Here is a 57,671-nt window from a genome sequence, read left to right on the forward strand (position 1 = left end):
AGTGTTTAAATTATTAGCTTTGGGCAAAGTGTAGCTCTTTGCAGTTGTGAATGAGGCACGAGGCAACAAGCTGCAATGTGCTACATGTGTATTGGCAATTTAAACACTACGATCGCTAGGAAAGCGAAACAACACAAAACACAGAGGCTTGTTGTTTTTACAATAAACTGGGTTTTGTGTTGTGGGGAAAACACTAAACTTTAGACCATTTCATATTTAACGCCCATTTTGTATGAGCACCAATGTCGTATAACTTTATTTTTTCCAAATTATCATGACCTAGGCATTGTATTAATTCCTTACTTGCCCACTTGATATGGTTTGAGTCTCCCTTTTCTTTTAGTTGCAATAACTCTTGTCTTTGCTCTGGCGATGGTTTTAAATCAAGAATATCGTATTGCAAGATCTCATAACAATCCCAACCTGGTGTTTTTTTGATTGGTGTAAGAACCTTACCTAAAAAATTATAATTTACATACGGAAATTTTTGTTTAGATAGAAAACTACCTTTTCCTTCGATTAATTCTTCATAAAATTCCCTCCAATGACTTGCTTCTCTGTCCTTACCTTTATTAAACCAATCTATAAACTTCAATGCATGTTTAGCAGGAATAAATAACGCAAAATCATCCTTCATTATTCCTTTATTCGGCAGTTTTGGATCATCTATAGCATCAAATTCTTTTTTTAATAGTGCACGGGTATCTTCCAAGATTTTATATTTACCGCCAACTAATTGAAATTGGCCATAATTATTATTTTTAACAAGTAGGTACTTATCATCAACTTTGATACGATATAAATATGACATTGAAAACCTAATTCTCTCACCTTTTATCTCCAAATATTTACTAAAGATTGACAACCATAACCTTTTGCGGTTTACAATTACAAATTCAATTAACAATTCGGATAATGCAATAAAAATTCCTCCGAACTATTGCCAAACTCATCTACTAAAAAAAGGCTTGAGACTGTAAATGCACTTAGAGAATAAAAATTTCTATTAGGATACGTCGTATCATACGCTTGATTAAGAATGTAGATATTATCTAAATCATCTACATGCATATCTCTAAAAAAACGATTGATTTATGAATTTGAGGACCACACTTGATTACCATCATTATCAAATTTTACTATAGCAATACGATTACTACCATCAAAAGGAGATAGCCATTGCAATGGACTATCACCAGAAAGTTTTATTAAAACCAAGTCTATATTTTCATTAAACCAGTCACCTTCTCCTAAATGACCTGTGACATATATATTACCATTTGTATCTACTTTACCCGAATTTAACGCATATATGTTATCACTTATCTCTGATGATTCATGAAATGTTGTCCATTACTCATTACCAGATGCAGAAAATTTAGAAATTGTAAATATTAAATTTGAATCTGTCTGCTCCTGTAATGAGGTTCCTGCTAAATATATATTATCAGAATCATCAAAAAACATCTCACTATTATTAAAATAGTTGTTTAATGTTTGTTCAAGTTTTATAAGAATTTGATGATAGCTAATTTTTCTTGTAATAAATTGCCTCTCGTACTATCGTTCAGCATAATTAAGCAATAACTCAATTTGTGAAATGATAATATTCTGACTGAATTTGTCAATATTTGATTGATATTCTCTTTGTATATTATTTTAATAATTCTACAATAATATTTTCTTCTTTTTCAGAAAGGAAAAGCGCTTCATTCACATCATAACCAAAGAAATCATAATTTTTAATAGATTTAGCTAAAGGTGTATTCCATAAAAAGTCTGGATGGATAAGAAGTAGCCATCCAGACGGATTTACTTTTATGTTTTGATTTATTGTAATTGTTAATATTTGTTTTGGTGCAACAAATGAAAATACACCTTCGTCAAAATCATATTTTTGTTGTCCATAATTAAATTTCTCACTTACATTTCTTTTTAAACCAATAGAATAAAAGTCCTGCAACCATTTAATTTTATCTGTATCAGTTACATAAGTTACTTTACTATAGTCTACTAAACTAATCAGTGGATGTTCAGGCTTAGGTAAATTACTATAGTTATGAAATTCACTTATAGATTTAAATCGATGGATTTCATTCATTCTTTAAAATTAAGAATTAATTTTCTTTAAATAATACCATTCCTGCGTGATAAAGGATTCCATTTCTGAATTCTCCATCAGCGGTAAATCCGGTATCATCTTTATAGTCAATATGATTTCCTGTTACAAGATAGTCTCCTTGATAAGCACTTTCTTTATTTCCTCTAGCTTCGTCATATCGATTGTTTGGCAATAATTTGTGACGTGTATTTCCATCTTCCGTTATCCACATTCCAATGTAATGTTTTGATTCTTCTATTGTCATTTGCTTAAAATTTAATTTTCAAATTCTGTAGATATTCCTAGTGTTAAATTTTCTTTCATCGTTTTTTGAATGGTATCTATTTTAAGGTTTGCATAGTGGTATGCATCTTTACCCATAAAAAAATGTACTGGTGGATTTTCTTGTATACTTAAAGCGATTAATACTTCTGCTCCTTTTTCTGGGTCATTGGGTTGATTACCATTTATATCCTTTAAATGTGCTTGTTCCATAATCTATAAAAATTGGACTTAACATTCAGGAAATTAAAATCATTGAAAGTTTAAATGATCTATCGCCTAGTCAAAAACATGCAAGAAATATTTGGCTTTACAGTTTCAACTTTGCTGGTATGAGAATTGCAGATGTTCTTAGAACGAGATGGTCTGATATCAATGATAATAGACTTCAATATAGAATGGGCAAAAATTCAAAATTGATTTCTATCAAGATTTCGCAAAAAGCCTTACTTATATTAGATAAATATAAAGCAGATAAAAGAAGTGAAATTGATTTTATATTTCCAGAACTAAAAAAAGCTGATCTTAACGAAGCAAAGGATGTTTTTAATAAAATTAAAATACTACCAAAAAACATTACAATTAGGTAATTCGTCTTGTATTCTTTCATTTTCTTCACTCTGAAAATAATTCCCTTTTAATATTAAGGCCTCCAAATTTTTTAATTTTGATAAATCAATAGGTAACGCTATCAGTCCATTATTTGACAATACTAATAATTCTAATTTAGAAATCGAGACAATACTAAAAGGTCGTTCTTTTAGTTTATTATCGTTGATTATACGTATTTCTAAATTCGATAATTTTGAGACATGTTAATTTGATTTGTCTTAACAAATTATTATACTTGTAACTATAGTGTAATAAGAATATTGGTATCGTGTTATCCTTATCTTAATGCATTAACACTTCTTTACCAACAGCTAGTAAATACAAAAGCCACTTTTTTTTTAGAGCTTCCTTAAGATGAGATATAAAAATTAATAAAAGTATTTAATTTAAGTCTACCTATAACAGTAAATACAAGATCATATTGATATGGCCTGAATAAAGGATATAATTTTTTTGCAAAAAATTATAGAATTCACATATATCTAATAACTATTCTCCATACAAAAAAGGCCACCATCATAATTACAGTCATAACCGCAATCATCTTTAGTGAATTCTCTTCGCTATTTTTTTTATATTCTTTCAAATAAAAATTTTAATTTAGTTAATCTTTTCTTCAAAATTCAAATCATAAAAGCCCTCTCCTCCGCTGCTATTTAATCAAATCTTAGGGGAAATTTGTGAAGGGAGGGCAGTTTAAAATATTCATTCTATTTTATTTACGTTAAATAACAATTTATAAACCTCTACCTTTACTTTTTTCCCTAATCTTATTCAAGATTAGGGAAAAAAGTAAAGGTTTAAACCATTATTCTACGACAATAAATTCACTTCGTCTATTGGCTTGATGTTCTGCTTTACTACAAGGTACACCATTACTACAATGATTCACTAATTGGTATTCTCCATAGCCTTTGCTTGTCAATCGATCTTTAGAGATACCTTCTGATATTAAATAACGCATTGTAGATGCTGCTCGTCTTGATGATAGGGCTTCATTGTAACGATCACTTCCTCTACTATCTGTATGTGATCGTATATCGATCTTTAATTCAGGATACATATTCAATGCTTCTACTAACTTCTGAAGCTCTACTTCTGCATCTGGACGGATATTTGACTTATCAAAATCAAAGTAAATAATGGGAATATTTAATACCTTAGCTAAGTCGGTACCTGGCTCTATAACATTCTCTACTGGTGATAATTCAAAATTGTGCTCTCTATCCTCTTGTTCCTTTTCCGAATAGCCATCAGCACTGCTATAATTCTCTTTCGTTACCTTTAATACATATGATGGCTCATAGGCTACTTCTTCTGAATATCTTCCTTGTTCATCCGTGATTAAAGTTGCTATAACATGATTTTCTACGTCCAACACCTCTACTTTCGCTCCTGGCAATGGCAATTGTGTAGATTTGTCTGTTACGACTCCATGTAAAAGACTCTTCAAGTAAATATCTTTTATTGGAGTTTTTTCTAAGAAAGTATAAATGTTATCATATACTTCTTCTCCTTCTATTGTACGATTTGAACTTATAAATCCGCGTTTGTTTTTTACAATGTAACATACATCATCAAAACTTGAGTTTATTGGTTCTCCTACATTCAACAGATTCCCTACAAATTCTCCCTCTGAGTTCATCTTATGGTAGAACACATCATAACCTCCCAAACCAAAATGCCCATCTGATGAAAAATAAAACTCATTCTCTGAGGATACAAAAGGAAAAGACTCACGTCCACTGGTATTGATTGCAGATCCAAGATTTACAATAGCCCCTAATTCGCCTTCGTCTAATTCTACATAATACAAATCTACAGCCCCATAGCCACCTGGACGGTCTGATGCAAAATACAATCTTGTTTCATCTAGGGACAACACTGGATGAGCCGTGTTAAAACCTTCTCCATTTATTGATAATGATTCTACGGACTTCCATTTCCCATCGTCATATGTGGCTGTATAAACCTCTAAATGGTATAAATCTACCCCCTCTTCTTCGGATGGTTGAGGATTGGTTCGGGTAAAGTACATCGTCTTTCCGTCTTTAGTAAAACAAGCCGTCGACTCATGGTACTTTGCATTGACATCGCCTTTTAAGGCCTTTGGTGTACCAAATACCGTATCGTTTGCTACTTCTACACTGTATAGATCCAAAAATGGTAAGCCGTCCCATGAACTAAGGCGATTTCTCAATACTCCTTTATTTCTTGTTGAAGCAAATACTAATTGTCCTTCTTCCTTAAAACTTACTCCATAATCTATTCCTTCTGTATTGAATGGTACATACCATAAATCATAACGCCCTGAGTTGGCCTCGATCATTTTCTTATAACGTGTTACTGATACTTGAGCTCCATGTGTTTCATTATCTAAACCTGATTCAAGTATGTAACGATCAAAATACGTCTCTCCCTTTGAATCTTCTCCAGTCGCTTTTAATGACTGGGCATATCTTAATAGATATTCTGATGGTTGAGAGCTATTCATTGTAAATAATTCTCCATACCACTGCGAAGCCTCTTCATATTTTCCATTAAAATAATAGCTGTCTCCTAATTTCTGTAATAACTCCTCAGACTTATACCCTTTCTCTGCGACACGCTCATAAATCTTGGCAGCTTCCATGTAAGACTTACTAACAAAGGCTTCGTCTGCTTTCTTTAGCTTTGATTGACCTTGTGCAAAAATACTTATTGATAGCATCAATAACGCTAATAAGTGTTTTATAGAGGACTTTCCTATTTTTATTATTGTCATCATATCTTGTTTTGTTGTTAGTTAGAATTAAAAGAATCTTGGGTTGATAATTCCGGAACCTTGCTTTCCTAACTCGAAGCGAAGGAAAATTTCATGAGAACCACCACTATAATTACGTATATCAGTTAAATCATAATCATAGGCATATCCTAACATTATACGCTCTGTTACTTGAAATCCTAATAATCCACTCAAGGCGCTATCCCATCTATAGGCAGCTCCTAAAGTTAGCTTATTGGCATATAGAAAGTTGGCCGATAGATCTGCTGCTAATGGAGCACCATCTACTGCTTTTAATAAAAACGCTGGCTTAAACCTCCAATCTGGTGACAAATCAAAAACATACCCCCCTATCAAATACAAGTGCATCAACTCGCTTGCTGTACTTATTGTAACATCATCATAATGCTCAGTCTCTAAAAATGACGGTACTGAGAATCCTAAATACCATTTGTCTCTATGGCGTAAATATAAACCTGCTCCTATTATCGTTGATAACTGGCCATCGATATTATTAGAAGGATGGAATGCCGGATCTGTAATATCATTCGGATTTAGCTTACCATAATCTACATCTAAAATATTAAGACCACCCTTTAAGCCAAATGATAAATATAATTCATCATCATTTAAAGGTAATGTGTATGAAAAATCTATTACTACATTATTCTCTGTAGAAATTCCTATCTCATCGTTAAAGAAGGATAAGCCTAATCCTACGCGCTCGCTTACTGGAGAATTTACCGAAAAATTCATAGTCTCTGGGGCACCATTTATCCCTACCCACTGAGTTCTATATAGACCTGCAAAACTCAATACTCCACGGTTACCTGCATACGCAGGATTAACCGTTTGAGTATTATACATATATTGAGTGTACTGGGAATCTTGTTGACTAAGTACTATTTGAGATACCGCTAACATGGCTATGAATATAGTAGCTCTCATAAGTTTTATATATTTCGTCATCACTTGTTTATTTGTTATTATTATTTACATATAAGAATCCTGATTGATCTAATATTTCATAGGTCTCTCCTCCATCATAACTGTACTTATATTCTATGATATAGAAGTAATTTCCTGTTGGAAGACCGTTAGAATCTTCAATAGTTGCTCTCCCATCAGAGTACCCTCTAAAAGCCTTATCTTCATTATTATAGCTTTTTTGAGAATATACCTCTACTCCCCATCTATTAAATACCCGAACCCTATTGTCTGGAAAACAATCAATACCTTCTATTACAAAATAGTTGTCGTAAACAGAATTATCTAAATTCACCGCATTGTGGATATCTTCCCCTTTTATTTTACAGGTTAAATGAACTACCTGCACATAGGCTGAACTGTTTCCACATGCATCTGTTGCAGTCCATTCTCTAATCAAATCATATTTATTATTACATTCTCCAGCTTCCTCATACTCGTTCAATACGATACTTACCTCTGATGAACAACTGTCTATTGCTGATAATTCTGCTGCCTCTGGAATGGCGTCACAAGAAGCATAAGTATCTTCTGGCAAGACCCCTGTAAATATCGGTGCTGTGGTATCTACTACAAAAATATACTGTGAATAAACTGATTGGTTATCACATGCATCCGTTGCTGTCCAGGTTCTAGTTATTGTATAATTACCCAAACATGATCCGTCTGTAATCGTCTCATTAAATACTACAGTTGCCATACCACAGTTGTCGAATGCCGTTAAGGTTGGTGCACTTGGCACATCTTCATCACATTCTACAGTAACATCTGCTGGTAAAGCTTCATTGAAGGTTGGTGCTGTAGTGTCTTCTACCGTGATCGTTTGCGTATGAACCGTAGTTAAGCCACAAGCATCTGTTGCTGTCCATTCTCTGATTAAGATATAGTTTCCTGAACATGATCCTGCAGTAGTTGTTTCATCATAACTTACCGTTGCTGTACCACAGTTATCAGAAGCTGTTAATACCTCTGCCGTTGGTACACCATCACATTCTACTGTGATATCTGCTGGTAAGGTCTCATTGAATGTTGGGGTTGTAGTATCCTCTACTGTGATTACTTGCGTATGCACAGTAGTTAAGCCACAAGCATCCGTTGCTGTCCACGCTCTTGTTAATACATAGTTTCCTGAACAACTTCCTGCTACACTTGTTTCATTGAAACTTACCGTTGCTGTTCCACAGTTATCCGAAGCGGTTAATGTTTCCGCTGCTGGTACACCATCACATTCTACTGTGATATCTGCTGGTAAGGTTTCATTGAATGTTGGGGCTGTCGTATCTTCTACAGTGATCGTTTGCGTATGAACCGTAGTTAAGCCACAAGTATCGGTTGCTGTCCATTCTCTTGTTAATACATAGTTTCCAGAACAACTTCCTGCTACACTTGTTTCATTGAAACTTACCGTTGCTGTTCCACAGTTATCCGAAGCAGTTAATACTTCTGCCATTGGTACCGCATCACATTCTACTGTGATATCTGTTGGTAAGGTTTCATTAAACGTTGGTGCTGTCGTATCTTCTACCGTGATCGTTTGCGTATGAACCGTAGTTAAGCCACAAGTATCGGTTGCTGTCCATTCTCTTGTTAATACATAGTTTCCAGAACAACTTCCTGCTACACTTGTTTCATTGAAACTTACCGTTGCTGTTCCACAGTTATCCGAAGCAGTTAATACTTCTGCCATTGGTACCGCATCACATTCTACTGTGATATCTGTTGGTAAGGTTTCATTAAACGTTGGTGCTGTAGTGTCTTCTACCGTGATCGTTTGCGTATGCACCGTAGTAAGGCCACAAGCATCCGTTGCTGTCCACGCTCTTGTTAATACATAGTTTCCTGAACAACTTCCTGCTACACTTGTTTCATTGAAACTTACCGTTGCTGTTCCACAGTTATCCGAAGCGGTTAATGTTTCCGCTGCTGGTACACCATCACATTCTACTGTAATATCTGTTGGTAAGGTTTCATTGAAGGTTGGTGCTGTCGTGTCTGCTACCGTGATGGTTTGCATATACACAGTCGTTAAGCCACAAGCGTCGGTTGCTGTCCACGCTCTTGTTATCGTATAGTTTCCAGAACAAGACCCTGCTACTGTAGTCTCATTAAAACTTACCGTTGCAGTACCACAGTTATCGGAAGCAGTTAACACTTCTGCTATTGGCACCGCATCACATTCTACTGTGATATCTGTTGGTAAGGTTTCATTAAACGTTGGTGCTGTCGTATCTTCTACCGTGATCGTTTGCGTATGCACAGTCGTTAAGCCACAAGCGTCGGTTGCTGTCCACGCTCTTGTTAATACATAGTTTCCAGAACAACTTCCTGCTACACTTGTTTCATTATAACTTACCGTTGCAGTACCACAGTTATCTGTTGCGGTTAATACTTCTGCCGTTGGTACCGCATCACATTCTACAGTAACATCTGCTGGTAAGGTCTCATTGAATGTTGGGGTTGTAGTATCCTCTACTGTGATTACTTGCGTATGCACCGTAGTTAAGCCACAAGCATCCGTTGCTGTCCACGCTCTTGTTAATACATAGTTTCCTGAACAACTTCCTGCTACACTTGTTTCATTGAAACTTACCGTTGCTGTTCCACAGTTATCCGAAGCGGTTAATGTTTCCGCTGCTGGTACACCATCACATTCTACTGTGATATCTGCTGGTAAGGTTTCATTGAATGTTGGGGCTGTCGTATCTTCTACAGTGATCGTTTGCGTATGAACCGTAGTTAAGCCACAAGTATCGGTTGCTGTCCATTCTCTTGTTAATACATAGTTTCCAGAACAACTTCCTGCTACACTTGTTTCATTGAAACTTACCGTTGCTGTTCCACAGTTATCCGAAGCAGTTAATACTTCTGCCATTGGTACCGCATCACATTCTACTGTGATATCTGTTGGTAAGGTTTCATTAAACGTTGGTGCTGTAGTGTCTTCTACCGTGATCGTTTGCGTATGCACCGTAGTAAGGCCACAAGCATCCGTTGCTGTCCACGCTCTTGTTAATACATAGTTTCCTGAACAACTTCCTGCTACACTTGTTTCATTGAAACTTACCGTTGCTGTTCCACAGTTATCCGAAGCGGTTAATGTTTCCGCTGCTGGTACACCATCACATTCTACTGTAATATCTGTTGGTAAGGTTTCATTGAAGGTTGGTGCTGTCGTGTCTGCTACCGTGATGGTTTGCATATACACAGTCGTTAAGCCACAAGCGTCGGTTGCTGTCCACGCTCTTGTTATCGTATAGTTTCCAGAACAAGACCCTGCTACTGTAGTCTCATTAAAACTTACCGTTGCAGTACCACAGTTATCTGTTGCGGTTAATACTTCTGCCGTTGGTACCGCATCACATTCTACTGTGATATCTGTTGGTAAGGTTTCATTAAACGTTGGTGCTGTCGTGTCTTCTACCGTGATCGTTTGCGTATGCACAGTCGTTAAGCCACAAGCGTCGGTTGCTGTCCACGCTCTTGTTAATACATAGTTTCCAGAACAAGACCCTGCTACTGTAGTCTCATTAAAACTTACCGTTGCAGTACCACAGTTATCGGAAGCAGTTAACACTTCTGCTATTGGCACCGCATCACATTCTACTGTGATATCTGTTGGTAAGGTTTCATTAAACGTTGGTGCTGTCGTATCTTCTACCGTGATCGTTTGCGTATGCACAGTCGTTAAGCCACAAGCGTCGGTTGCTGTCCACGCTCTTGTTAATACATAGTTTCCAGAACAACTTCCTGCTACACTTGTTTCATTATAACTTACCGTTGCAGTACCACAGTTATCTGTTGCGGTTAATACTTCTGCCGTTGGTACCGCATCACATTCTACAGTAACATCTGCTGGTAAGGTCTCATTGAATGTTGGGGTTGTAGTATCCTCTACTGTGATTACTTGCGTATGCACCGTAGTTAAGCCACAGGCATCCGTTGCTGTCCATGCTCTTGTTATCGTATAGTTTCCAGAACAAGACCCTGCTACTGTAGTCTCATTAAAACTTACCGTTGCAGTACCACAGTTATCGGAAGCAGTTAACACTTCTGCTGTTGGTACCGCATCACATTCTACTGTGATATCTGTTGGTAAGGTTTCATTAAACGTTGGTGCTGTCGTATCTTCTACCGTGATCGTTTGCGTATGCACAGTCGTTAAGCCACAAGCGTCGGTTGCTGTCCATTCTCTTGTTATCGTATAGTTTCCAGAACAAGACCCTGCTACTGTAGTCTCATTAAAACTTACCGTTGCAGTACCACAGTTATCGGAAGCAGTTAACACTTCTGCTGTTGGTACCGCATCACATTCTACTGTGATATCTGTTGGTAAGGTTTCATTAAACGTTGGTGCTGTCGTATCTTCTACCGTGATCGTTTGCGTATGCACAGTCGTTAAGCCACAAGCGTCGGTTGCTGTCCATTCTCTTGTTAATACATAGTTTCCAGAACAACTTCCTGCTACACTTGTTTCATTATAACTTACCGTTGCAGTACCACAGTTATCTGTTGCGGTTAATACTTCTGCCGATGGTACCGCATCACATTCTACTGTGATATCTGCTGGTAAAGCTTCATTGAAGGTTGGTGCTGTCGTATCTTCTACCGTAATAGTTTGCCTATGAACCGTAGTTAAGCCACAAGCATCGGTTGCTGTCCATTCTCTTGTTAATACATAGTTTCCTGAACAACTTCCTGCTACACTTGCTTCATTGAAACTTACCGTTGCAGTACCACAGTTATCTGTTGCGGTTAATACTTCTGCCGTTGGTACCGCATCACATTCTACTGTGATATCTGTTGGTAAGGTTTCATTGAATGTTGGGGTTGTAGTATCCTCTACTGTGATTACTTGCGTATGCACCGTAGTTAAGCCACAGGCATCCGTTGCTGTCCATGCTCTTGTTATCGTATAGTTTCCAGAACAAGACCCTGCTACTGTAGTCTCATTAAAACTAACCGTTGCTGTACCACAGTTATCGGAAGCAGTTAATACTTCTGCTGTTGGTACACCATCACATTCTAAAGTTATATCTGCTGGTAAAGCTTCATTGAAGGTTGGTGCTGTAGTGTCTTCTACCGTGATCGTTTGCCTATGAACCGTAGTTAAGCCACAAGCATCGGTTGCTGTCCATTCTCTTGTTAATACATAGTTTCCTGAACAACTTCCTGCTACACTTGTTTCATTGAAACTTACCGTTGCAGTACCACAGTTATCTGTTGCGGTTAATACTTCTGCCGTTGGTACCGCATCACATTCTACTGTGATATCTGTTGGTAAGGTTTCATTGAATGTTGGGGTTGTAGTATCCTCTACTGTGATGGTTTGCGTACAATCTGTTGTATTAAGAACAACATCCTCTCCTAAATCTCTAGATCCATTATTATTAGTATCCTCATATTCTGTAATAGTATATGTTCTTGTAACTGTTTGCGTACAAGTTCCCGTGTCTGCACTATTACTTGCTGTAATTTCAATGATACCACAAGGTATATCACCTATAAGACCATCTCCATTACCTAAAGATTCAAATTCTACCTCACTATAAATTGTTTGTGACGGCAAATCCCCATAACATTGAACCGTACTTGTTGGAAATGTTGGACAAGTCACTTCATATATGCAACAAATTGGTGCATCATCAATTATATTTACTTCACATGAATTACTATCAGTAAATAAAACATTATAGTTTGTTCCTCCAGCAATATCACCTGAAGTCCAAATGTTCCCTACAATTGTCCCAGGAGCTCCTGTACCTGTTACGGTGTAAGGTGCCACTCCATTTAATTCAATTTCTATATTATAAGAATACACACCTACATTACAAGTTGTAGTTTCGCTTTCAGCTGTAAAAGCATTCACTGTAAGTTCAGCTGATGCTTCTTCAAAACAAATATTAGCCTCATTTGTAAACAATACCTTATATAGATTACCATCCATACTTGCATCTGCTGTAAAAGATAAACTAGCGGTTGCACCACTTGCTATAGTGCCTGTTTCACCTGATATATCAGAAAAAGTTGTTCCGCCATCTGTACTTAACTGCCATTGATAAGTTACATCTGTACTAGCTGTAGTAAGAGGGTCTGTTACAAGCACGGTAGTTTCAGCTATAGCGCTAAAAATTGCTTCTGTCCCTTCACAAGCTTCAATATCAATGGGTACTGTACTAATATCAATAGTTATTCCTTGCTGAAATGCGTTTTGACCATTTGATGTAGTTTGCGGTAAGGTATTATAAGTATCACCTAGGCCATTTATACCTGCGGCAATTACAATACCATTGCTATTTACGCGACCATTTGCTAAGGTTGCTCCTTCAACACCATATTGCCCGCCATCATTGCCATCTGCATCAACAGAGCCATAAGCTTCATCGGCATCGCTACAGCCATCTCCATCACTGTCTAAATCATCTTTATCTTCTATACCGTCACCATCAGTATCTGGGCAAGGGTTGTTGATGGTAACAGTAATACCATCTAAAAAATTACCTACTGAATTATCACCACCTGCGGCTGACACAGATTCAAACGCAATTACCAGATCTGTAACACCAGGAGGGATTACATAAGTTCCAGAATAAAAGCCCCATGCGGTGCTTCCATCAGACATTATTTGTTGGGTAGTGGCTGTGGCTAGCGTTTCGCCTATTAGAACTTCTGCCACGTCAGTTCCTAACCTTCCCCTGTGATAAACCTCCCAGTTTACTGTTCCTCCTTCGCCATTTATACAAAACGTCTGAAAAAGAGTAGAAACTTCATAGGCGTTAAGTTCTACAAATTGGCGCCCTACGGCGGGAATTCCACGCGAATCAGACCATATCTCTATTTGCCCATCTAAGGCTGTGGTTTCCCAGCCTGGTACTTGACTTTGGTCTACAATTATAAGGTCATCAGTATAAGGATCTTCAAATGAGCCATTCAAAAATGGATTTGCTTGGCAACCACATTCAGCCGTGTCGAGTATCCCATCATTATCATCATCTAAATCATCATCATCATTTACACCATCTCCATCGGTATCATCAATTGCTGCACTTATATTGTTTAAATAATCACACTCCACGATTCCTGTTGATGGAAAATTAACCAAATCAAAAGGTGTAGCCATAGAAGCATCATCATTAATTATTGGATGAAGTGTATTTACAGGTGTAGAAGGAATAGAAATTGTAATAATTTGTGAGCTACCTGCCGCAATAACAGAAGTTGTAGCAGTTGACGCTATTATAGTAGCCGCCGTAGTAGTTGGATCTCCATCGTATACACTTATGGGAGTTCCAGCAATTAAATCTGTTTCTCCTAAAACACTTACCTCTAATATTAATTGATTGGTAACTAAATTATATGTTGCACTATCTATTTGCGCATCTGTAGCGGCAACCGTACCAGGTTCTAATACTAAATTATTTGGATTAAATTGTGAGTTATATTGATTTAAAGCTCTAGACGTAGTAGATGTTATTGGCATAAAGCTAGACACATCTGTTTCTTCAGCTGGAATGGTTAAATCGTCTTTTATATTTACCACACGATACCCACGTTGATTCCACATATTTCTTGCAGGTTGCCAAACTGTTCCTGCCCCTGCTTTAAAAATATTGATACGACCTTCTCCGTTCCCTGCTTGAGCGTCTCCTGTAAAAGCAATCATTTCTGCCTGTCCATCATTATCTACATCTGCTACTACCGGATGTTCGCTCCATGTTAACGTTCCCGAATTAAAGGCTGCTAAGTCTGTAGGGCTTGTAGTACTTCCATCTATAATACGAATATTAGTTTCATCATTATAAACAATTTCCTGTACCCCATCGCCATTAAAATCGAAAGACGTAACCCCCGTCCCCCCTGATGTATCTGATGTTGCTAAACTCCATACTTGATATCCTGATTTTTGTACATTAAAAGCAGTTAATTTAAATCTTTCGCATAACAAAACTTCCGGATAATCTTCTGTTTTTCCATCGTTTGTAATATCATTATAAACGTTAGAAATAGCAGGCATACCAGTTAACTGGGTTCCTGAGGTTGAACCTTTAATAATTAATGTTTGATCCCCATTAGGATCCCAAGCCACTATATAACTTCCAGTATTAAAAACTACATCTAAATCTCCATCTAAATCTAAATCACCAACCGCTGTAGGTCCATCTGCCCACTGTCCAAAACGAGTATCAATATTGTATAAATTTTTTAAAACAGTAAAAGTACCTGCTGTTAAATCTACCCCATAAACAACAGAACCTGCTACAATTTCTTTTCCTGGGTTAGACGGCAATATATCAACTATCACAGGATCTGTTGTGACATTATTATAAGTACTCCCACGAGGATAACCTGTCCCCATATAAATAACCCTATTTAAGGTATTGTTTATCAAATCAAATTTAAAAACACTAGAACCAACAACAATTTCAGGCACCCCATCTTCATCGATGTCCGCGACTCTTGGAGAACCGTACCTGATAAATGTAGTAAGGTCTGATCTGTATTTATAAGTTGTAGAACTTCCCCCTGTGTTAGCAAATACATATACATAACCATTATTACCTACTGTAACAACCTCTGGATACCCATCTTTATCGATATCTGCAATAGCTGGCTGCACAATTGTTCCAGCTGCAGATCCAACATATAAAGGAAGGTCAAAATTAACACCAGCATCTACGAGTGCCCCATTATCTACATGATAAGTCATGTATCCTTTTGCAGTATTTCCTAAAGGAGCAATAATCTCAGGTGTACCATCTCCATCCAAATCCCCAATAGTAGGAGCCAAAGAAGGGTCTAATGTATTTGCTGGCCCTTGTAAAGCCAATTCAATGGAAAAATCTGGTGCTGGTGCTGGTGATACACATGATGGAAATGTAGCAACATAACAGTCTGGATCGTGTTCATCTACATACCCATCGGCATCGTCGTCTAGACCGTTGTTGCAAATTTCTTGGGAAAAACCTAATTGTAAGAAGAAAACTCCTAACAATAGTATTAAAACGTATTTTTTTTTCATGAACTTTAATTATATAGGTTGTTATTCTTTTTAACTCTTTAAAAATTTGTTAACAATTTAAGCAGTTAGTTGCAACCTAAAACTTAAGAAGCAGCTGTTTTCCGCTAAAAAAATAGCTGTTTTCCGCTAAATACATAGATAAAATTCACTAAAAACGGCTCCACCAAAACCCAACAACTAACACACAAACAGATAGTTAAAAGAAACACTTCATGATATTCAAATCAAAAAACGTAAGTACATTAAAAACAATACTAACTTTATATTCATAATACTCATATCATCTCAATGAATTAAAATATAATACAGAAAGCCTTAATAAATATTAAAGCAAATGAGGAGTTATTAAAAATTAAAGTAGTGAAAAAAGAAAATTATAGAATTGATAAATAAAGGGTTTAATTATCATGACAGAATAAAACAATAGCTATTAAGGTCCTATATCAAAATAAGGTACTTAAGCGAAAGATTTCAAAAAATCTAAATAGCAACGCCCTACCAACAAAAGTATATATATTAAGATTCTTTAAAGCTGCAGAAAAAGAAAACCATTTTATCTTACTAAAAAATTAAGCTGCTGGATTATTTTTAAGATTATTGATATAATTTGAAGGAGAAACACCAGTAATCGTTTTAAAACTAGCTGAAAATTTACTGTGAGAAGAAAAACCACATTCATCAGCTAAAAAACTAATTTTATAACTCAAATACTTTTTATCGGTATTCAACTTATTCAAAATATATTGGATACGTAATTCATTTATATAACTATTAAAATCTGTCTCTCTATACTTTTTAAGTATCTGCCTAAAATATTTAGTATTAGTATTTAACTGTCCAATAACCGTAGGTAATGAAATATTTTTATCTAAAAACTTTTTAGAATTTTCAAACTGCTTTAACTTTTCTAATAATTCATTCTCTGTTTTTTCAGAAAGAGCACAATCCGATAATCCATCCTTATGTATTACTTGCATTTTATTTTTACCCTTAAAAAACAAGCCCTTTTTATTACGATTTTTATTGCTATAAAAATAAAAAACAACAATCACAAAAAACATAACAGCTACAATTACATAAACATAATCATCTAACATTTTATTATTTGACTGTTTACCCAGAGCTCTATAGGCTCTATTAATCATTAACTTTTTATTGCTATTATTTCTATTTAAAACAGTAATATATTTATTATTAAACATACTAAAACTATCCAAGACATTTTTCTTTTGATAATATTCTGACAAACTCTTGTATACTTTTGCTTTTAATTCATCGTGATTACTTTTTTCAGAAATAACTAAAGCTTTATTTAAATAGAATTTAGCACTATCCAGTTTTTTTCTTTGTAAGAAAGCATCTCCTAAACCTTGATAAATCAAAGCAGCCCATAATGAATTTTCTGAGCCAGATTGACCAACATGTAAATTGGCTTTGGAAAAATGAAAGAATGCTTTTTTATTTTTATTTAAATATCTATAAGAACGTCCTAACACTTGTTCTGCATTAGCAAGAAAAAAAAATTTGAGCTGTGGATTTTCTTCCTTTTCATATGAAAGCATAGCTAACTCTAAATATTCAATAGCCTTATGATAATCTTCCTCAGCAAATGCATATTCTGCCATTTCATGATTACTCATGGCATTATACTTTAACACTTGTTTTTTATCACTAAAATGATTACTAGCTTCTACTCCTTTTTTTAATTTTTTTTTTCCTTCATCAATAAACCCTATAGTTCTGTACTGCGTCGATAAAAAACCATAAATTCTAGCTTGCCATATATAATCTTCATCTTTTATCGCTATATCAAGAGCTTTCAATGCTTTAATAATTGCGCTTCCTCTCTTTTCTTGTTTCTCCAAAATATCAGCTATAAGCATTAAAGTTTTTACTTTTTGTTTATTATTAATTGAATAAATATATAACGAGTCAGCTACATATAATGCTTTAGTTGGATTAGCAGAAGAAATATTTACTGCTACATCATAATAAATAGAATCAAATTTTTTAGGTTGATGGATTTGAGAAAAAAGAATACAAGGAAAGAAAAGTGAAATATAAAATAAAGCCTTCATATTGGGGAGTTGTAAAACAAAGCTAATAAATTCTTACAATAAAACACAAATCACAATATATATAACCATTTATCTAAATTTGATATCATTTATCGTTTTATTTAGCATTACAAAGTTTATTTTTTCGTTATTTTTTCCTCTAATTACCTATAACCATTGATGATAGTTAGAAACATGATTAAACTACTACTGATAAATTTAACAAACAAATACGAACCCGAGATAATTCTGAAAAATTTTTCTAAATTAACACTTACCAAAGCATTTAATTATAGACGGCTTAAGTTTGCAAATTATTAAATTAGATTAATAAATCAGAAAGTACAAAAGAGAGAATTAAGGTTAGTATACACGGTGAAGCCAAGACTTCGACAACATTGATAATCCTCTCTCTTTTTCTACCTAAATTTCGTTCAGTTCTGTGAGACCAAGATCTCGTTTTTAAGTTGTTGAAAGTAAAGTAGAATGTCCTTTCTAAAACTCATTTTTTATGAATAAAGATAAAGAAATTTATGGTATTGACATTAGTAAAAATGTTTTTGATGTGTATTGCGAGTCTATAGGTCATATTCAATTAAATAATGATGAAAAAGGCTTTAAAACACTATTAAAAAAGCTACCTAAAGCAGCTTTGGTAGTTATGGAAGCTACAGGCTATTATCATTACAGGTTAGCTCAGTTTTTAGATAAAAACGAAGTAGCAGTATCAGTAGTAAACCCATTGTCAGTTAAACGCTTTATACAGATGAAATTGGCTAAAGTAAAAACAGATAAGAGTGATGCAAAAGCGATTTGTGAGTATGGAACGATGAACAATTTGCCAATGTACAGTGCCTTGACAGCTATTCAAGCAGAATGTCTACAACTCTTTAGATTGTTGGATAATTATTTAAAGAAACGCACCCAGACCAAGAATAAGAAACATGGCGAGGAAGTCTTAGGTATTCCATCGAAATATGTTTATCAGTCTTTAAAACGAGATTTAAAGCATTTAGACAACGAGATTAAAGGCATAGAATTAAGGTTGTTGGAACTAGTAAAACAAGATCAGCAACACCAATTAACCTTATTAAATAGCATTCCAGGAATAGGCATAAAAACTGCTTTGTTTTTAATAGTTGTAACAGATGGTTTTAAGAAGTTTGAAAGCGCATCACAGCTTTGCAGTTATGTAGGCATTACACCAACAATAAGGGAATCTGGAAGTAGTGTTAGAGGACGCAGTAGGATAAGTAAAGTAGGGAATAAGAAGTTAAGAAACATGTTGTTTTTATGTGCTTTTTCGGCCTGTAAGCATAATAAGGCATGTAGAGAAATCTATGAACGAATAGTAGCCAAAGGGAAGCGCAAAAAACAAGCCTTAATAGCTGTTGCCAATAAGTTATTAAAACAAGCTTTTGCCATTGCAAAAAGTGGTTTGCCTTATGATGAAAACTTTGTTTCTAAATTAGCTTAAAATTGCTTTTTTTTTAACTCAGTTCTTCTTAAAGACATTACTATAAATGGTATTGAAAAACCAATAGAGAAATATGTATCTCACGTTTGGGAAAACATTTCATTCCAAGATTACAAAACTTTATTAAGTAAAAAACCGAACGAAGCTATAAAGCAACACGAAATATTTAATGAATACAACAAAAAGATAAAAGCAAAAAAAGAAGATGATAAATGGAGTAAAATACTAGAAATAGAAAAAGAAAAACTACTCTATTTTATTCTATCATTCAATCAAAAAGTCGTTTTAGTTAAAACAGGGCAAAAGGCAAAAGAAAAACAGTTTCTAGGTTATGAGTTTAGCAATCGTAGAAGGAATGAAGGTATGCACCCAATACAGCGCAGCAAAACCATTGATGAATGTACTCAGCTTTATGATATGAAAAGTTTCATTAACGAAAATAAAGCTAGCACCTATATTTACAGCGCCTTTACAGAAAGTAATTTTGATTTAGATATACCAGAAACCCTACAAAAAAACGTAAGCTATCAAAACTTAATTGATATGCTAACATTTGACCGAGCAGATTTTGAAAAAAATATTTCGCTTTCCATTAAAAAAAAAGTGAAAATTGAAAGTAAGTGGAATGAAGTAAAATTAGGTGATTTAACTCATCTTATGAAAAGAGGTAAATCACCTAAATACGGGAAATCTAATCTTCAAATTATCAAATCAGGTCAAGCTCGGGGTTTTTACACATTTGATTTTAAAGAACGATATTTTGCAAGTGAATCATACTTAATTGATGAAAGAAAACTTCAAAAAGGTGATTTATTGTTGAATTCTTCTGGTGTAGGAACAGCGGGAAGAGTTACTGCGTTCTACCTTGAGGGGGATTTTGTAGCAGATAGTCACATTACAATATTACGTTTTAACCAAAAAATTATTAGTCCTAAATATGCTTTGAATATTTTTGGTATGATTGGTTTTAAAAATATTGAAAAGCTTGCTCTTGGACAAAGCGGACAAATAGAAATGACTTTAGATACTATTTCTAATATTAAAATCCCACTTCCACCATTAGAGATTCAGCAAAAGATAGTTGATGAAATTGAAGTTTTAGAACAACAAAAGGAAACAGCTGTCGAGAAGATTGAGGAATTAAAAAACGATATTCAAAACTGCTATGCTAACAACAAAGGAACTAAAAAGAGACTAGATGAAGTTTGTGAATTAAAAGCTGGTAAATTTGTTAAAGCTGGAGATATCGAAAATATTTCTAAGCCTAATTCATTTCCTTGTTATGGAGGTAATGGTTTAAGAGGTTACACAAAGACTTATACCAATGAAGGATTATTTTCTTTAGTCGGTAGACAAGGAGCATTATGTGGAAATGTTCATTTAGTAAATGGAAAATTTCACGCTACGGAACACGCATTAGTTGCTTATCCAAAAGAAAATGTAAATACATTTTGGTTACATTATAAGTTGGTCTATATGAATTTAAACCAATACGCAACAGGAACTGCACAACCAGGTTTATCTGTAATGAATTTAAACCCAATAGAAATTCTTTTACCAAGCCTAAATGAACAAGAGAAAATTGCTTCTGATATAAAAAAATTAGAAAAACAAATTATGGAATTTGAAAAACAAATTGCTGAAATCCCAAAACAGAAGGAAGCTATATTGAAAAAACATTTAGAATAAAGCCAACGCAACATCTCAATTATGTTTTGTTTCCATTAGGTGTCGAAGAAGATGCCTTTACCAAACAATGGAAAAAGAGAAAGTAATCACATTTAGCTTGTATACTTCCAAACCACCATTAAACATGAAATAATGGCTAAAGTTATCAATAATATAATAATATGGTTGGCGTAGTTTTTAGGCTGCTTCTCTTCCAATAGTTTTTACTTGCAAGATAAATCTTCCAAATTAAAATCAAATAATTCTTTTGGATGGATTTCTAAGCCTTTTGATATCTCCATTACACTGGATAGCATTATGTTTACACGTCCTTTTGCTATTTTACTGATATCACTGGCATCTATATTACAGCCTTGTGAAATTCTTTCATAGCTAAATCCCTTTTGCTCTCTTATAGAGTCAATACGCTTCCCTACTAATATTAAAAAATCTTCTTTATTAAATTCTGAATCCATCATTCATATGGTGAATAGGCAAGCTCTATAGATTCTCGCAAAAAATCATGGGTCTTTAAACCCATGAGTTAATTTTTTTTTTATATTTGTATTTGAAATCATACATTTGCGATCCTTCGTATATAAAAATATTTGAAGCCATCGCTTTGAATCTCACGTTAGAAAACTGGTAATTTTTGCAACGAGATGATAAGTAGATAGGCTCACGTCCCGGGCGTGGGCTCTCTTATCGTTGCACGGTATACCAGTACCTCTGACGTGGTAAGTTGAGTACTACGCCCTATTTTTTCTGAATAGTTTGAAAATTAATAAAACGCTTGGTACTCTACATTAAAAAGGAAATTTTTAAAAGATTTCCTTTTAATACCAATGCAATATGTCTGAAGGCCAAGTACACCCCAAAAATTTGGACGGGTTTAAGTCACTTTTTGAGACCCTCTACCCTTCGCTGTGCTTATTTGCCAACAAATATCTTAATGATATGGATACGGCTAAAGATGTTGTACAAGAGGTATTTATTAAGATCTGGGAACGAGACACGCAATACCCTAATTTTTATGCGATAAAGTCTTTATTATATAAAGCCGTTAGAAACCGTTGTTTGGATTATTTAAAAAGTAAACATTACAGGTGTATAGTTCAGTCTCCAGATTTTGATTTTGACTACATGTTAAGCGATGAATTTTTCTATACCAAATTAACGCTTATAGATACTTATGCCCAGTTAGAGATCGCCATAAAACAACTTCCAAAAAAAAGTGAAGCTGTTATTAGGTTAACGCTAAATGCCTATACCAATGCGGAAATCGCTGAAGAACTCTCTATCAGTAAGAATACCGTTAAATCTCAAAAGCGTATTGCTTATAAAAAGCTAAGGAATGTTCTTGGCAGTCTTATGAATATTTTTTAATTCTTTTTTGCACCCTCCTCTTAACTTTTGTCGTTTTGGTGTTATAATTAAAGGTTTGACATGACAATTTTTAGAGACATATTTATACTCAGCAAGAAGCTATCTAAAGCCCTGCTTGAAAATAAAAGCTTACGAGATTTGGAAGCGTCTGATTTGTTTTCAGATGACGCCAAGACGCATATTATACAACATCTATCTACCAAAGACATTAAAGAAAACTTAGAACTACTTAACCAAATTGATAAGGAGGCTGATTGGAAAAACGTAGCGGAAGGTATCTCTGGCCATAGTAAATTAAAACCTAAAAAGCGTCGTTCTATTTCTACTTTTATGAAAGTGGCTGCCGTGGTTATTCCTTTAGTCTCGTTAACCTATATTGTACATAATAAGCGTACCCAAAGCACAGCTTTAACGATAGACCCGCTACCAATTACAGCAGGAACTGACAAAGCCATTTTAACCCTTGACGATGGTGTAGATATAGCTCTTGAACAGGATAACCAATTTGAAAATAATGTGGTTAAAAGTGATGGCGAGCGCTTAACGTATACCAAAGCCAATATCCCTTCTAAACTAGCTTTTAATTATCTCACAGTACCTAGAGGTGGGCAGTATCAAATTGCATTATCTGATGGCACTTTAGTTTGGTTAAATGCAGACAGTAAACTAAAATATCCTGTAAATTTTGTTGAAGGAGAGCCTCGCATTGTTGAGTTAGTCTATGGCGAGGCTTACTTTGAAGTATCACCCAGTGCCAAGCATCAGGGTAATCATTTTAAAGTGCTCACAAAACAACAAGAGGTGGACGTTCTCGGTACCGTATTTAATATAAAGGCCTACAACGATGAGCCCTTTATGTATACCACCTTGGTTGAGGGCCGCATAACTATTCGTACAGACGACACCTTAGCCCAATTAATCCCCACAGAACAAACCCAAATAGACTTGAGAACAGGCCAGTTGACAAAGTCTATAGTGAATGTGGATTATACTGTGGCTTGGGTAAAGGGCTACTTTAATTTTAAGGATACCTCTTTACAGGACATTATGAAGGTGCTTTCTAGATGGTATGATGTAGATATATCCTTTGAGTCTAATGACCTTAAAGACGTCCGTTTCAGTGGTCTTCTAAATAGAAAACATAATATTAATACTATACTAAACGGAATTAAAAACACAAAATTTATAACTGCTTATGAGATAAAAAACAAGACGATTACAATTAAATAAGAAAAGGGAATAAAGCTACTACCTCCACAGTACTCAGCTAAATTCCCTTTATACACTAACCGGTTTTAAACCAATTAACGCACAAATTTATGCAAATTAAATTTACAAGCATGCATTTCTTTCGATGGAAAGGAATTTCTATGTTCATCATGAAAACTTTATTACTCCTATTCTGCACTACTGTTTTTAGTCTTGCACCAAGCGCTACTTTTTCGCAAAACGAGAAGGTGACCATCGCCTCAGATAAGACTATGACTATTTATGAGGTGTTGGAACTAATAGGGGAACAAACTGAATGTACTTTTATTTACCAGTCTGATATATTTAACGATGTCCCTAACATCCAACTCAAAAGCGGAGTTATTAAGGTGATGACGTTATTATCACAATGTCTTCCAGCTAGGAATTTTAAAATTAACAGCAACAAAGAGCACCTTATAACTATCCGACGCACGTATTCTGAAGATTTGCAAAAGGAACCTATACAAGTGAAAGGAACAATTAAGGATATTAATGGTGTACCCTTAGCAGGAGCCACAATTATAATCAAAGGTACTATGAGAGGCACCACATCAGATTTTGACGGGAATTATGAAATTACGGCAAACTCTGATGATGTATTAATAGTTTCGTACTTGGGTTACAAGTCCATAGAACAACAAATTAATGGGCAAGCCATCATCCCTATTATCCTTCAACCCGATGCCGAAAATCTACAAGAAGTGGTTATTAATGCAGGCTATTATTCGGTAAAGTCAAAAGAGCAAACAGGAAGCATTTCAAGAATTACCTCAAAGGACATTGAAGACCAACCCGTGCCCAATGTTATTGCGACTATGCAGGGACGTATGCCTGGTGTAAATATTGTACAAGAAAGCGGTATTGCAGGTGGTGGATATAGAATCAACATTCGAGGGTTGAACAGTCTTCGAGAAAATGCAAACAACCCACTTTACATTATTGATGGTGTTCCCTATTCTTCCGATCCCATAAGCGATGCCCAAACATCTAGCTCCATTCCAGGAGATGGAAACCCATTAGCAAGCCTAAATCCAGCCGATGTTGAAAGTATCGAAATATTGAAAGATGCAGATGCAACCGCCATTTATGGTTCGAGAGGGGCAAATGGTGTCGTACTTATTACCACAAAAGGCGGGAAAATTGGAAAAACAACATTAACCATCAATTCAACCCATTCCATCGGAACGGTTACAAAAATGATGGACTTAATGCATACGGAACAGTATTTAGATATGCGACGTAAAGCTTTTGCCAACGATGGCATCACTGACTATCCGTTTAATGCCTATGACATAAATGGGACTTGGGATCAAAACAGATATACTGATTGGCAGAAAGTCTTAATAGGTGACACTTCCCATATTAGCGCATTACAGGCATCTGTCACTGGAGGCAACGCGCAAACCAAATATATTTTGAGTAGTTATTATCGGACTGAAAGTAGTGTGTTTCCTGGAGATTTCTTGTATAAAAAAGGTGGTGCACGACTCAATTTCAATCATACATCAACGGATAGAAAATTTAATATAAATTTATCTGGAAGCTATACTCTACAGGACAATGACCTACCCTGGATTGATTTTGTAACACTTTCAAGGCAACTCGCCCCTAATGCTCCAGCCCTATTTGATGATGAGGGGAATCTGAATTGGGAAGATAACACATGGACAAATCCACTTTCAAATTTGGAAAGCAAAAGTTTAGCTACTACCACGGATTTAATAGTGAATACCACAATAGATTATCAGTTAAATGAAATCTCTCATTTAATTCCAGCTTTGGCTTTACGGAACTGCATAATGATGAAAGCCGGTCGATTCCTTCAACCATTTATAGTCCTGCTTACAATTTGGGCAGCCAATACTCTTCAGTTTACATGAATACCTTCAAAAGAAAGTCATGGATTATTGAGCCAAAAGTTAACTGGCAGAAAGACTTTGGCAAATCGCGTTTTACGCTATTAGCAGGAGCAACTTTCCAAAATCAGATTAGCGATAAATTTGTAATTCTTGCCAGTGGATTCTCCAGCAATAGTCTGCTATATGATTTAGCTTCCGCATCAGAAACATTGGTTAGAAACAATGATGAATTAGTTTATAAATATCAAGCGTTCTTTGGCAGAGCCAACTACAGTTATGCAGATAAATACTTTCTGAACATTACGGGAAGACGAGATGGCTCAAGCAGATTTGGACCTGGGAAACAGTTTGCCACATTCGGAGCTGTAGGAGCCGCTTGGCTATTTTCTAAAGAAACTGCTATAGCTGAAAATATGGAGTGGCTATCATTTGGAAAATTAAGAGCTAGTTATGGAGTTACAGGGAGTGACCAAATTGGAGACTATCAATTTTTAAATACGTATACCTCATCAGGTTTCCAGTATGGAGGCAGTAGTGGTTTAATGCCATCACAACTTTATAATGCCAATTTTGGTTGGGAAACCAATAAAAAGTTTGAAGCCTCTTTAGAACTTGGATTTTTAAATGACCGTATGTTACTAACAACGTCATGGTATAAAAATCGCTCTTCAAATCAATTGGTTGGGTTTCCATTACCTGCAACCACTGGATTTTCGTCAATACAAGCGAATCTTGATGCCTCTGTTGAAAACACAGGGTTTGAAGCCACATTGCGATTGGCACCAATTCAAAAAGAGCATTTTTCTTGGGTTGCCAATATCAATTTTACAAAGGCCACAAATAAACTATTATCCTTTCCCGGATTGGAAGAGTCGAGCTATCGTAGTCAATTCATTGTGGGCCAACCTACAACCATACAAAAGCTGTTTAATTTTACAGGAGTCAATCCAGAAACAGGGCTTTATGAATTTGAAGATGTAAATGGAGATGGCGAAATCACCTTTGAAAATGACCGTGAGGCTTTTAGGGATTTCAATCCAGAGTTTTACGGAGGAGTTCTTAACCAATTCAATTATAAGAATTTTCAACTGGATTTTCTATTTCAATTTGTAAAGCAGGAAAATTTCAATTTGGCCAATACACAACGTTTTGCTGGTTTATTAAGCAACCAACCGACTGCTTATATTGATAGTTGGCACCAACCTGGAGACGTAAAGCCTTACCAAATGTTCTCTAATAGTCAAGATGCTAGACAAGCAAGTGATTTTTTTGCTTTGAGTACAGGAGCAGTTAGTGATGCATCTTATATAAGATTCAAAAACATCTCATTGTCCTACAATTTCCCAAGGGAACTACTAAAACATATGGAATGTAGACTGTCTCTACAAGCACAAAACCTTTTGACCATTACATCCTTTAAAGGAGCAGACCCTGAATTCACGCAAGGTGGTACTCTACCGCCATTACGCATTTTTTCAGTAGGTATACAGCTTGCTTTTTAATCTTTAAAATAAAACAAATGAAAAATCAAATCATTACATATTTCAAAAACTTGTTAGCATTATTATTCATAATGCTCGTATCTAATTGCGACGATTTCATTGACGTAGACAGTCCCAATTCACAACTCACGACAGATACTGTTTTTGAGGATGAAACAACAGCAACAGCGGCTATAATTGATATCTATGCTCAAATGAGAGAAAACGGCATCATAACAGGTAGAATTGACGGTTTATCAAGTCTTTTAGGAACATATGCGGACGAACTTGTATCCTTTGAAAATGGGATTTACACAACGGAAAGCTTTTACAACAATTCATTGCTCCCTTCTAGTAATAACGTTTCAAATATCTGGAACGCTAGTTATAGCCAGATTTATGCAGCAAATGCCATTTTAGAAGGTATTGATGATTCCGACACCTTGACCGAAAACGTCAAAAGTCAATTACAGGGTGAAGCTCTTTTTATTAGAGCCTTCTTACATTTTCACCTTGTCAATACCTATGGAGACATCCCCTATGTTGCAACAACCGATTACAATGAGAACAGTACTGTTATCCGAATGCCTATTGAAACGGTTTATCAAGCCATTATATCTGATTTGGAAGTGTCCATAGGATTACTAAACACGCCATATTCCAATTCCGAAAGAACTAGACCCAATAAAAGCACAGCTGAAGCATTTTTGGCAAGAGTTTACCTATATCATGGTGATTTTGAAGCAGCCGAGACTATGACTACATCGGTCATAAATAACACAGAAAATTATGCTTTAGAAGCAAATCTTGATGATGTATTTCTAGCGCATAGCATGTCCACTATTTGGCAGCTTTCTCCTGGTGCAAGTGGGGCAAATACTTATGAAGCCATTACATTTATTTTCTATGAAGGCCCGCCAAATCAAGTTTCATTAAATGACAACCTTATTTCTCAATTTGAAGATAATGACTTAAGAAAAACACACTGGGTTGCAGAAGTAAGCGATGGTGATGAAACTTGGTATCATTCCTACAAATACAAGCTTGACTATTCTACAGGTTCATCTTCAGAAAATTCGATTGTAATGAGACTTGCAGAACAGTATTTAATTCGGTCTGAAGCAAGGGCAATGCTTGGCGATATTACAGGTTCTAAAGAAGATTTAAATCAAGTAAGAAATCGAGCAGGACTACCCAATACGGATGTGAATTCTCAAAATGAATTAATTGAAACAATTCTTCAAGAGCGTAACCTAGAGCTATTCACAGAGTTCGGTCATCGTTTTTTTGATTTGAAACGTTTAGGTAGACTTGACGATACCTTAAGTTTAAAGTCTGGGTGGAATACAAATGACCACTTATGGCCACTTCCATTGACAGAACTTGTTGCAAATCCAAACTTAACCCCACAAAACCCAGGTTATTAAATGAGAGCTACAACTTATAACAATATCATTAAACGCACGAGTCTGAAAAACAAATTTTTTGTGGATAGTACAGGCACGTTAACCATATTACTTCTTTTAATTGCAAACCTAAATCTCTGGAGCCAAACTCAAAAAAAAAGGCCATTAACAGTTTCTGATTATAATCGTTGGGGTACAATGCACAAACACAAAGTATCAGAAGAAGGCCATTGGGTGAGCTTTTTAATGCAATACGATGAAAGCCCTGATACACTTTTGGTAAAGCAAGTTCATGGTAAAAAGACCTTTCGACTTTTAAATACTACAGATGGAGAATTCTGGAATGAGGACAAATTTGCTTTTTTGGACCGTACTAATCTCCTTCATGTAATTGATTTGGATAGCGGTTTTGAAAATACAATTGAAAATGTAAAGAACTTCTCAATTTCCAAAAATGGAAAGTATTTGATAACTGGAGAATTAAAAAAAGGAATTCAGCATTTGGTAATAAGAAATTTGGAGGGTCGGGAATTGGAACGCATTGAAGGTTTACAATATTATAAGATGAATAATTTAAAAGATGCGATGGTGAGCATCATTTCTAAAAATGGTTCAAACAAGGTGCTTATGATGAATCTAGGAGTTAAAATTGGCAAAATACTCATTACTGAAAGTGATGACTTGAAATTTTCGAAACCTGTTTGGAGTAATTCTGATAATTCGATCGCTTTCTTCAATGTAACCTTGGATGAAATTTCGGTAGGTATCAATCACTATGAACTTAAAAATAACAAATTGAGTTATTTTATGCCATCAAAATTTGACAATGAGATTAATGATTATTCATTGAGCGATGTAAACAACACTTTGTTTATTTCACCTGACAATGAGCGCGTTTTTTTTATGATTACGAAAAACACAGACCCTGACACCAAGGCTAATAGTGTACAAATTTGGAATACTAACGACGCTGAAATTTATCCCAAAAAAAAATAGTTGAGAATTTTGTATGCAACACTAAAGTTATGACTTGGATTCCTGAATCCAATAAACTTATGTCGATAACCGATAAAGCATCCCCCTATTGTTTAATAAATCCAACGAGGGATTTTGCTCTTACCTATAACACTCAGGACTTGGGAGCTCAATATAAAATGACCCCTAACGTCAATTATTTTTTAAAAAATCTTAAGACAAATGAAAGTGAGATGTTCCTTGAAAATCAGATCACCACATCAAGGTGGTCCACCTTATCTCCTGGCGGCCGCTATTTTGCCTATATAAAGGATAAGGATTGGTGGGTCTATGACTTTAAGAAGAAGGTTAAATTCATAGTTGCGAGTGAAGCTCTTATACAAACAATAAACAAAGATGATCCTTGGGAAACAACCTACGGTGTGGCTGGATGGGGTTTAAACGATGAATACTTATTGCTATATGATAAATATGATATATGGAAGATACCATTTGATGGCATTAAACCTGTTAGATTGACAAAAGGTAGAGAGAAGAAAGTGGTTTATAGAATTCCAAGATTGAAACAGGAAAAATACGTTGAATTTTATGATGTAGTTGATCAAGTCATTGACACTAAAGGTGAAATTCTATTATCGGCCAAAGGGGAACATCAAACTGGCTACTTTATGTTACAGCCAAACGGGCAACTTAAAAAAATTATTTTTGATGATTATTTCTATGGAAATATTGTTAGGTCGTCTAAAAGCAACACTTATGTTTTTCAATATAGAAGGTACGATAGTCCTCCGGGTTTGATATACTATAATGTTCAAGGAGATTCATTAAATCCATTTTACCAAAGTAACAAACATCATTATGAGTATTTATGGGGTAAACAGGAAATAATTCATTATAAAAACTCAAAGGGTGTTCCACTGAAAGGCATTTTAAATTACCCTGCGGATTATAATCCAAACAAGAAGTATCCTTTGGTCGTATCCATATATGAAGATCAAAACTACCTTAAAAATTATTATATTAATCCGACAGTTTATAATCCAGCTGGGTTAAATGTTACCACCTTGAATGCTCAAGGTTATTTTGTATTGCTTCCTGATATTGTTTACGACGTTGGACACCCTGGTATTTCAGCCACAGATTGTGTAGTGGCGGCTACAAATAAAGTCATAAGCACAGGACTTATTCTTAAAGATAAGATTGCCTTAATGGGACAGTCTTTTGGAGGTTATGAGACTAATTTTATAATTACCCAAACCGATTTATTCAAAACAGCAATTTCAAGTGCTTCTGTTTTTGATTTGACTAGCTTTTATTTATCGATAAGTCAAAATTCAAGTGTACCAGAACATTGGCGATTTGAAAATCAGCAATGGCGTATGGGCAATTCACTATTTGCAAATAGAGATAAGTATAATGAAAATTCTCCTTTGACTTGGGTTGAACAGATACATACTCCAGTTCTAATTTGGACAGGGGAAAACGACACACAAATCAATCCTAATCAAAGTTATGCCATGTATTTGGCCTTACGAAGATTAAATAAAAAAGCAATAATGCTGGTTTATCCTGAAGAATCCCATTCCCTTATTTTTAAAGAAAACCAAAAAGATCTTTATTTTAAAATACAAGAATGGCTGGCCTATTTTCTCAAAGATAAAACTGAAGTTAACTGGGTCCATAAAGGCATGAAATAAGAAATGCAGGCTAAAATAATTATAGCCTGCATTGATTTATCCTAAGAAAGGATTAAGGTCGGTGCGTGAGCAATTCCGAACAATCCGATGTAGGAGATGGCTTTGCATACATTTGATCGAATCCATCTACACAAAGAATTGACCCAATGTTATTACACTTTTTTACGGCCTGACAATTAAATGGGGAAACTCTCTTCCAACCTTGAATATCCGCGGATGTAGTGTTTGAGTTACCATTGACAGAGCCCATAGCACCTGCAGAAGCGAATAAAAACGCTAATACTGGAACAACCATTTTAAATACTGAAGTTTTCATAATATTAAATTTAAATTAATTTATTTGACCTACTCTTTTTTACAGGTTTTCAGTCTTACGCCTGATACTAGCCAGTATATTTTAAATCAGTTTTTATATTTACTTTGGAGTGACTCGCTCAATTTGTACGAAACGAGGTTAGAACCTATCAATACAAACAAATGACTATTAGTTACGATTAAATCGTCTATTTTATCACCGTCTATTTTATATATATAAAAACTCATTACGTAAGTTTTTGTAAGAATGTCGTATACATCAATAACGTTAGCATTCTTCCACATTTTAATTTCGTCGTAACGACCAGGCAGCATGGAATTTACAAACAACAGGTTGTTATGTATAGCACTGATTCTGTTAACTAAAAAGGGAGGGGTTGAAAATTTTCTTTCCTTTCTGCTCTCCACATATTCCATTTTAATTTTTGCACGAGATGTGGTGTCAATAGTATTACCTCTTTTTAATAAGTTTAATTCATAATCCGTGACCGTATATTCGTTACGATAATAGTATAAGTAAACAAGTTTTTCTTGTTTAGAACTATACTGTAAAGTTCCATCAGTATCAAATAAACCATCAATCTGTTTTTGAAGTAAATTTGGTGCCGACTTCTTGACCTGCCCTGTATGAATATCTATAGTAGACAATAAATTCTCTCGTTTCTCGCTTAATGTTCTTATAACAAGTGTTGAAGAGTCAATAACTTCTGCCTTTGTAAATCCTGGAATTTTTGTAGTTTGTAATAAGGCAATGCTATCATTCAAATTTCCTCTAAAAACACACGGAACCGTTCCATCAAAAAGGAAAAAATAAGGTGGTAATACACGTAGTTGAATGTTATGAAAATCAAATAATGTGTCGGTAATTTTAATATTATAATTATTAGCTACAGTAAGCGTCGTATCTAATACAACTATTAATGCAGGTGCTGAATGGTTGCCCAAATACACATTCTTCTCATCTTTTCCAGCAAAATAATAAGAGTTGAATTTTAAATCTTTAACATCAACTCGTTTCGTTGGAAAAGGAGGAAATCTTCGTACGAAATTATTGCGCTTATATATGATATTGTCAGATGCCAAATACAAGCCAAACATAAAAATAGAACTTGTTAAAATTATTGCGAGAACTCTAAAATTAATTTTTCGGTTGTATTTGTATATGACATTTAAAGAACCCCATGCAAGTATAACAAAGATGATATTAAACCAGAGATGAGTTTGCCAACTCATGCTTTCAAGCACTCCTCCACAAGAACAAGGTATGAACGTACTGTAATTTAAAACGATAAAAATATAAAGTGTAAATAGAACCATTAAAACACATGCAAGATGAATTCCAATATTTCTAGTTCTTGAGTAAGACAACAATATTGCTATTAACAATTCAAATGCAATTACTGTATAGGAAATGAATCCAGCAAAGGCACCTAATAAAGGTGATTGACCTAACTGAACTTGAAAATTCTGAAAGTCAATTATTTTACTTACTGCTGCATAAACAAATAATAAAATGTATAGATAACTAACAATTATTGGTAGATTGTTATATATCGATTTATTAAGTTTCATATCATTTGATTTGATATGGTAAAATTCGAAAGATAATTTTATTTTTAAGGTCCAAACTCTTATCCGTAAAGGATTAATGCACACTAATACTTATTACTATTATTTATCTGTTGAGATGGAATTGTTACGCAATGCACTTGGAGCGTACCCATATCTCTTCTTGAACGAACGAGAAAAATGGGGTATACTTTTAAACCCCACCCTATAAGCAATTGATTTAAGCGATACGTCGCTATATTGTATCATCATTTGAGCTTTTCTTAACCGTTCTTGCATTAAAAACCGATGCACTGTGGTGCCGTATAGTTCCTTAAAACCGTACTTTAATTTAAACTCATTAGTCCCTATTTGCAAGGCAAAATCTCTTAAGGACGGAAGCTCTTTATTTAAATTATTGATAATTATATCATGTCCTTCTCTTATTTTACGAATATCTTCGAAGCTTAATCTTAGTTTTGGTTTTAACGTTTTATTTTTGGAATTGACCCTAGACTTACTGTCTTTAATAACTCGTTCTTTTAAACTTGCGTCTAATTGTTTTTGAAAACTAGAACGATGAACAACCGCTATCAGTGTTTTACGATATTTAGTATTAGATTCATTAAAGGTTGTGATATAAAGGTTTTTAGGAATGAGTAGATTTCCTTTGGATTTAAATTTTAAGGCTATAGCGGTATCAAAAAACGCTTTCTTTCTAATTTGTTTCCATGTCTTTTTCCATTTAGGAATAGAAGATTTTGCTATTAATACTTCAAAATTTGTACCAATAATATCTTCATATAAGTATGACAATACATTACATGCTTGTTGATTGACCATTTGAATACGTCCTTCGGAGTCTAGAATAAAACTCATTTGAACAATGTCTAAAATCGTTTTTTCAGTATTTGTAAACCCCTGATGTATGATAGTATCTTGAATTTCTTCAGCCAACATGTTTAAAGTAACAATAAGGGCCTCAAGTTCATCGTTCTCTGTGGAACGTTCTATGCGATAGAAAAAGTTGCCAGAGGCCATTTCTAAAAGCATTTGATTGATAAGCTCCATTCGTTGAGATATAACAGCATCCATCTTAATTGGTTTACATTCTCTTTAATACCTACAGTGACTAATAATTATAGTCTTTTCTATAAGATTGCTCATTTGTACTGCTTTAAAAAATTTAATGCTTGCTCTATTGAAGTAAATGCTTCTGTAGGGACGGGAGGTTTACTGGTACGCAGATAGAATTTAGACAACATTTCTGAAACAGGAGATTCTACAATAAACGCTACAGCTTTAATTAATGTAGAACCTTCAATAGCTAAATATACTCTCGCTGCTTTGTTGATTTCTTTAATTTGACGTATATCGCATAGCACTGGTAAAAAAAGGCCTTCATGAAGTGAAAGTCGATCTTTAACAATATAAACCGCCGCAGGTAGATCTAATATAACATCTTTACGATATGTTACATACAAGATTCCATTAACAACTTTGTAAGTAGCGTACTCATTCTCAAGAACTATTGACATAATGATTTAGAAAACTGGTTTTTGGTAAATATAAATTTACAAAATAATCAATATAATCATTATCCCTCCCTTAACCTCCCTTAGTCATTATGGATTAATCATTACCTACAAAGGATTAACAGTTGCCTTAAAAGGATTTAGCAGAAGCGTATTTATTCAATTTTAAATAAAAGCTATTACATTAATTGCAAAACAAATTACGATGGCAAAAATTAAACACAATAATTTCCTAGACACTGTTAATAATGTATTTACAGATGCGATAGATGAAGGGGTCCTCCACCTCTATGCTGAAGGAGACCATTTTTCAGGCAGAACTATTGGTGTAAAAAATCAAAACCTTTTTCATTTTGGTACCACTGGGTATTTGGGATTAGAGCAGGATCCAAGGTTAAAAGATGCTGCGATTAATGCCATTCGCAGATACGGCACGCAATTTCCATTATCTAAATCATACATTTCTAATCCGCTCTACCAACTATTAGAAGAAAACGTTTCTGCAATGTATCAACATCCCGTTGTGATTACTAAGAATAGTACTTTAGGTCATCTTGGTGTAATTCCGAGTGCTGTAAAAGATCAGGATGCTATTATTTTAGATCATCAAGTACACTGGAGTGTGCAAAGCGCTGCTAAAGTATTAAAAACAAGAAGTGTTCCCATAGACATGATTCGTCATAATGATTTAAACATGTTGGAGGATAAAATAAAATCATACACCAATAGCCGAAAAAAGATTTGGTATATGGCAGATGGTATTTATTCTATGTTTGGGGATTTCGCTCCTATTAAAGATTTAAAAGCTTTAAGCTTAAAATATCCGCAATTGCATCTTTATTTTGACGATGTCCATGGTATGAGCTGGATTGGAAAAAATGGTACAGGTTACGTTATGAATGAAATCAATGCACTTTCAGAAAACATGCTCTTGTTTGGAACCTTGAGTAAAACCTTTGGTGCCAGTGGATCCGTATTAGTCTGCTCTAACAAGAAAATGCACAGAGACATAAAAACCTTTGGCGGGCCTTTGACCTTCTCTGCGCAACTAGAACCAGCATCTGTTGCAGCAGCTACAGCTTCTGCAGAAATTCATTTATCCCCAGAAATATATAGACTTCAAGACGATTTAAGATTAAGAGTTCAATATTTTAACTCCTTATTAGAACAGACAGATTTACCTGTTGTTGACAAAAACATGTCACCAGTATTCTTTATTGGAACCGGTATGCCTAAAACGGGCTATAATTTTGTCAATCGTTTAATGAAGGAAGGATTTTACGTTAACCTAGGCCTCTTCCCTGCTGTTCCAGTAAAAAACACAGGTGTACGCATTACGATATCACGACATAATCAACGTACAGAAATTAAAGCTTTGGTGGATGCTATGGCCTATCATTTACCTAAAGCACTAGAAGACACACATACAGACTTATATCGCGTACATCAAGCTTTTAAATTAAAATCATCATCTAAAACTAAGCAAACACTAAGTAAAAATCTAAGCTTACAATTAGAGACTTCTATTTCAAAAATTGATAAACAAATGTGGAACAACTTGATTGGGAATTGTGGTATTCAAGATTGGGACGGACTTCAATTTTTAGAGCAAACATTTCGAGATAATGTGCTAGAAGAAAATAATTGGAATTTCTGGTACCTCATGGTTTGTGATGCGCAAAAGCATCCGGTCTTAGCCACTTTTATAACCTCATCGCTTTGGAAAGATGATATGCTAGCCAACGCTACTGCGTCTAAAACTCTTGAAGAAAAGCGCAAATCAGATCCTTATTACATGACCTCAAACGTTTTAAGTTTGGGATGTTTATTCACTGAGGGTAATCATCTTTATATCAACGCTAATCATCCCCGTAAGCAAGAGGCACTACATTTGCTTATGCAAACATTAGAGACATTGGAACAGCGTTCTAATTCTAAAATGATTGCGCTTCGGGATTTTAGCATGAACGATACCTTAAATCGTTATTTTCTTGGTCAGGGTTTTGTTAGAATACAAATGCCAAATTCATGTCGCATTAATTTAAGAGCTGATGAATCTATTGAAGCTTATGTAGCTCGACTTTCCTCTAGAAACAGAAAACATTTGAGGAAAGACATTTTAGCTTATGAACCCTCGTTAGAGATCTCAATTTTGCAAACACTTAATGATCCCCAACTCAACCAAGTTCATCTATTGTATAATAATGTCCGCTTAAACAACCTTGGACTAAATACCTTCCCGTACCCTATAAACTTATTTAAAAACATGTCTGATCATCCCAATTGGGAATTTATACTCATATATCACCCTGAACAACCAAACAAAATCATTGGAGTAATGTTTTGCTATAAAAATAACGCTCAAACCTATGTTCCGTCCTTAGTCGGCATTGACTATGATTACCTTAAAATCTATCAGACTTACAGACAATTATTATATCAAACGCTTAAAAGGGCCATTCAGTTAAAATTTAAAACCATTGATTTGGGATTAACTGCATCCTTTGAGAAAAAAAAACTTGGTGCTGAGGTAGAAGAGAAATATGCCTATATACAAGCTTCTGACAATTACACTCTAGAACTTTTGGGATTACTAGAATGTCGTTGAAAATGAAACACATGGCTTTGTATAGTTATGACGTATCAAGAATTAATAACAGAATTTGAAACAACGGTGGAGTCTTTGGAGTCTCGTACTGATGATATTCTATACAAAGCTGAAAATGGTATTGCTAAGGCTGAAAAATGCATTAAAAAAATGCGAAAAAGGGTTCTTAAAAAAGGGTTTAGTTCAAAACATGAAGAAATTAGTTTTTTTAAGCATATAAAACCTCAAATATTCAGTCGATTGATTTATTACGTTAGACTGTTTAATATAGAAAGTAAACGCCCTAGAAGTAGCTCCAAATACCAAATAGAATATTTAAATAATCACATCAATAAATTACAAGTCTTTTTCAATGATAATCTTGAGTTCTATCATTACTATCGCAGAGGAGCTACGACACTAGATGAAGAATATTTTATTAGGGGCAAATCTGATTTACGATTGCCAACTGAATTCTTCCATTTTTTTATTGATGACCAGTTTTCTACATGTCAAGACACTACAGTAGCTACCATTATTGCCTATGATATGTTGATTGTTTATCTGCAACAAGAAATTGAAAAATTACAGTCGCATAAGGACACTAAAACCAATACAATGAAGCAAGCATCTTCAAAACTTTTTTGGACAGGAAGTAAAACAGAGTTAACCGAGTTAATTTATGCCCTGCATAGTAGCGGCTCCATAAATAGTGGAACTGCCGACATTAAGGAATTAGCCTCTATGTTTGAGCAGGTATTTAACATTGAACTAGGCAATTACTATCACACTTTTATAGAAATAAGAGCTAGAAAAAACAGTCAAACAAAATTTCTGGACTGGTTGACAAAAGTACTTCTGAAACGCTTTAAGGATTCGGATGAATAATTCTAAGTTTCCCCCAAGTTGGGAATACCATATTTTCTAAAAGATCCATTACTTTTAATACAAAATAGGGTAATACATTTATTGAACCCGCCCTTGTCATTTCCAAAACTATTCAAAACTTATATAAAAAAACTCCCATCTCTGTATAAACTATTGAAGACCATAGAATAAATCCCCTACAAATTTGCATAACGAAAGTCAAATTGACAGAACAGAGACTATCAAAATGTTTAAAGACTTTTTTTAGTCTCTTTCTTTAAAACCCTTTTATTATGCCAGCCACTATAATCACGACTGATGATCTCAGAGAATTTAAATTAGAATTACTCGCTGATATTAAATACATTAGCATTTGGTTAAAAGCAATCAAATTAAAAAGTAGACGCGTTCTTGGCTACGCAGTATTGTCTTAACATGTCTTTAACTATTAGGCTTAATACTAACATTTAAACGCTTTAGCCATCAAGGTTTGTTCTTTATTAGATATACCTATTTCTTTTGCCACCTCTTTCCAAGTTGTCACGACATCTAATACTTCTTGAATAATTTTATCCAATTGTTTATTATCTAGACGGAAAAACTCGCCTACACTTTTGGCTAAATCATAATCGAGTGCATTATTATCCATATCAATATTGAGTGCCAAACCGTCTTTATCTATGGATGGGTTTAAGTCGTAAGCTGGTGATAATATCCACCCTTGATTAGTTAATATAAATCCATGGTTTCTTAAATGGTCATCGGTATTTGAAATCGCAATATTGAAGACTATTCTACGCCATAACTGTTCTAAATTATCGTTAACCATAGCACCATAGTTTTGAACAAATTCTGCTAATTCTAAATAGCTTGCTGGATTGTCTCTTATGGTATCTTCGTTATTTCCTGTCATAGTCATAGCAGATGCAAAATGAAGTCTATAGCCTTCTTCACGATCAAATCTTTTGGTAAAAAATGTATTGAAACTGCCACTAATCTTTTCAATTTTAGATGGTGCCATGTGGATTCCTGCCTTTATTGCTAACTGATATGCCAGATATTCCCAAGCCGCTTTGTCTACGGTATCGTTTTTTGAAGGAAACTTTGCAATCCATAATTCTTTATTTTCATCTAATATATTAGCTTTTGGTCTTGCACCACCTAAAGAGGATCCTGGTGCCATTAAAATAGCTAACCATTTTCTTACTTCATCATTGTCGTCATCATCTTCAAAGCTCTTTGCTGCTTCTTGCAGCGCTCTAATGGATGACCACGGTGGTGTTGGATTTAGTTCATTATCATCTAAAAATGGCCCTTCTGGGTCTAGTTTAAAACGCAAAGCCCCCATTCGGCTTGCGTCATAAACCCCTAACAAATAATCAATTTCGTATAGTGTTATTGCCTTTTCATTTTTTGCAGCTGCTTGTTGTGACGCTCTACGCTTCATAAGTGTGCGCCCCCAAGTATCAGGCATACTATCTAAGAATACACCAAAATTTTCTTTATTGTTTGGGTATTGTGGTCCACTATAGAATTGAATGTCCGGATCCAATAGCATTTGTTCTTTGGATTTTAACCAATCGTTATCATATTCAAAACTGAATGCTTTCTTTCCTTTTGCATACAATGCGGAAAGGACTCCCATTAATTGGGGATCTTCTAAGCCTTTCCAATGTGCGTATATGTATATGTTTTGTTTACCTTTAGCCATATTATGTTTTCTTTTAATAGTAACGAGATTCCTGCCTACGCAGGAATGACAGTGGTTTTAAATTAAATCGAGGTCTTGAAGTTTTCTACCAAACTCATCATCCGCTGCTAGTTTGAGAAAATCATTTTGTAGGCCAAGTACACGCAGTACATTAAAATAAGCACCCATAGCAACACTTGGATTTCCTTGTTCTATTTGATATAAGGTTTTTCGCACTATATCTGCTCTTTCTGCTACCTGCGTGGTAGTTAATTTTCTTCTTTTACGAGCTAGTTTTATATTTTCGCCCATTTGTTTAAGCACTTCTTTATGCTTGGGGAATAGTATTTGCTTTTTCTTTGTCATTATTGAAAATGTGTATAAAATTACACAAATATAATGATTTTGAGTATAATAATACTCTTTTTTTTATTTTAATAACACTTTCTTTATCAAAAGCAATTAAATTGAAGAGTGACTCATATGGTTTTTAATTTTAAATTAAGGAACTCGTGAATGTTTAATTACGTTTATCCTTACTACTTGAATTAAAGCTTATCAGCTTAAACATTTAGCTCGCGCATATTTATTTTCAAAAAAGAAGCTCGTGAATATTCAACTTCGTTTGTCAACAGACTTAGCATCGAAACTTATTAAGTTGAACATTTGTCGCATTCTGGAACGCACTCTATTCCCGTAACGTTCTTCCAGTTCTTGTGCATTTAAGTTTGTGGTTACGTGAGTTCTAACTCCTCTATTTCGCTTGGGGTGACAGGTTCTTACAAATAAATCGTAGCGAGATAATAGGACTTCTCCCATAACATTACAGTCCTTCCCAAAGTGCCTTCCGGTTGTTTCTACTCCTAAATCGTCAAAGCAATAGAAATTACTATTTCCGTATTCTTGAACCGTCTTGTAACCAATGTTATTAAAAGCAAATGTGATGTTTCTTGCCGGAATTACCTCGTACGGCTTGTGATGAGGCACCATGTGACGCAGTAATTTCATTAAACTTGTTTTTCCACAGCCTACTGGTCCAGACAATAGAATACCTTTGTTGGGATCGATATTTAGTTTTGCACAAGCTTCAAAATCGCGAATGAAATAGATACACAGTTTATAAAGTACTACCTCATCTTCTTCATAAATTTTAAAGTTTTTACCAAATAGTAGTTTTCCTTTTGCATCTAGGTAAATTAAAATTTTCTTGAAATCGTATGAAATGTTATTGTCTTTAAATTCCCCTAATCGATATTGAACACTTCCTTCTTGAATTATATGTGGCTGTAGATTACTCATAGTGGTTCATTGTAATTTTTATTTTTGGTTGTCTTGAGATTATCAGGTTTTTGAGACCTTTGGACTGCGCTCAAGGTGACCTCTTTTTCCTTTTGAATTTCTTCTGCTTTTAGCATCCAATTACGAGCTGTTGCTTGCCAATTGACAATTATAGTTTTTCCACCTATTTTCCAACCAATGCCCTGATAATGATTGAAGAATTTTTGAGCTTCAACTATAGGCCAATTTTCTTTTTTGAAAAAATCAATCACTTCTTTTTCATTTTTTGGCTGGTCTAGTTTATTATTGTTTTTATTAGTTTGTATATGTTTATTAATAGATACCAGTGCTTGTCCTGTACTTGTCTCGATTTGAGTAGAGTTGTGTACCACTACTTGTCCAGAGCTTGTCTCGAATTTAAGCATCTTAATTTTGCTTCCTCTATACGGATTATGAGATGGAAAGTACACGATATACTTCCAATGACTTAATTCTTTTATACATCTGTGGTAAGTAGATTTTGAACCTATTTTAGACAATTGCATAACCTCATCACGGTTAATAAAAAATTCTTTTGGAAATCGGTTGATGTTCCACAATTGAAATAGGGCCATATATAGGCTTATATGGGTTGGGTTTAATCGACCATCTTTAGAAAATTGGTTAAAAACTGCGTTGAGATGTTTGATGTAATTGACTTCATTCATACAAATGGATTCCTGTTTACTTCGTAATGTATTCTCAATCAAAATATATTTTGATTTCAAATAATGCAGGAATGACAAATCAATATGAGATTTCTCGATAACTGCGTTACATACTTTCAATGAAAATATATTTTCATTTTAGTAATGCTTGAAATGACAGTGTACTTTTGGTTTTAAAATTTATTATGGATGCGGTTTTCTTGCATTACTTTTTGGATTTCTTCGTAGTCGTAATAAATGACTCCCCCGACTTTTGTGTAGGGCAGTGTGCCATTGATACGAAAATTTTGCAATGTTCCTGGTGAGATACTTAATAAGTCTCTAACCTCTGGTGATTTGAGCCATTTTTTAGGTGCAAAGCCTGTTTGATGGTTAATGATTGCTTTGATCTCTTCTAATAATTCTAATTTGAACTCTCGAATATTTCGGTAGTAATAATTGTTGCTGCCATAGGAAACGATTTTGTTTAAAATAGCTACCGCTTTGAACATGACATTCATCTGTTTAAATTATTTTTTTAGCTGTCTAGATATAATTCGCCACTAAACATCTTGGTGGGTATTCCAAATAGTTATTATGGCTCATTTCGCAGCAGTAGCTATTAATGTGATTTTTAAATTAACGATGAGGTCCCGAAACAAGTTCGGGATAACTTTCAAGGCTATCTTCAGAATTTCATTTCTTCCGATAGCCTTTTAGTTAATTTGACTTTCGTTTGGCAAATATGAAGTGAATTTGTGAGGTTTATTCACAAGAGACACCCAAGTTGGGTGTTTTTATTCATTGATTTACAATGCATTAATTTGTTTTGGATTTTATTTTAGATGGAATTTATCCATCTGTAAAACCCTTTAAATTTTATGACGAACAACCTTTCCCAAGGTCTACCCAAGTTGGGTGCTATTCGCTACTATCTTCTATGCGCTTAAGTAACGAATCTTTTATATTATCAATAAATTTTGTTTGATTTGTTTTTCTAGATTTAATTTCTAAAAATGGTCTGTATGTTGAAGCGTATCCATGGTATCTGATTCGACACCATAGATTTTCTCATTTAAATCTTCTATAATTGCTTTAAAGTTTTTATTCAATTGGAAGTATAGTACTAGACTCTACAACGCCTGATGGCTTAATTAATCTTGCATAAGGTTTAAAAGCCTTTTATTTAATATCTGAGTTACGTTATCATAAACCTCCCTTTGTGGTTTTAATAACCCTATGTATATAGGAATAACAGACTTCATTTTTTCTGCAACATGCCATGATAGATGTAACACTTGATTCGGTTGAAGCGTACTATCAAGTTCCTTTATTTCTTTTTCAATACTGTTGGCTATTTTTATAGCTTTATCGTTTGTCCCACAGCTCATTTCCTAAATATAATTTTTGTGTTAGTAAATATTCATATACCTTATTAACATTCTCTCCATTGAGAAATACAACATATCCATTCTTGGATTTTTGAAACATAATTGACAAGGTACTTACTCCACGGTCTTTACCAGTATGTAGCATAGCAAACTCACCATCACTAAAACCTGTTAGAATTTCCCAACCGAAAGCAAAGAAGTCGTTGTCACGTTTACTTTGTTATGTCAGATGTTTTATTATTTAAAACCACAGGGAAAATTACATCAGGTACATCAACTTTTACACTAATTCAAGAATATAGTTATAATAACCAAATTTATACTTATGTTGGTACTGTTGAGTTTTTGAATGAGGATGAGGCAAAAGTAACATTTGATGATGGTAGTGTATTTTATGTCAATACAAATAACTTAAGTATCAGTAATTAGTTTTAATTTATGTAGATTGATTAATAGCACGGTTTACTCCTTTAAGCAAGGCCTTTTATTGGGCCTTGCTTTTATTACTTTTAGTTTTAATTGAGATTTTTTGCTTTAAGAGTTCAATATCCTCGCTAACTTTTCTCTCAATTACTTTGGCATAAATTTGAGTAGTTGCAATTTTAGAGTGGCCAAGCAACTTTGATACTGTTTCTATTGGCACACCATTACTTAAAGTTATTGTAGTTGCAAATGTGTGTCGTGCGATATGAAAAGTTAAGTTCTTTTTGATTTTGCATAAGTCTGCAATCTCTTTTAAATACGAGTTTAACTTCTGATTTGAAATGTTAGGAAATAAGGTTTTTGTTTTCTTGGTTTTAATATGTCCTTTATATTTCTCAATTAATTCTTCAGCAATTGGAAGCAACGGAATTTTTACTTTGTTATGTGTTTTTTGTCTATTGGTGATTATCCATTTACCGCCATCAATTCCAAATGTGACATTGTCTTCATTGAGGTTCATCACATCAATGTACGACAATCCTGTATAGCAACTGAAAACAAATAAATCCTTAACGAGCTCCAATCTTTCAATTTCAAACTCTTTTTCAATAATGGTTTGTAACTCATCTTCATTTAAAAACTCACGCTCATTTTTGATATACGTTGGCTTGAACTTTATAAATGGATCTTTATCTATCCATTCCATTTTATAGGCTAATGTAACCATTTTGCGAAGTCGTTGGATATGCTTCATACCTGTGTTGTTTTCCATTTGCTTTTGATGGTCCTCCGGAACATAGGTACGTAAGAACTTTTCAAAGTCAACCAGAAAGCGAAATGTTAATTGAGATAAATAGATGTCTTGTATTTTCTTTTTGGTTAGGAATAGTTTGATATACTTTTGGGTAGTAAAGTAATTCTTTAAAGTACCGTAACTTAAAGATTCACTCATTTGAGTGTTATGATAATCAACCAATGTTAGTAAAGAATACTCTTCGTTATCTTCTCCCAGAAACCTTGCTTTAATAGATTGAGCACAGATAAAAGCTTTCTCTTTTACGAGTTCATCGTGAGCTTCATATATTCTATTTTTGACCTGGTCTAAATACCTGTTTAGTAGTCTTGATTCTTGTTTGTTCCCTCTTGCTCTTCCTTTGTTGGAATCCCATTCAGATACAATTACTTTTCGTTGCAAACTGATATTTGCACGTTTACCATTAACTGTTATTCGAGCATAAACAGAAACTTGGTTATTAATTTTACGTGTAGCACTTACCCAAAATGATAAGCTAAAGGTGGTTTGTGATTGCATAGTTGTCGTCTTTTTGTTAAACATTCATCGAGACGAAAGTCAAATCAACTATTTCAATTACAGTATTTTAAGTATCTATTCGGTTAACACTTTTTTACTTTGCTAACTGTTAACCGAATTGTTAACCGAATTAAACTATATTAATTCAATTCTTATGATAGTCTAAAAACCATAAAACCTTGTAAATCATACGATTTACAAGGTTTTAGTTTCTATTGGTATTAATTTTTGTCGGGGTGGCAGGATTCGAACCTGCGGCCTCCACGTCCCAAACGTGGCGCGATAACCGGGCTACGCTACACCCCGAATTGTGATTTTTCAATTTCGGACTGCAAATATATAATTTTTCTTTAGAATCCCATAACATTTGTCTAACTTTAAAGTCTTAATCTTTTTTTAGACAACACGATCATGAATATAAAAAGTATTATTTTAGGGCTAATTATAACAACGACAATAGCTTACGCTCAAGATAAAAATCCTAAGAATTTAGAAAATTCTCATAAAATAATTGTTTCAGATCTCAATATTCCTTGGAGTTTTACGTTTTTACCAGATGAATCAATACTAATTACCGAGAAATCTGGGGAACTTATTCATTTCAAAAATGGAAAAAAAACAAGTATTTCTGGTTTACCTGAAATTTATGTTCGCGGACAAGGCGGACTATTAGATATCATTTTACATCCCAATTATAATGAAAACGGATGGATTTATTTTTCCTATGCCTCACCTGAAGGAGACGGCAACGGAGGTAACACTGCTATTGCAAGAGCAAAGCTAAACGATAATGTTTTAACCAACTTACAGGTACTATACAAAGCGTCACCAAATACCACAAAAGGGCAACATTTTGGATCTCGCTTAGTTTTCGACGATGATGGTTACCTGTTTTTTAGTATTGGCGAACGTGGAAATAGAGATGAAAACCCACAAGATATTACAAGAGATGGCGGAAAAATTTATCGTCTTAATGATGATGGCTCTATTCCTGAAGACAATCCTTTTGTCAATGAAGCCAATGCTAAAACCGCTATTTACTCTTATGGTCACAGAAATCCTCAAGGGATGACACTACATCCTGATTCTAGACAAATATGGGCACACGAACATGGTCCAAAAGGCGGTGACGAAATAAACATCATTAAAGCTGGTAAAAATTATGGTTGGCCTGTTATTAGTTATGGAGTAAATTACAGTGGTACAAAATTTACTGAAATCACAGAACAAGAAGGCATGGAACAACCTATTCACTATTGGGATCCTTCAATTGCTCCAAGCGGAATGGCTTTTATAAAAAGCGACAAATATGGGGATTGGGACGGAAGCCTTCTTGTAGGATCATTAAAGTTTCAATACTTAGATCGCTGCACCTTAAAAGACAATAAGGTAATTAAAGAAGAACGCTTACTCGATGGCTTAGGACGTGTAAGATGTGTAGAACAAGGACCTGACGGCTATATTTATGTAGGTATAGAAAACTTAGGAATCGTAAAACTAATTAGAAAATGAAAAACATAAGTATTCTCGCTGTATTGATTGTAATTATAACATCTTGTAATTCAAATAAAGAAAAACAGCAACTCATAACTCAAAATCAAGAGCCCCCTCAACTTAAAGCAAGTATAGAACGTGGAAAAGCTGTTTATAATGATATGTGCATTACTTGTCACCTTCCTAATGGAGAAGGTGTACCTAGAGCATTTCCTCCTTTAGCAGATTCAGATTACTTAAGAAACAATCAAACAGAAAGCATAAAAGCAGTTAAATACGGCAAATCTGATAAAATAACAGTTAACGGAATGACTTATAACGGCACAATGGCGCCATTAGGACTTTCGGATAACGAAGTTGCAGATGTCCTCAATTTCATTAATAATAGTTGGGGGAACGCAATTAACAACTTCGTTACACCTGAGAAAGTTTCCAAATTATAAACCCACCATTCTACTTAAATAATTAAATTTGTAGCGTTCAAACAAATAAAAAATCAATATGCTTATTATAGGAATTGCAGGTGGTACAGGCTGCGGAAAAACAACAGTTGTTAACACTATTCTAAAAGAATTACCCGAAGGTGAAGTTGGTGTAATTTCTCAAGATTCTTACTACAAAGACACCTCACATTTAAGTTTTGAAGAGCGTGTTAAAATTAACTTTGACCATCCAAGATCTATAGATTTTGAATTATTAGAGCACCACTTGAAAGAATTAAAAGCAGGAAACAGTATTAATCAACCTGTATATTCATTTGTAAAACATAACCGAACAGGTGATGTTATTGTTACAAAACCAAGAAAAGTTATGATTGTTGAAGGGATATTAATACTTTCTCATGCTGAAATCCGTGATCTTTTTGATATCAAAATATATGTTCATGCAGATTCTGATGAGCGTTTAATACGACGATTAAGACGCGATATTACAGAACGAGGTAGAGACATAAATGAAGTGCTTCAACGTTATCAATCAACGTTAAAACCCATGCATCAGCAGTTTATTGAACCAATGAAAGAATATGCCGATATCATTATCCCTAACAACAAATACAACACAGTTGCTGTGGATATCGTTAAAACCATAATCAACGAGCGTTTATAATGTCTAAATTCAATATCAAATATCTAAAACCGTTTAAGAACATATACGTCATTGTTCTTATTGTATTTGTGGTTTGGATGTTGTTTTTTGATGCCCACTCATGGTTGTTCCATCATGAGTTAAATAACGATATTAACGAATTAGAATACCAAAAGGAACACTACAGAAACGAAATGGCCAAAGACGATAAAGCCATTAAAGAACTCAGCACAGACGAAGGTATTGAGCGTACCGCACGCGAAACCTATTACATGAAAAAATCTAACGAAGATATTTTCATTATTGAATACGAAGACAGTATTACGAAACAGAAAAAAGATGAGTAAATCATTATTTAATGACTTTGAAGACGTATCTTCAAAAGAATGGAAACAGAAAATACAAGCAGACCTTAAAGGTGCAGATTACAATGACACCCTAATCTGGAAAACAAATGAAGGGATTAATGTAAAACCGTTTTACCATGCCGACGAGTTTGACGCACTTCCCGAAATCTCAAACAGCAAAGCAACTCTTTGGAAAATCGCCCAATCTATTGATGTTACCGATGCTAAAACAGCCAACTTAAAAGCTCTTGACGCTATTAATCGTGGTGCCGATAGTATTTGGTTTAACCTGACATCTCAGACCATTTCGACTAAAGAATTATTTGAAAACATCGATTTAAACAAAGTAACCGTTGATCTCAAATGTGATTTCCTCTCAGATAGCTTTGTTCAAAATTTACGAAATAAGACTCAACGCACTTCAAACGCACTCAACACAAGTGATACTGAAGTATCGCGTCTAAATATCCTTACTGATATCATCGGCAATTTAGCTAAAACAGGAAATTGGTATAGCAATCTCAACAAGGATTTCAGCACCTACGAAGCCATAGTTAAATCAACGAATCAAGTCAGTATCGATCTCAGCTTGTATCAAAATGCAGGAGCAACCATTACCCAACAATTAGCCTATAGCCTTGCTCATGCTAATGAATATTTAAATCATTTTGACAACAATAAAGAGTCGGCATTAAGCAATGTTAACGTATCTTTTAGCATCGCTGTTGGCTCAAACTATTTCTTCGAAATAGCAAAAATTAGAGCCTTACGCCAATTATGGTCTACACTAGCTTCTGAGTATGGCTTAAACACCAATTGCAGAATTTCTGCAACACCGAGTAAACGCAATAAAACTATTTACGATTATAACGTAAACATGCTAAGAACAACCACTGAATGTATGAGTGCTATTCTTGGTGGAGCCGATACCATTTGCAACTTACCTTATGATGCTATTTTTCACTATCCAAATGAGTTTGGAGATCGCATTGCTCGAAATCAACTTTTGATTTTAAAAAATGAGAGCTATTTAGACAAAGTCAATAATCCTGCAGATGGCTCATATTACATTGAAAGCTTAACCGCACAATTAGCAGAAAAAGCACTTAACATATTTAAGAACATCGAAGCTAATGGAGGTTTTTTAAGTCAATTAAAAGAAGGAACAATTCAACGAAAAATCAAAGAAAGCGCAGCTAAAGAACAAGCCGATTTTGATGCTGAAAAATTAGTTTTATTAGGATCAAATAAACATCCTAATACCACTGACAAAATGAAACACGACTTAGAAATTAGTCCATTTTTAAAAATCCAAAAGCGCAAAACCTTAATTGAACCAATCATTGAGAAAAGACTATCTGAAAAACTGGAATACAACAGATTGAACAAGGAGTAAAATACACTATAGTAAAAACCTATAATGATTTTAAACCTCCAAAAACACATTAAGAATGTCTAGAAAAAACCTTCAACATATAACATTAAAAAACAAAGTACAAACGTTGAAAAACGGCGAAGAAAAGGACTTTCTCACCGCCGAAAACATCAAGGTCAAAACCACATATACTAAAGATGATATTCAAGGCTTAGAACACTTAAATTTTGTTGCTGGAATTGCACCGAATCTTCGTGGACCGTATTCAACTATGTATGTCCGCAGACCATGGACTATTAGACAATATGCAGGGTTTTCAACAGCAGAAGAGAGTAACGCTTTTTACAGACGAAATCTAGCCGCAGGCCAAAAAGGACTATCCGTTGCTTTTGACTTAGCCACACATAGAGGCTACGATTCTGACCACGAACGTGTGGTAGGAGATGTTGGTAAAGCCGGAGTTGCCATAGATTCGGTCGAGGACATGAAAATTCTTTTCGATCAAATTCCTTTAGATAAAATGTCGGTATCCATGACAATGAATGGCGCCGTATTACCAATTATGGCATTTTACATAGTAGCTGCCGAAGAACAAGGGGTTAAACCCGACCAACTTGCAGGCACAATTCAAAATGATATTTTAAAGGAATTTATGGTGAGAAATACGTACATCTATCCACCGACTCCATCCATGAAGATCATCTCTGATATTTTTGAATATTCAAGCAAAAACATGCCAAAATTCAACAGTATCAGCATATCAGGCTATCATATGCAAGAAGCAGGAGCTACTTGCGATATTGAATTAGCTTATACCTTAGCAGATGGATTAGAATACATTAGAAAAGGCTTAGATGCCGGCATGGACATTGACACCTTCGCCCCTCGCCTATCGTTCTTTTGGGCTATTGGCATGAATCATTTTATGGAAATCGCTAAAATGCGTGCAGCGCGTATGCTATGGGCAAAACTAGTAAAGCAATTTAATCCCAAAAATCAAAAATCACTTGCACTAAGAACCCATTGTCAAACCTCAGGATGGAGTTTAACAGAACAAGATCCGTTTAACAATGTCGCAAGAACCTGTATTGAAGCATCGGCAGCAGCTTTTGGTGGCACACAAAGCCTACATACCAACGCCCTAGATGAAGCCATTGCGTTACCAACAGACTTTTCTGCGCGCATTGCAAGAAATACCCAGATATATCTTCAAGAAGAAACGCATATCACCAAAACCGTAGACCCTTGGGCCGGAAGTTATTATGTTGAAAAACTCACGGACGATATCGTTAAACAAGCTTGGAAGCTAATTCAGGAAGTTGAAGAATTAGGCGGCATGACTAAAGCTATTGAAGCCGGCATACCCAAACTACGAATTGAAGAAGCTGCAGCCCGTAAACAAGCTCGAATTGACTCCACTCAAGACATTATTGTTGGCGTTAACAAATACCGCCTTAAACAAGAAGACCCCATAGCAACACTAGAGGTCGACAACCAAACCGTTAGATTACAACAAATTGAACGTTTAGAACATATTAAAGCGAATCGTAATAAAGATGCCGTAAACAAAGCACTTTCAAAATTAACACAAGCAGCAAAGACAAATGAAGGAAATTTATTAGATTTAGCCGTAGATGCCGCAAGAAAGCGAGCTACTTTAGGAGAAATAAGCGATGCTTTGGAAGCCGAATTTGGACGCCACAAAGCGCAAATTAAATCATTTTCAGGAGTGTATAGTAAAGAAATAAAAGACGATAAAAGCTTTCAAAAAGCAAGAGAATTAGCTAATAAATTTGCTGAACAAGATGGACGCAGACCTCGAATCATGATTGCCAAAATGGGACAAGATGGTCACGATAGAGGAGCAAAAGTTGTAGCCACTGGTTATGCCGATGTTGGATTTGATGTTGATATCGGACCTCTGTTTCAAACCCCTAAAGAAGCCGCAAAACAAGCCGTTGAAAATGACGTCCACATCCTTGGCATATCTTCCTTAGCAGCAGGACACAAAACACTAGTGCCTCAAGTTATAGAAGAGCTTAAAAAACACGGCCGAGATGACATTATGGTAATTGTTGGAGGGGTAATACCAAAACAAGATTACCAATTTTTATTTGACGCTGGAGCTGTTGCGGTTTTTGGACCGGGAACTAAAATTAGTGACGCTGCTATTCAAATTTTAGAGATATTAATTGATTAATTCATAGCCGTTATTTTCAAATTTTAAAACTGATTAAAATGACGCCCAATACTCCATGAAAAAAAACAGAACAACCAAAATAATAAAACGCAATCTAGTCATTCTACTTATTTTAGGATTGCTACTTGTGCATTTTATTGCTCCTCGGTTTATAATGGAAAGGAGAAACCCTATTGCTGCGCTGTTTAAAACGGAAAAAGTCAAAAACCACCAATTGGAAACGAACGTCAACTCAAAATTTAAAAGAAAGAAATTAACGATTACAACATTTGACAATCTTAAACTATCTGCTCTATTAACCTATTCAAACTTAGAAAACACCAAAGGCACCATTATATTATTACACGGTAGCGGTCATACTAAAAATCATTTTTTAGACTTAAGTGAATTTCTTTCAACCAATGGTTTTAATTCAGTTGCCCTAGACTCTAGAGGATTTGGCGAAAGCGAAGGTCAATTTCTCACTTACGGAGTTAAAGAAACTAAAGATATTCAGACATTAATTAGTCAATTAATTAATGAAGAAAACTTAAACAATATTGGTCTTTGGGGACAATCTATAGGAGGAGCCTTTACATTGCAAACCATGGGAATTGATAAACGTGTTAAATACGGAATTGCAGAAAGCTCATACAAAAATTTAAAAACAAACCTGCAATGTTTCTTTAAGCGTCACGCAGGATTTAACCTAGAGTTATTTAGCAATTACCTTGTCAACAGAGCTGGAAGTATCGCCGATTTCAATCCCGATGATGCTAACCCCTACAAATACAGTAAAAACATCACACAACCCATACTTGTGGTTCACGGAGGTAAAGACAAACCTATTCCTATTTCAGAAGGCAAAGCAAATTACTCTAGAATTAAAAGTATTGATAAAGAATTTATAGAAATCAAATTAGCTGGCCACTCAGATATCTGGAAAATCGGAGGCGAAGACTACTTTAATCTAGTTCTAAAATTCTTAAATAAACAAGCCCTTCCTTCAAACTAAGTATTTAGTTAAAATTTTGTTATTCCTTTCAATATCATAATTTTATATATAAATTAGAGGAATATTCTTATATTTTACTAATTTATTAAAACCATCAATCTAATGAAAAAATTATGTATCAGTACATTAGTTTTAATGTGCTTAGCTCTAGTATTTCCATTAAATGCCCAAGTTGCAACAGCAAATGCACAAACAACTTACACCCCATCAAATCTAATCCCCACAGATCCCAATGTTAAAACTGGAGTTTTAGAGAACGGACTCACCTATTACATTCAAAACAACCCTAAACCCGAAAACAAAGTTGAGTTAAGACTTGTCGTTAATGCAGGTTCTATTTTAGAAGATAAAGACCAATTAGGTCTTGCACATTTTATGGAACACATGAATTTTAATGGTACCAAAAATTTCAAAAAGAACGAATTAGTAGATTATCTGCAAAGTATTGGGGTAAAATTTGGAGCACATCTTAATGCTTACACTAGTTTTGACGAAACGGTATACATCCTTCCTATTCCTAGTGACGACCCAGAAAAGCTTGAAAAAGGATTTCAAATTATTGAAGATTGGGCTCATAACGCCTTACTAACAGATGAAGAAATAGATAATGAACGCGGAGTTGTTTTAGAAGAATACCGTTTAGGAAAAGGTGCAGATGAGCGCATGATGCAACAGTATCTCCCAAAAATGATGCACGGCTCAATGTATGCCGAACGCCTTCCTATTGGAACCAAAGAAAATTTAGAAAACTTTAAATACGAAAGCCTAAAGCGTTTTTATAGAGATTGGTACAGACCCGATTTAATGGCGGTTATCGCTGTTGGCGATATTGATGTTGCGACATTAGAAGCTAAAATTAAATCGCATTTCGGACATATAAAAAATCCGAAACACCCAAAACCTAGACCATCCTTTGACTTACCAAACCATAAAGAGACCTTTATTGCTATTGAATCTGACAAAGAAGCTCCTTTTTCTAATGTAAGACTGATGTTTAAAGATAAAGTGAACTCTAAACCAGATGTCACTTATGCAGATTACAGAAAATCTATGGTCGAAAATTTATTCTCTCAAATGATAAACAACCGTCTAGATGAAATTAGAAATGGAGACAATCCTCCTTTTGTTTATGGATTCACCTACTACGGAGGCACCTATGCACGCACTAAGAATGCTTTTCAATCTTCTGCCATGACCAGCCCAGAAGGACAACTAGAAGCTTTAAAAACGCTTCTTGTAGAAAATGAACGTGTACGTCAACACGGATTTTTTGAAGGTGAATTTAATCGCGCCAAAAAAGACTTAATAGCCAATATGGAACGTGCTTTTAAAGATAGAGACAAAATGGAATCTAATAGAATCGTAGGACGTTACGTTAGTAATTTCTTAGAACAAAACCCTATTCCTAGTATGGATTGGAGATTTGATTTCATGAATTCGCAACTACCAACAATTACTTTAGACGAAGTTAATGCACTAATCACTTCTTATATCAAAGAAGATAACCGCGTTGTCATACTTACTGGACCTGAAAAAGAAGGTTTAGAAAAAGTTAAAGAAGCCCAAGTATTAGAATTATTAGATTCTGTGAAGTCAATGGATCTAAAACCTTATGAAGACAAGGCTGTTGCGACATCTTTAATCACTAAAACACCGACAAAAGGTAGTATTAAAGCATACAACACAGATGACATTCTTGGTACCACAACCTTAACGCTAAGCAATGGAGCGACTGTAACATATAAGAAAACGGATTTTAAAAATGATGAAATCTTATTTGATGCTTATAGCTATGGAGGGACATCATTATATACAGATGAAGAATACAAAGCCACCACTAATGCCAACAGAGGTTTAACAGAAGCCGGAGTTAATGGTTTTAACAAAATTGAATTGGGTAAAATGCTATCTGGTAAAATTGCTAATGTAAGATTATCAATTGGCTCGTATAGTGAAGGTTTATCGGGCAACACCACACCTAAAGATTTAGAAACACTATTTCAATTAACCTACTTACATTTTACGGCTTTAAACAAAGACGAAAACGCATTTAAAAGTTTTGCCGATAAACAAAAAGCATTTTTAGGCAACCTTTTATCTAGTCCGCAGTTTTATTTCCAAGATCAATTATCTGAATTTATATATGGCAAAAACCCAAGATATACTGGGTTTCCTACCGCAGAAGATATGGATAATGCAGATTACGATTTAGCCTATGAAAAATACAAAGAGCGTTTTGCTGATGCAGGAGATTTCAATTTCTATTTTGTTGGCAATATCGATGAAGAAAAATTGGTAGCATATTGTGAAACGTATTTAGCTAGTTTACCAACCACAGGAAGCAAAGAAATGTATAAAGTCAGTGATTTTAGACCTTTAACAGGTAATCATAAAAAAATTGTTGAAAAAGGTGAAGACCCCAAAGTGCTGTTAGAATAACTTATCATGGTCCAACGAATTACGATGAAAAAGAAGCTCACGCTTTAAAAAGTCTAGCTGAAGTTTTAACCATCAAATTAGTAGAAAAACTAAGAGAGGAAGAAGGCGGCGTCTATGGTGCAGGGGCAAATGCAAGCATTAGCAGCATGCCTTATGATTGGTTTAGATTTAACATCAGTTTCCCATGTGGTCCAGAAAATGTTGATAAACTAATTGCAGCAACAATGAAAGAAGTTGATCTTTTAGTAAGTGAAGGCCCGACAGAAAAAGATTTAGAAAAAGTAAAAAAAGCTCAAATCTTAGATTACAAAGAGGATTTAAAAACCAACAGGTTTTGGCTAGAACAACTTAAAAATGCAGACTATCTAAAAAAAGATGCCCATAATATCTTAAAATTTGAAGATGCGGTAAATAGCTTAACCGTAGCCGACTTGCATAATGTGGCCAAAAAATATTTAACGCAAGGCCATATCACTGGAATTCATAACCCAGAAAAATAAAATTACACACAAAATAGGATGCAGCCTTCTATTATTTCTATAGAAGGTTGCATTTTTTTATAGAACTGTTAACAACTTCAATTTCTTAAAGTCGTAAATAATTGTAATTTTAAGCCCTTATATTTAACCAAATCAATTAATGGGTAAAATCATTGCAATAGCAAATCAAAAAGGAGGAGTTGGTAAGACAACAACCTCAGTAAATTTAGCCGCTTCACTAGGTGCCCTAGAGAAGAAAGTCCTGATTATAGATGCCGATCCTCAAGCCAACGCAAGTTCTGGGGTAGGTATTGATGTCGACGCTGTAGAGATAGGTTCGTACCAGGTTTTAGAACATACTGCTTTGGCAAAAGAAGCAATTGTAGCTTCTAACGCACCTAATGTAGATGTACTACCTGCTCATATTGATCTTGTGGCTATAGAAATTGAGTTAGTCGATAAAGAAGAGCGCGAATACATGCTCAAAAAAGCTATCATCGATTTAAAATCGGAATATGATTATATATTAATAGACTGCGCTCCATCTTTAGGCCTACTTACATTGAATGCATTAACCGCTGCCGATTCTGTCATTATTCCTATTCAATGCGAATATTTTGCATTAGAAGGTTTAGGTAAACTGTTAAATACTATTAAAAGTGTACAGAAAATCCATAATGAAGCGTTAGACATAGAAGGCTTATTATTAACAATGTTCGATTCGCGTTTACGTCTATCAAATCAAGTTGTAGAAGAAGTTCAAAAACACTTTAGCGATATGGTTTTTGATACCGTTATACAACGTAATGTCCGTTTAGGAGAAGCTCCTAGTTATGGAGAGAGTATTATTAACTATGATGTTAGCAGTAAAGGAGCTGTCAACTATTTGAGTCTAGCTAAAGAGCTGATTAAGAAAAACGAATTATAATGGCGAAAGCAACAAAAAAACAAGCATTAGGACGAGGCCTTTCAGCTCTATTGAAAGATCCTGAAAACGATATTAATTCAGCAGAAGATAGAAATGCAGATAAAGTCGTTGGTAATATTGTTGAACTTGATATTGATAGTATTGAGGTTAACCCTTTTCAACCAAGAACCAATTTTAATGAAGAATCATTAAAAGAACTAGCTTCATCTATTCGCGAACTTGGCGTTATTCAGCCCATAACTGTTAGAAAATTAGCATTTAACACCTATCAATTAGTATCAGGAGAGCGTCGTTTTAGAGCTTCAAAATTAATCGGTTTAGAAGCCATTCCTGCCTATATACGCATTGCTAATGACCAAGAGTCGTTAGAAATGGCTTTAGTAGAAAATATTCAACGCCAAGATTTAGACCCTATAGAAATTGCTCTATCCTACCAACGTTTAATTGATGAAATTCAGTTAACACAAGAACAAATGAGTGAGCGTGTTGGAAAAAAACGATCTACAATTGCCAATTACTTGCGCTTATTAAAATTAGACCCCATTATTCAAACGGGGATGCGCGATGGCTTTATAAGTATGGGGCACGGCCGTGCTATGGTTAATATTGAAGATCCTATTGACCAACTCGAAGTTTACGAAAAAATCATAAGCAATAAGTTATCAGTTAGAGCAACGGAACAATTAGTTAAGAACTTAAACTCTGATGCACCCGCTAAGACCAAAGCATCTGATTTTGAAATCCCTGTACACATCAAAAAAGGAGTTAAGGACTTTTCAGAATATTTTGGCCACAAAATTGACGTTAAGATGACAAAAAATGGAAGTGGAAAAATTACGATCCCATTTCATTCTGAAGAAGATTTTAACCGAATTAAAAAATTGGTACAGCGTGACAAATAAAGGTTTTTACTGTCTTTTAATAGGCTTGTTCTCGGTAGTTTTTTCGTTTGCTCAAACAAAGAAAGATAGCACTAATATTGCTATAGATCAAAGTCCTATTATTGCGAACACAACCTTAGAAAAAAAAGAAATAGATCCGTTAAGACCTTCTAAAGCGGCATTTTATTCAGCAGTACTTCCAGGTTTAGGACAGGCTTACAATAAAAAGTATTGGAAAATCCCTATTGTTTGGGGAGCTATTGGTGCTGGAGTTTACTTTTATGTAAGAAACGATAATCAATTTGACCGTTATAGAGATGCTTATAAAAGTCGGTTAGCAGGTTATAAAACAGACGAATTTTATGATACAATTTCAGACGACGGACTTGTTAGAGCGCAAGAACAGTTTAGACGAAACAAGGAAATGTCACTCTTAATCACCTTTGGCTTATATGCGCTAAATATCATTGACGCCAATATCGATGCCCATCTACTTCAATTTAATGTCGATGAAAATTTAAGCCTAAGCCCGCATTATCAATATAATGAAATGGAAAACACTTCGGATTTAGGACTAACGCTTAATTTTAAATTTTAACATGAAAATAGCTTTACTAGGTTATGGCAGAATGGGTAAAAGCATTGAGGCTATCGCAGTGGATCGCAATCACAGTATTGTATTAAAAGTTTCAGATTCAAACTCTACTTATGATTTTTCAGAGGCGGATGTTGCTATAGATTTTAGCATACCAACCGTTGCCGTAACTAATATAAAAAAAGCATTAGATGCTGGAGTT

The 57,671-nt window shown here is 34.7% G+C and carries 48 protein-coding genes, 1 tRNA gene and 1 pseudogene (1 of these 50 cut by a window edge); 27 read left to right on the plus strand and 23 right to left on the minus strand.

What is annotated here, in order from left to right:
• Positions 1-193: 193 nt before the first annotated feature.
• The 5 genes from ACXGSQ_RS16250 to ACXGSQ_RS16270 form a co-directional block, all read right to left on the minus strand.
• Positions 194-907, minus strand: coding sequence for an SMODS-associated NUDIX domain-containing protein (locus ACXGSQ_RS16250; RefSeq protein ID WP_458627198.1), 714 nt, complete (start codon positions 905-907; stop codon positions 194-196).
• A 185-nt stretch (positions 908-1,092) separates the two neighbouring features.
• Positions 1,093-1,218, minus strand: a complete 126-nt coding sequence (locus tag ACXGSQ_RS16255; protein ID WP_458627199.1) for a hypothetical protein — start codon at positions 1,216-1,218, stop codon at positions 1,093-1,095.
• Positions 1,219-1,654: 436 nt separating this feature from the next.
• Positions 1,655-2,101 carry a hypothetical protein gene (locus ACXGSQ_RS16260; protein WP_458627200.1) on the minus strand — a complete coding sequence of 149 codons (447 nt, stop codon included), beginning with the start codon at positions 2,099-2,101 and terminating at the stop codon, positions 1,655-1,657.
• 16 nt (positions 2,102-2,117) lie between these two features.
• Entirely contained in the window at positions 2,118-2,366 is a 249-nt protein-coding gene (locus ACXGSQ_RS16265) for an Atu4866 domain-containing protein (RefSeq protein WP_458627201.1), read from the minus strand.
• 11 nt (positions 2,367-2,377) lie between these two features.
• Positions 2,378-2,596 carry a hypothetical protein gene (locus tag ACXGSQ_RS16270; protein WP_458627202.1) on the minus strand — a complete coding sequence of 73 codons (219 nt, stop codon included), beginning with the start codon at positions 2,594-2,596 and terminating at the stop codon, positions 2,378-2,380.
• 119 nt (positions 2,597-2,715) lie between these two features.
• On the opposite strand from ACXGSQ_RS16270, the gene ACXGSQ_RS16275 reads away from it, so the two are divergent.
• Positions 2,716-2,973: a site-specific integrase gene (locus ACXGSQ_RS16275; protein ID WP_458627203.1), complete on the plus strand. Its 258-nt coding sequence runs from the start codon at positions 2,716-2,718 to the stop codon at positions 2,971-2,973.
• A gap of 830 nt (positions 2,974-3,803) precedes the next feature.
• Here the strand turns inward: ACXGSQ_RS16275 and ACXGSQ_RS16280 are convergent.
• The 4 genes from ACXGSQ_RS16280 to ACXGSQ_RS16295 all read right to left on the minus strand — a co-directional run bounded on the left by ACXGSQ_RS16280 (position 3,804) and on the right by ACXGSQ_RS16295 (position 17,840).
• Positions 3,804-5,762 (minus strand): OmpA family protein, encoded by a 1,959-nt coding sequence (locus ACXGSQ_RS16280; RefSeq protein ID WP_458627204.1) that lies wholly within the window; start codon positions 5,760-5,762, stop codon positions 3,804-3,806.
• A 24-nt stretch (positions 5,763-5,786) separates the two neighbouring features.
• A complete protein-coding gene (locus ACXGSQ_RS16285; RefSeq protein ID WP_458627205.1) occupies positions 5,787-6,707 on the minus strand; it encodes a PorP/SprF family type IX secretion system membrane protein in 921 nt (306 codons plus the stop codon).
• A gap of 28 nt (positions 6,708-6,735) precedes the next feature.
• The gene (locus ACXGSQ_RS16290) at positions 6,736-15,762 is read right to left on the minus strand and encodes an HYR-like domain-containing protein (RefSeq protein WP_458627206.1); all 9,027 of its coding nucleotides are present in this window, start codon (positions 15,760-15,762) and stop codon (positions 6,736-6,738) included.
• Positions 15,763-16,331: 569 nt separating this feature from the next.
• Complete coding sequence (locus tag ACXGSQ_RS16295; RefSeq protein WP_458627207.1) at positions 16,332-17,840, minus strand: helix-turn-helix domain-containing protein; 1,509 nt, start codon at positions 17,838-17,840, stop codon at positions 16,332-16,334.
• A 490-nt stretch (positions 17,841-18,330) separates the two neighbouring features.
• Between ACXGSQ_RS16295 and ACXGSQ_RS16300 the strand changes: the two genes are divergently transcribed.
• Together ACXGSQ_RS16300 and ACXGSQ_RS16305 are read left to right on the plus strand one after the other, a co-directional pair.
• Positions 18,331-19,296: an IS110 family RNA-guided transposase gene (locus ACXGSQ_RS16300; RefSeq protein ID WP_458627094.1), complete on the plus strand. Its 966-nt coding sequence runs from the start codon at positions 18,331-18,333 to the stop codon at positions 19,294-19,296.
• 543 nt (positions 19,297-19,839) lie between these two features.
• Positions 19,840-20,985, plus strand: a complete 1,146-nt coding sequence (locus ACXGSQ_RS16305; protein WP_458627208.1) for a restriction endonuclease subunit S — start codon at positions 19,840-19,842, stop codon at positions 20,983-20,985.
• Positions 20,986-21,188: 203 nt separating this feature from the next.
• Here the strand turns inward: ACXGSQ_RS16305 and ACXGSQ_RS16310 are convergent, their stop codons facing one another.
• Positions 21,189-21,443 (minus strand): helix-turn-helix domain-containing protein, encoded by a 255-nt coding sequence (locus tag ACXGSQ_RS16310; RefSeq protein WP_238568459.1) that lies wholly within the window; start codon positions 21,441-21,443, stop codon positions 21,189-21,191.
• 373 nt (positions 21,444-21,816) lie between these two features.
• On the opposite strand from ACXGSQ_RS16310, the gene ACXGSQ_RS16315 reads away from it, so the two are divergent.
• The 7 genes from ACXGSQ_RS16315 to ACXGSQ_RS16345 all read left to right on the plus strand — a co-directional run bounded on the left by ACXGSQ_RS16315 (position 21,817) and on the right by ACXGSQ_RS16345 (position 31,019).
• Complete coding sequence (locus ACXGSQ_RS16315; RefSeq protein ID WP_458627209.1) at positions 21,817-22,350, plus strand: RNA polymerase sigma-70 factor; 534 nt, start codon at positions 21,817-21,819, stop codon at positions 22,348-22,350.
• A 60-nt stretch (positions 22,351-22,410) separates the two neighbouring features.
• Complete coding sequence (locus ACXGSQ_RS16320; protein WP_458627210.1) at positions 22,411-23,580, plus strand: FecR family protein; 1,170 nt, start codon at positions 22,411-22,413, stop codon at positions 23,578-23,580.
• Positions 23,581-23,729: 149 nt separating this feature from the next.
• Positions 23,730-25,481 (plus strand): TonB-dependent receptor plug domain-containing protein, encoded by a 1,752-nt coding sequence (locus ACXGSQ_RS16325; protein ID WP_458627211.1) that lies wholly within the window; start codon positions 23,730-23,732, stop codon positions 25,479-25,481.
• Entirely contained in the window at positions 25,478-26,962 is a 1,485-nt protein-coding gene (locus tag ACXGSQ_RS16330; RefSeq protein ID WP_458627212.1) for a SusC/RagA family TonB-linked outer membrane protein, read from the plus strand. Before ACXGSQ_RS16325 ends, ACXGSQ_RS16330 begins: the two co-directional genes overlap by 4 nt.
• A gap of 17 nt (positions 26,963-26,979) precedes the next feature.
• On the plus strand, positions 26,980-28,368 hold the full coding sequence (locus ACXGSQ_RS16335) for a RagB/SusD family nutrient uptake outer membrane protein (RefSeq protein WP_458627213.1): 1,389 nt from the start codon (positions 26,980-26,982) through the stop codon (positions 28,366-28,368).
• Positions 28,369-29,343 (plus strand): hypothetical protein, encoded by a 975-nt coding sequence (locus ACXGSQ_RS16340; protein WP_458627214.1) that lies wholly within the window; start codon positions 28,369-28,371, stop codon positions 29,341-29,343. It begins immediately after the preceding gene.
• Positions 29,344-29,372: 29 nt separating this feature from the next.
• Complete coding sequence (locus ACXGSQ_RS16345; RefSeq protein WP_458627215.1) at positions 29,373-31,019, plus strand: alpha/beta hydrolase family protein; 1,647 nt, start codon at positions 29,373-29,375, stop codon at positions 31,017-31,019.
• A 52-nt stretch (positions 31,020-31,071) separates the two neighbouring features.
• Here the strand turns inward: ACXGSQ_RS16345 and ACXGSQ_RS16350 are convergent, their stop codons facing one another.
• The 4 genes from ACXGSQ_RS16350 to ACXGSQ_RS16365 all read right to left on the minus strand — a co-directional run bounded on the left by ACXGSQ_RS16350 (position 31,072) and on the right by ACXGSQ_RS16365 (position 34,420).
• Complete coding sequence (locus ACXGSQ_RS16350) at positions 31,072-31,335, minus strand: DUF6520 family protein (protein ID WP_458627216.1); 264 nt, start codon at positions 31,333-31,335, stop codon at positions 31,072-31,074.
• 86 nt (positions 31,336-31,421) lie between these two features.
• Positions 31,422-32,906 carry a MauE/DoxX family redox-associated membrane protein gene (locus ACXGSQ_RS16355; protein ID WP_458627217.1) on the minus strand — a complete coding sequence of 495 codons (1,485 nt, stop codon included), beginning with the start codon at positions 32,904-32,906 and terminating at the stop codon, positions 31,422-31,424.
• 99 nt (positions 32,907-33,005) lie between these two features.
• Positions 33,006-33,977, minus strand: coding sequence for a helix-turn-helix transcriptional regulator (locus tag ACXGSQ_RS16360; RefSeq protein ID WP_458627218.1), 972 nt, complete (start codon positions 33,975-33,977; stop codon positions 33,006-33,008).
• Between the two features lie 68 nt (positions 33,978-34,045).
• Entirely contained in the window at positions 34,046-34,420 is a 375-nt protein-coding gene (locus ACXGSQ_RS16365) for a DUF7793 family protein (protein WP_458627219.1), read from the minus strand.
• A gap of 202 nt (positions 34,421-34,622) precedes the next feature.
• Between ACXGSQ_RS16365 and ACXGSQ_RS16370 the strand changes: the two genes are divergently transcribed.
• From ACXGSQ_RS16370 to ACXGSQ_RS16380, 3 genes are all read left to right on the plus strand, one after another.
• On the plus strand, positions 34,623-37,025 hold the full coding sequence (locus ACXGSQ_RS16370) for an aminotransferase class I/II-fold pyridoxal phosphate-dependent enzyme (protein ID WP_458627220.1): 2,403 nt from the start codon (positions 34,623-34,625) through the stop codon (positions 37,023-37,025).
• Between the two features lie 27 nt (positions 37,026-37,052).
• A complete protein-coding gene (locus ACXGSQ_RS16375; RefSeq protein ID WP_458627221.1) occupies positions 37,053-37,892 on the plus strand; it encodes an RteC domain-containing protein in 840 nt (279 codons plus the stop codon).
• A 272-nt stretch (positions 37,893-38,164) separates the two neighbouring features.
• Positions 38,165-38,305 carry a hypothetical protein gene (locus tag ACXGSQ_RS16380; RefSeq protein WP_458627222.1) on the plus strand — a complete coding sequence of 47 codons (141 nt, stop codon included), beginning with the start codon at positions 38,165-38,167 and terminating at the stop codon, positions 38,303-38,305.
• A 26-nt stretch (positions 38,306-38,331) separates the two neighbouring features.
• On the opposite strand, the gene ACXGSQ_RS16385 is transcribed toward ACXGSQ_RS16380, so the two are convergent.
• The 7 genes and pseudogenes from ACXGSQ_RS16385 to ACXGSQ_RS16415 form a co-directional block, all read right to left on the minus strand.
• Positions 38,332-39,582 (minus strand): type II toxin-antitoxin system HipA family toxin, encoded by a 1,251-nt coding sequence (locus ACXGSQ_RS16385; protein WP_458627223.1) that lies wholly within the window; start codon positions 39,580-39,582, stop codon positions 38,332-38,334.
• Between the two features lie 57 nt (positions 39,583-39,639).
• Positions 39,640-39,927 carry a helix-turn-helix domain-containing protein gene (locus ACXGSQ_RS16390; protein ID WP_458627224.1) on the minus strand — a complete coding sequence of 96 codons (288 nt, stop codon included), beginning with the start codon at positions 39,925-39,927 and terminating at the stop codon, positions 39,640-39,642.
• A gap of 249 nt (positions 39,928-40,176) precedes the next feature.
• On the minus strand, positions 40,177-40,860 hold the full coding sequence (locus ACXGSQ_RS16395) for a P-loop NTPase family protein (protein ID WP_458627225.1): 684 nt from the start codon (positions 40,858-40,860) through the stop codon (positions 40,177-40,179).
• Positions 40,857-41,546 (minus strand): hypothetical protein, encoded by a 690-nt coding sequence (locus tag ACXGSQ_RS16400; protein WP_458627226.1) that lies wholly within the window; start codon positions 41,544-41,546, stop codon positions 40,857-40,859. The genes ACXGSQ_RS16395 and ACXGSQ_RS16400 overlap by 4 nt, the downstream gene beginning before the upstream one ends.
• A 173-nt stretch (positions 41,547-41,719) precedes the next feature.
• Positions 41,720-41,997, minus strand: a pseudogene (locus ACXGSQ_RS16405) (helix-turn-helix domain-containing protein).
• 449 nt (positions 41,998-42,446) lie between these two features.
• Positions 42,447-42,578 carry an RteC domain-containing protein gene (locus tag ACXGSQ_RS16410; RefSeq protein WP_458629372.1) on the minus strand — a complete coding sequence of 44 codons (132 nt, stop codon included), beginning with the start codon at positions 42,576-42,578 and terminating at the stop codon, positions 42,447-42,449.
• A gap of 101 nt (positions 42,579-42,679) precedes the next feature.
• A complete protein-coding gene (locus ACXGSQ_RS16415) occupies positions 42,680-42,916 on the minus strand; it encodes a hypothetical protein (RefSeq protein WP_458627227.1) in 237 nt (78 codons plus the stop codon).
• A 222-nt stretch (positions 42,917-43,138) separates the two neighbouring features.
• Here ACXGSQ_RS16415 and ACXGSQ_RS16420 point away from each other — a divergent pair, with 222 nt between their 5' ends.
• A complete protein-coding gene (locus ACXGSQ_RS16420) occupies positions 43,139-43,345 on the plus strand; it encodes a hypothetical protein (protein ID WP_458627228.1) in 207 nt (68 codons plus the stop codon).
• Between the two features lie 55 nt (positions 43,346-43,400).
• Here the strand turns inward: ACXGSQ_RS16420 and ACXGSQ_RS16425 are convergent, their stop codons facing one another.
• Positions 43,401-44,651 carry a site-specific integrase gene (locus tag ACXGSQ_RS16425; RefSeq protein ID WP_458627229.1) on the minus strand — a complete coding sequence of 417 codons (1,251 nt, stop codon included), beginning with the start codon at positions 44,649-44,651 and terminating at the stop codon, positions 43,401-43,403.
• A gap of 231 nt (positions 44,652-44,882) precedes the next feature.
• Positions 44,883-44,957, minus strand: a tRNA-Pro gene (locus ACXGSQ_RS16430).
• Between the two features lie 105 nt (positions 44,958-45,062).
• Between ACXGSQ_RS16430 and ACXGSQ_RS16435 the strand changes: the two genes are divergently transcribed.
• The 13 genes from ACXGSQ_RS16435 to dapB all read left to right on the plus strand — a co-directional run.
• Positions 45,063-46,163: a PQQ-dependent sugar dehydrogenase gene (locus ACXGSQ_RS16435; protein ID WP_458627230.1), complete on the plus strand. Its 1,101-nt coding sequence runs from the start codon at positions 45,063-45,065 to the stop codon at positions 46,161-46,163.
• Positions 46,160-46,588, plus strand: coding sequence for a c-type cytochrome (locus ACXGSQ_RS16440; RefSeq protein WP_458627231.1), 429 nt, complete (start codon positions 46,160-46,162; stop codon positions 46,586-46,588). The genes ACXGSQ_RS16435 and ACXGSQ_RS16440 overlap by 4 nt, the downstream gene beginning before the upstream one ends.
• A 58-nt stretch (positions 46,589-46,646) precedes the next feature.
• Positions 46,647-47,252, plus strand: coding sequence for a uridine kinase (udk, locus tag ACXGSQ_RS16445; protein WP_458627232.1), 606 nt, complete (start codon positions 46,647-46,649; stop codon positions 47,250-47,252).
• Entirely contained in the window at positions 47,252-47,578 is a 327-nt protein-coding gene (locus ACXGSQ_RS16450) for an FtsB family cell division protein (protein WP_458627233.1), read from the plus strand. Before udk ends, ACXGSQ_RS16450 begins: the two co-directional genes overlap by 1 nt.
• The gene (locus ACXGSQ_RS16455; protein ID WP_458627234.1) at positions 47,571-48,974 is read left to right on the plus strand and encodes a methylmalonyl-CoA mutase subunit beta; all 1,404 of its coding nucleotides are present in this window, start codon (positions 47,571-47,573) and stop codon (positions 48,972-48,974) included. The genes ACXGSQ_RS16450 and ACXGSQ_RS16455 overlap by 8 nt, the downstream gene beginning before the upstream one ends.
• A 55-nt stretch (positions 48,975-49,029) precedes the next feature.
• Entirely contained in the window at positions 49,030-51,153 is a 2,124-nt protein-coding gene (scpA, locus tag ACXGSQ_RS16460) for a methylmalonyl-CoA mutase (protein WP_458627235.1), read from the plus strand.
• A gap of 55 nt (positions 51,154-51,208) precedes the next feature.
• On the plus strand, positions 51,209-52,147 hold the full coding sequence (locus tag ACXGSQ_RS16465; protein ID WP_458627236.1) for an alpha/beta hydrolase: 939 nt from the start codon (positions 51,209-51,211) through the stop codon (positions 52,145-52,147).
• 102 nt (positions 52,148-52,249) lie between these two features.
• The gene (locus tag ACXGSQ_RS16470; RefSeq protein ID WP_458627237.1) at positions 52,250-54,586 is read left to right on the plus strand and encodes a M16 family metallopeptidase; all 2,337 of its coding nucleotides are present in this window, start codon (positions 52,250-52,252) and stop codon (positions 54,584-54,586) included.
• Positions 54,583-55,086: a M16 family metallopeptidase gene (locus ACXGSQ_RS16475; RefSeq protein WP_458629373.1), complete on the plus strand. Its 504-nt coding sequence runs from the start codon at positions 54,583-54,585 to the stop codon at positions 55,084-55,086. Before ACXGSQ_RS16470 ends, ACXGSQ_RS16475 begins: the two co-directional genes overlap by 4 nt.
• Before the next feature lie 139 nt (positions 55,087-55,225).
• On the plus strand, positions 55,226-55,993 hold the full coding sequence (locus ACXGSQ_RS16480; protein ID WP_458627238.1) for a ParA family protein: 768 nt from the start codon (positions 55,226-55,228) through the stop codon (positions 55,991-55,993).
• Positions 55,993-56,895: a ParB/RepB/Spo0J family partition protein gene (locus ACXGSQ_RS16485; protein ID WP_458627239.1), complete on the plus strand. Its 903-nt coding sequence runs from the start codon at positions 55,993-55,995 to the stop codon at positions 56,893-56,895. The genes ACXGSQ_RS16480 and ACXGSQ_RS16485 overlap by 1 nt, the downstream gene beginning before the upstream one ends.
• On the plus strand, positions 56,885-57,472 hold the full coding sequence (locus ACXGSQ_RS16490) for a DUF5683 domain-containing protein (protein WP_458627240.1): 588 nt from the start codon (positions 56,885-56,887) through the stop codon (positions 57,470-57,472). The genes ACXGSQ_RS16485 and ACXGSQ_RS16490 overlap by 11 nt, the downstream gene beginning before the upstream one ends.
• Before the next feature lies 1 nt (position 57,473).
• Positions 57,474-57,671: the start of a 4-hydroxy-tetrahydrodipicolinate reductase gene (dapB, locus tag ACXGSQ_RS16495; protein WP_458627241.1), read on the plus strand. 504 nt of this gene lie beyond the right edge of the window; the window shows 198 of its 702 coding nt (coding positions 1-198); it begins with the start codon at positions 57,474-57,476; its stop codon lies beyond the right edge, outside the window.

Source organism: Winogradskyella sp. PC D3.3, assembly GCF_054366245.1.

Coding starts and splice junctions, on each gene's coding strand:
- ACXGSQ_RS16455 (WP_458627234.1), top strand. CDS start 47,571: ATGAGTAAATCATTATTTAATGACTTTGAAGACGTATCTTCAAAAGAA.
- ACXGSQ_RS16340 (WP_458627214.1), top strand. CDS start 28,369: ATGAGAGCTACAACTTATAACAATATCATTAAACGCACGAGTCTGAAA.
- ACXGSQ_RS16290 (WP_458627206.1), bottom strand. CDS start 15,762: ATGAAAAAAAAATACGTTTTAATACTATTGTTAGGAGTTTTCTTCTTA.
- ACXGSQ_RS16415 (WP_458627227.1), bottom strand. CDS start 42,916: ATGAGCTGTGGGACAAACGATAAAGCTATAAAAATAGCCAACAGTATT.
- ACXGSQ_RS16365 (WP_458627219.1), bottom strand. CDS start 34,420: ATGTCAATAGTTCTTGAGAATGAGTACGCTACTTACAAAGTTGTTAAT.
- ACXGSQ_RS16440 (WP_458627231.1), top strand. CDS start 46,160: ATGAAAAACATAAGTATTCTCGCTGTATTGATTGTAATTATAACATCT.
- ACXGSQ_RS16295 (WP_458627207.1), bottom strand. CDS start 17,840: ATGAAGGCTTTATTTTATATTTCACTTTTCTTTCCTTGTATTCTTTTT.
- ACXGSQ_RS16400 (WP_458627226.1), bottom strand. CDS start 41,546: ATGAATGAAGTCAATTACATCAAACATCTCAACGCAGTTTTTAACCAA.
- ACXGSQ_RS16300 (WP_458627094.1), top strand. CDS start 18,331: ATGAATAAAGATAAAGAAATTTATGGTATTGACATTAGTAAAAATGTT.
- ACXGSQ_RS16465 (WP_458627236.1), top strand. CDS start 51,209: ATGAAAAAAAACAGAACAACCAAAATAATAAAACGCAATCTAGTCATT.
- ACXGSQ_RS16435 (WP_458627230.1), top strand. CDS start 45,063: ATGAATATAAAAAGTATTATTTTAGGGCTAATTATAACAACGACAATA.
- ACXGSQ_RS16480 (WP_458627238.1), top strand. CDS start 55,226: ATGGGTAAAATCATTGCAATAGCAAATCAAAAAGGAGGAGTTGGTAAG.
- ACXGSQ_RS16385 (WP_458627223.1), bottom strand. CDS start 39,582: ATGGCTAAAGGTAAACAAAACATATACATATACGCACATTGGAAAGGC.
- ACXGSQ_RS16375 (WP_458627221.1), top strand. CDS start 37,053: ATGACGTATCAAGAATTAATAACAGAATTTGAAACAACGGTGGAGTCT.
- ACXGSQ_RS16330 (WP_458627212.1), top strand. CDS start 25,478: ATGAATACCTTCAAAAGAAAGTCATGGATTATTGAGCCAAAAGTTAAC.
- ACXGSQ_RS16425 (WP_458627229.1), bottom strand. CDS start 44,651: ATGCAATCACAAACCACCTTTAGCTTATCATTTTGGGTAAGTGCTACA.
- ACXGSQ_RS16395 (WP_458627225.1), bottom strand. CDS start 40,860: ATGAGTAATCTACAGCCACATATAATTCAAGAAGGAAGTGTTCAATAT.
- ACXGSQ_RS16470 (WP_458627237.1), top strand. CDS start 52,250: ATGAAAAAATTATGTATCAGTACATTAGTTTTAATGTGCTTAGCTCTA.
- ACXGSQ_RS16270 (WP_458627202.1), bottom strand. CDS start 2,596: ATGGAACAAGCACATTTAAAGGATATAAATGGTAATCAACCCAATGAC.
- ACXGSQ_RS16310 (WP_238568459.1), bottom strand. CDS start 21,443: ATGATGGATTCAGAATTTAATAAAGAAGATTTTTTAATATTAGTAGGG.
- ACXGSQ_RS16285 (WP_458627205.1), bottom strand. CDS start 6,707: ATGAGAGCTACTATATTCATAGCCATGTTAGCGGTATCTCAAATAGTA.
- ACXGSQ_RS16275 (WP_458627203.1), top strand. CDS start 2,716: ATGAGAATTGCAGATGTTCTTAGAACGAGATGGTCTGATATCAATGAT.
- ACXGSQ_RS16355 (WP_458627217.1), bottom strand. CDS start 32,906: ATGAAACTTAATAAATCGATATATAACAATCTACCAATAATTGTTAGT.
- ACXGSQ_RS16280 (WP_458627204.1), bottom strand. CDS start 5,762: ATGATGACAATAATAAAAATAGGAAAGTCCTCTATAAAACACTTATTA.
- ACXGSQ_RS16420 (WP_458627228.1), top strand. CDS start 43,139: ATGTCAGATGTTTTATTATTTAAAACCACAGGGAAAATTACATCAGGT.
- ACXGSQ_RS16335 (WP_458627213.1), top strand. CDS start 26,980: ATGAAAAATCAAATCATTACATATTTCAAAAACTTGTTAGCATTATTA.
- scpA (WP_458627235.1), top strand. CDS start 49,030: ATGTCTAGAAAAAACCTTCAACATATAACATTAAAAAACAAAGTACAA.
- ACXGSQ_RS16325 (WP_458627211.1), top strand. CDS start 23,730: ATGAAAACTTTATTACTCCTATTCTGCACTACTGTTTTTAGTCTTGCA.
- ACXGSQ_RS16360 (WP_458627218.1), bottom strand. CDS start 33,977: ATGGATGCTGTTATATCTCAACGAATGGAGCTTATCAATCAAATGCTT.
- ACXGSQ_RS16370 (WP_458627220.1), top strand. CDS start 34,623: ATGGCAAAAATTAAACACAATAATTTCCTAGACACTGTTAATAATGTA.
- ACXGSQ_RS16305 (WP_458627208.1), top strand. CDS start 19,840: ATGCTAACATTTGACCGAGCAGATTTTGAAAAAAATATTTCGCTTTCC.
- ACXGSQ_RS16350 (WP_458627216.1), bottom strand. CDS start 31,335: ATGAAAACTTCAGTATTTAAAATGGTTGTTCCAGTATTAGCGTTTTTA.
- ACXGSQ_RS16260 (WP_458627200.1), bottom strand. CDS start 2,101: ATGAATGAAATCCATCGATTTAAATCTATAAGTGAATTTCATAACTAT.
- udk (WP_458627232.1), top strand. CDS start 46,647: ATGCTTATTATAGGAATTGCAGGTGGTACAGGCTGCGGAAAAACAACA.
- ACXGSQ_RS16265 (WP_458627201.1), bottom strand. CDS start 2,366: ATGACAATAGAAGAATCAAAACATTACATTGGAATGTGGATAACGGAA.
- ACXGSQ_RS16380 (WP_458627222.1), top strand. CDS start 38,165: ATGCCAGCCACTATAATCACGACTGATGATCTCAGAGAATTTAAATTA.
- ACXGSQ_RS16450 (WP_458627233.1), top strand. CDS start 47,252: ATGTCTAAATTCAATATCAAATATCTAAAACCGTTTAAGAACATATAC.
- ACXGSQ_RS16320 (WP_458627210.1), top strand. CDS start 22,411: ATGACAATTTTTAGAGACATATTTATACTCAGCAAGAAGCTATCTAAA.
- ACXGSQ_RS16485 (WP_458627239.1), top strand. CDS start 55,993: ATGGCGAAAGCAACAAAAAAACAAGCATTAGGACGAGGCCTTTCAGCT.
- ACXGSQ_RS16315 (WP_458627209.1), top strand. CDS start 21,817: ATGTCTGAAGGCCAAGTACACCCCAAAAATTTGGACGGGTTTAAGTCA.
- ACXGSQ_RS16390 (WP_458627224.1), bottom strand. CDS start 39,927: ATGACAAAGAAAAAGCAAATACTATTCCCCAAGCATAAAGAAGTGCTT.
- ACXGSQ_RS16345 (WP_458627215.1), top strand. CDS start 29,373: ATGACTTGGATTCCTGAATCCAATAAACTTATGTCGATAACCGATAAA.